Below are 51,158 nucleotides of genomic sequence, written 5' to 3'. Positions count from 1 at the left end.
AAAGATCCTCAAAGTTATGTTGACAGATACAATAATGAGGCAAGTTACAAAAAATGGTTTGATAAAACATATCCTGAAATGACGATTTATGAAGCGGTAGGATTAGAAGAGCCAGAAGTTATAGAACCAGAATTTGGAGAATGTGGAGAAGGGACAAAATTAATTGATGGAAAATGTACAGTTATTGCGTCAGAAAGTAAAGGTGGTGGTTGTTTAATTGCAACTGCAGCATATGGCTCTGAGATGGCTCCCCAAGTTCAATTACTCAGAGAGATTCGTGATAATCAATTGCTGAATACCAATTCAGGTACATCATTTATGATAGGATTTAATCAATTGTATTATTCATTTTCCCCACATATTGCCGATATGCAAAGAGAAAATCCAATGTTCAAAGAAGCAGTAAAGATTGGAATCACACCACTACTCTCATCATTATCAGTTATGGAGTATGCAGAATCAGAATCACAAGTTCTCGGATATGGAATTGGAGTGATAATGATGAACATTGGAATATATTTTGCAGCGCCAGCAATGTTGTTTTATGGAATAAAAAAAGTAAGACGAGTTAGGTTTTAATCATAATACTTTGTCTACCCATCATATGGGGAAACTAAGCAGAAATCTTCGAATTTGTGGAGATTGTGGAATAGCATACACATCAGTTAGTTTTACAAAATATATCGATCAATGTCCCATTTGTAAATCAAGAAGATTTGAAGCAATACCAGTAAAATCAGCTGATGAATAATTTTTCAATATAGATTTTTTAGTAGAATAGATTTTTGTATCATATTGTCTGAAGACCCAGAAATTGAAAAGATCAAACAAAGGAAATTAGAAGAGATGTTAAAACAACAAAATCAGCCTAAAATTGAGCCTGGGATTATTGATTTAGACGATTCTAATTTTGACCAAGTCATTTTAGCCGAAAATCCAACATTGGTTGATTTTTGGGCCGAATGGTGTGGACCATGCAAAATGATGCATCCAGTATTTGAGAGTTTATCAAAAAAATATCCTAAAGTGAAATTTGCAAGAGTAAATGTTGACAACAATCAAAATATTGCAATGAAATTTGCAGTTCAATCGATTCCTACATTTATTATGTTCAAATCAGGACAAATTGTGGACAAAATGATGGGGGCAGTTGGGGCTCCTGGAATCAATATGATTTGTCAAAAGCACTCAAAATAAAATCAGTAAGCATAAGCTGCTTCTTTCTTTCTTTGAATTTCTACGATTTCATTCAATACTTCTTGTTCTTCAGTACTTAGTTTATGCATGAATTTGTTTAGTAATTGTTTTGCTTCATGTGATGGCGGAAATGTGTAAAACACTTCTTCTTCAAAAATTTGTCTTCCAATAGTTACATCTTGCACCGAACATGCTACTTCATCACCGGCTTTTGCAGAACTAACAGTTTTTTTATCATGTTGTAATTGATGGATATTTCCAATTTTTCGTCCATCAGCATTCATAAATGGAATTTTATGCTTTAAAGTTCCAACATCTACTCTAATTCCAAAAACTGCAGGATTATTATTTCTAAAGACCATTCCTTTAAGAAAAATAAATTTTGAAACAGGTGTTAATTCAGAAAATATTGCATCTTCTTCATGTGCAGTGTCTTCTTCAACCCAAGCATTATAATTGTCAATTAAACTATAGATTACTTTGTCTTCAAAGACTTTGATATGACTAATTTCTGATTCTTCTTTTGCATCAGGAAGTACCTTGACATTAAATGCCAAAACAATTCCCAAATGTCTGTCTTTTTCTTTTATTGCCTTTGCTTCAATAACATCACGTCTGTTTACTGGGCCAATATCGGCTTTTGCCACAGGTACCTGAGAGCGCCTAAGCATTTCAACTATGGCTTCAAGAGAACCAATTGTATCACATTTTAGAATAATTCCATTGGTTTCAGTATCAACAAACATAGATTTCATTTCAGATTCAATGAGATTGGTGTATTTTGCAATCTCATCATCATTTGTTGCAACATATAGCGTACTACCGGGAAGAACACCTTCAAGTTCGGGGGATGCAATCTTTAGGCCAGCTGCAGCATCTACTTGTGGAGTTGGCTTGAATTTATCACGAGGATCACGCATCTCATCAAGTGCTTTTGGCAGCAACAGAGCTTTTGGTTTTGTAACAATTACACCATCACGTTTTGCAACAACTATACTGTCTTCTTTTTTGATTGATCCGTCAATTAGAATAATATTTGCAGTTTGACCTAATCCAACTTCATCTTTTACCTCTAAGACAATTCCACGTGGATCTTTTTCTTCTTGATTGAGTCTTTTTTGTAGATATTGTTGAGTCAGGCCTACCAACACACTAAGTAATTCAGGAATACCAACACCAGAACGAGCAGATATTGGAACAATCGCAATTTCAGATTTAAAGTCCTTAACACGATAAAATGCTTCAGACTGATATCCTAAGACAGAAAGGGTTCCTACAACATCATAGATTTTTTGATCAAGATCGGCCTGAATAGATGCGTCTTGTTCTTTAATTGCTTGTGAAATAAAAGTAGTATCAGATTTTCGCCATCCAGATATTTGATCACATTTGTTCAATGCTACAACAAAAGGAACTTTTCTACTCTGTAAAATTTTCAAACTTTCATTTGTTTGTGGCTGAAATCCACGATTAACATCAACCACTAAAATGGCAATATCTGCAGCAGAACCTCCACGAGAACGTAGATTTGTAAAAACTTCGTGTCCAGGAGTATCAATTACTAAAATTCCAGGAACTTTGTTTTCTGATTGTTCGAGTTTCTTGTATAATGGACCACAAGTTTCTTTGATTGTCTCAGTAGGAAGAAAACTTGCACCAATATGCTGTGTTATCCCACCAGCTTCTCTTCCCTGAACACCAGTTCCACGAATTCTATCTAATAGTGATGTTTTACCAGAGTCTACGTGACCAAGAACTGCCACTATGGGCTGACGAATTTGCAAATCAGATCACTCAAATGCTACCCTCGATTCGTGATCAAAACTTTCTTGTGAATCTGATGCATGAATAATATTTTCGCTAAACCCTAATCCAAAGTCACCTCTAATAGAACCAGGAGCTGCTTCAAAAGATTTTGTTGCCCCAATCATTATTCTAGTAGTTGCAATTGCATTGTTGCCTTCAATAATTGCTGCAACTACAGGTCCTGAGGTGATAAATGATGTTAATTCACCAAAGAATGGTTTGTCTTTATGAACACCATAGAAATTTTCTGCCTGCTCTTTAGTAAATGTAAACATCTTTAGTTTTAAAATTTTGAATCCTTTTCTTTCAAATCTAGAAATAACTTCACCAACTAGATTTCTAGCTACTGCGTCTGGCTTTACAATGAATAACGATTTTTCGGTCAATTTTACTTCTTTCTAATTCCGCCTTTAACGTACTTTTTTGTCCATTTGAATTTTCTTGGATCACGTTTAAGATCTAGTGCATTTTTTTTACATTTTGCAGAACAAAACCATAAGACAGTTCCATCATTTTTTGCAAGCATTGTACCAGATCCTTTTGCTACAGGTCTGTTACAGAAATTACATGGTTTAACTAAAAGACTCATTCAATACACCTACTTGATCTTCTTTGCTTCTCTCTCTGTTTCTCTTAGCATTAGAATTTCTCCCAACCTAACAGAACCTTTGACATTTCTGGTAAGAATTCTACCTTTATCTTTTCCAGTAAGAACTTTAACTCTAACTTGAATTACTTCACCAGCAATGCCTGTTCGTCCAACAATTTGAATAATTTCAGAGTGAACTACTTCATCAGTTGTAGCGCTCATTGATCAGTCTTTCCACCTTTAATTTTAGCAATTGATGAGACAACTTGGTCTACAATGTGTTGTGCGTCACCAGCATCCAAAATTGCTGCAGCGGCAGAAGTAATGTCAATACCTAATGATTTGCCTAATTCTTGTTTGCTTGGAACAAATGCAAATGCTGCTCCTTGTTCTTCACAAAGAATTGGAAGATGTGCAACTACCTCAGGAGGTTCTACATCTTCAGCAATGACAATTAATTTGCTAGTACCACGTTCGATTGCCTTGGTTGCTTCGTTAGTTCCTTTCTTAACTTTACCACTGGTAGATGCAACTCTAACTGCCTCTAAGATTGGATTTACGAGGTCCTCTGGCGTCTCAAATTTAACATAATATGCTTTTCCCATACTTCGTCACCCTTAGGGTTCATTCTCCATTCTCATCATCGTTACGTTTGGTTTTAAAAGTGTTATCTGGAAATGATTGTCTTAACTTTTTGGAGATATTCAGACATCAAATCGTCTAATTTTTCTTGACTTTGAGCTTCGGCATATACTCTTACAATTGGTTCTGTCCCACTAGGTCGTATCATAACCCAATTTTTTGAATCCATGTTGATTTTGATGCCATCAGTAGTATCAGAATTTGGAAATTCGTCTTTAAGGGAAGAAATCAATTTAGGAACGTTTTCAGGGGAACACGCAACTTTATCTTTTGTAGTAAAAGATGGGGGGAGATCAGAGATTTCATCATACAATGAATTAGAAGATGCAGCTAAAAGATCAAGCATTAACGCCAAAGTCATACAACCATCTCTAACTTGATTATGCTTTCCAAACATGAATCCACCGTTTTCTTCAAATCCTATCAATGCATCAGTTGGTATCATTTTTCTTGATACTTCAACACTTCCAACTTTTGTTCGGATAACTTTAGAATCAAATTGTTCTGCTAGAAGTTCGATATTAGAGCCAGAATTCAAACAAGTAACAACTAATGAATTTGGATTATTAGATAAGATATGTTTAGTTAACAAAAGTGCCGATTTGTCACCAGTCAAAATATTTCCTTTATTATCACAAAAAATACTTCGATCACCATCACCGTCAAATGCTATTCCCACATCAGCATTGTTTTCAACTACAGTCCTTGATAATTCTGAAAGATTCTGAGGGGTTGGTTCTGAGCCACGTCCTGGAAATGTACCATCAATATTTGCATTTACAAGAAAAGTTTCACAATTAATCATTTTACAAAAGTCTGGAGCAGATACTGCCTGTGCGCCATTTCCAAGATCTAAAACAACTTTGAAATGTTTTGATTCTATTAATTTAGAATTAACTTGGGAAATTATTCCATTTAGATAAGTGCTAATTGCACGTTCTTCATTTTTTGTTGCTCCCCAATTTTTAGAATTTTTAATCCAATTTTTTTGAAGATAAATATTTTCAATGATTAATTCATTTTCTCGGGAAATTTCTACCCCATCATATGCAGCAGGTTTAATTCCATTGTATTGAGGAGGATTATGAGATGCAGTAATCATTATACCACCTACATAACCTAATTTCTTTACTGCAAATTCAAGACAAGGTGTTGGAACAATTCCTGCAACACTACAATCAATTCCTATTGAATTAAGAGCAGAAGTTACAACTTTACAAATAATAGGACTGGAATCTCTTCCATCATATCCAACTAATATTGGTCCCTTTTCAAAAAAAGTTCCAATTGCCAGAGTCATATCATGAATAAATTCTAATGTAAAATCTTCATCAAAGATACCACGAATTCCATTTGTGCCAAAAAATTTTGCCATAATGTAGTTCAATAATAGATAAATTTGTGTTTAATGGCAAGTCCGTTGCGGGAGTCGCCCAGCCTGGTCAAAGGCGTAGGGCTTAGGACCCTATCTCTTAGGAGTTCGTGGGTTCAAATCCCACCTCCCGCACCATTTTGATTTCTGTGAATGATTAATAATAAGAAAATCTTCAACAAACAAAGTCATGAAAAAAACTGTGGTTGGTATAACAGTTGTTGGTAAAGACAGAGAAGGGATTGTAGCCTCATTCACAAATTTTGCATTCTCAAAAGGCGGTAACATAGAGAAAGTAAATCAAAATGTAATCAAAGGTCTTTTCGGAATGTATCTAGAAGTTTCTTTTTCAAAAGCAGTAGATGTAAAAAAATTTGATTCAGAAATTCAGACTTTGGCTAAAAAAGAAAAGATGGATGTTAGTACTCATCATGAAACAAATTCTCAAAAAAATATTGCAGTTTTTGTAACAAAAGAACCATTATGTCTACAAACAATTCTGGCTAAATCAAAATCACTCAAAGGGAAAATTTCAGTGATAATTGGTACTGAAAAAACACTTGAACCATTAGCAAAAAAAGCAAAGATTCCATTTGTTGTAGTTACAGAAAAAAATCAGCAAAAAGCTGAAGAAAAAATTATTCAGATTTGTAAAAAATACAATATCGATTTAATAGCACTTGCAAGATACATGAGAATTCTTAGCCCTAACTTTGTTTGGAGATATCCAAATAGAATTATTAACATACACCCATCATTGTTGCCTGCATTCCCAGGTGCACTAGCATATGCACAAGCATATGAAAGGGGAACAAAAATTGTAGGGGTAACATCTCATTACGTAACAGAAAACTTAGATCAAGGTCCGATTATTTTCCAAGATTCTTTCAAAGTGGATCCAAATGATACGCTAGAAAAAATTAAGACAAAGGGGCAAAAATTAGAGGCAGACACATTATTCAAAGCAATAAAAATGCATCTAGAAAATAAATTGGATGTACAGTGGAGAAAGGTTCACGTAAGATCAAAGTGAATCAAATGTCAGAAATAAAAACACAGTTTGATCCGTTTCTAAGAAAAGATATAAAAAGAAAAAAGCAAGTTGCAGTTATTCCAATAGGCTCAATTGAGCAACATGGTCCACACCTCCCCATTTCAACAGACACAGATATTGTAACAGAAGTAGCAAAAAGAATTTGTGAAAAAAATAAGTATCTATTGCTTCCAACTTTATCTTATGGAGTATCATTTGAGCATGCTCCATTTTTTAATTTGAGTATTAGAGAAGCTACGTTACGTAGTGTTTTAGTTGACATATGCTCATCACTTTTAGAAAACAACATCAAAACAATTTTCATAATAAATGGGCATCATGGAAATCAAAATTCAATTAAAGATATAGATAAAAAACTGAAAAAAATCTCAAAAAATAAGCTCAAAGTATTTCCATTTTCATATTGGCATTTTATGGATAAAGAATTTGATCATGCAGGATTTGTAGAGACATCATTGATGTTAGCAATTTCAAAAAATGTCAAAATGAAATTAGCTGAAAAAGGTCTCATTACAGATAAAATGACAAAACAAGAAATTAAAAAAATTGGAAAAATAGCAAACAAATCATTTCCAAAAGCCACAAAAAACGGAGTTTGGGGAGATCCTACAAATGCTTCAAAAAAAGAGGGACAGTTGATTTTAGCTGAAATTGTGAAAAATCTAGGAAAAAAGTGTCAAACTTGCCTTACTGGGCATAGCTCATAGTTTTACCAATGAAATTTTAATATAATCCCTCAATATCAAAGCCAATAAGTGAAATAGATGTCCGTTGATATGGCAGTAAAAGTATTGGATGAGAGTATCAATCAAGTTGTATTGATAAAGCTCAAAGGAAACAAAACCATTAGAGGTAATCTTCTTGGTTTTGACCAACACATGAATCTGCTACTCGACTCTTCAGAGGAGATTCCTGCTGAAGGCGATTCAAAAGGCCTTGGAACCATTGTAGTTAGAGGAGACAATGTAGTTATGATTTCTCCTCCACCAGCACAAAATTAGGTGATATGGAATGGTAAAAGGTACAACTTCTATGGGTGGTTTTACAAAGAAGAAAGTACACATAAGATGCAGAAGATGTGGAAAGAACTCACTTCACAAACGTCATCACCAATGTGCAAGTTGTGGATTCCCAGAGGCCAAGAGAAGAAAATATTCCTGGATTAAATGGTATACATAGATGCAAGAAATTGCCCTTATTCTTAGTTCATTAGCCGGTGTTGCTACAGCTGCTGCTGTACGGAAAATGCCAAGAGATAAAAATCAATTACTAAGTCTTGGCGCCAGTTCTCATATCAAAAGCCAAATCAATTCATTGAAAATTGAGAAAGACATTCTAACAAAAACAATTTCAAGACTATATCAAGCCGATTCTGAGTTCTCTAAAATTCAAAAAGACAAATTATTGTTAAAATATCAACATCAACTAGGTATTGTTTTAGCAAAATTAGAAAAACTTGAACAAGCCAGTAAACATCCAGACTTGGGTCCTGTGGGGGATGGTTTGATTACATTGATGGATCAAAAATTATCAAAACTAGATGATAGATTATATGAACTATCATCAAAAATTAGCAGTACAAAAGTTCAAACACCAAAAATAAAAGAACCAGAGAGTAAAAAGGAAATAAAACAAGAATCAAATTCATTTAAGAGCACATTTAATTTTGACAAACCAAAAGAAACTACCACAGAATCTATAACAATTCCTGCTACAAAATCACGACAGTCATTTGAACTAACTACTTTAACAAATATTTCAAGAAAAGAACCAAAATTCCCATTATTTGAAAAAGAAGAGAAACAAATTTCAAAACCAATGCCACAACCAAAAACAATTCAAACTGAATTAGTTAATCCAAAAGAAGAGATTGTAAAAGAAATCGTTCAACCAAAACCAAAGATTGAAGACAAAATCGAGATTATTCAGGAAGTTACATCAAATCCTGAGCCCAAATTAGAAACAAAACCGGATATCAATAAGGAAGTTGCCAAAATTTCAGAACATAAAGCACTTCCTGAGCCAGAAATACAAAAACCAGAATCAACATCATCAGATGAGGTTAATGATGATACAGATGATTTAGATAAAATCAAAGGCGACATAATGAAAGTTCTATCAAAGCTTGATCAAGCAGAGGTAGAGTGATTGTCTTACGATGATGCCATCATGGCATTATCAAATAATGCATTAAAATTTGTAAAAGATGATTATGTGGTTGGCTTAGGTAGCGGTAGAGCGGCTACTACACTTGTAAAATCACTTGGAAAATTAATCAAACTAAAAAATTACAACATTAAAGGGGTTCCAACATCATTACAAATCAAACTTACTGCAGAAAAAGTTGGAATTCCATTAGTAGAAGCTGATCAAGTAGAACATATTGATATTGTATTTGATGGTGCAGATCAAATTGATTCTCAAAAATTTGTAATCAAAGGCGGCGGAGGAGCTCTGCTTAGAGAGAATATTTTGTTTAGCATTGCAAAAAAGGTTGTAGTAATGGCAGACAAAACAAAATTTGTAAAAAACTTTACTAGAACTGTTCCAGTAGAGGTGCACCCACTTGCCAGAAACTCAGTATCAAATTCTATCAAAAAATTAGGTGGAAAAGTACAATTGCGTTCGCTAGATAGAGGCTATCCGGTTTTTACAGAGAATGGAAATATCATCTTAGATTGTGATTTTGGCACCATAAAAAATCCAAAATCATTAACACAAAAAATCAAAGCCACTGTAGGAGTTTTAGAATCAGGTATTTTCCTTAGAAAGCCAGACGTAATCTATAGAGCAAAAACTGGTGGAAAATTCGATATTTTATAGATGAAATTCTTAAATCTAAAAATCACGTATATTATGTGTGGCAACAAGTGAGGATCTCAGAAATGACATTCTAAAGGCTACAGAAGAGCAACAAAGGCTAATGGAGTTGAGAAAGCCGTTCTTAGGCTCAAAAAATAATGAGGACCAGATGAGTGCTTTTCGCATTACAACTCAGATTATGAAATATGAGGATTTTATCAGAGATACAGAGAGACAACTAAGAACCATGAAGTAATCTAAGAAACAAACTGGAAACGATCTTCTTTGTAGTCTTTTTGTAATTTTCCCTCTATAGGGATTTTATTTCCGCAGAAATTACAACAGTTATTTTTATCAAGATGCCATTCCCGTATACTGAAGCCATAACGATTCACTACTATTTTCTTACATTCAGAACAATAGGTATGCTCCCACTTGTGACCAGGGACATTTCCCAAGTAGACATACTGTAATCCTTGTTCTTTGGCAACATGATAGTGTTTTTCTAAAGTTTCAACAGGGGTGCTTGGATATTCCATCATTTTGTAATCAGGATGAAATCGTAGAAAGTGTATTGGCATTTCTGGACCAAATTCATCATAAATAAATTTAGATAGTTTTTTTGCATGCTCCAAATCATCTCCAACTTGAGGAACAATCAAATCAGTGATTTCTACATGAATTTTTGTTTTATCCCGAATTTCTAACAGAGTATCAAAAATTGGTTGAGTATCAGGAATTCCAATAAATTTTCGTGTAAATTCTTTTTCTGCATTGCCCTTAAAATCAACAGTAATTCCATCAAGGAATTGATTCATCATTGAAACTGATTCTGGAGTATCATATCCATTTGATACAAAGACATTAAACAATCCTTTTTTTCTTGCAGCAGTTCCACAGTCTTTGGCAAATTCTATAAAGATTGATGGTTCATTGTAGGTGTATGCAATTCCATGCGAACCATATTTGATTGCAGTATTAACAACTTCATCAGGAGTCATGTCGATTCCTTGAACTTCACGTCTTTGACTGATATCAGAATTTTGGCAGTATTTACAAAGCCAGTTACATCCAGTAGTTGCAATAGAATAGATCCTACTTCCAGGATAGTAATGGATCAAAGGCTTTTTCTCAATAGGATCAACATGCCCAGAAATGACTTTTCCATAGGCATAAAGTTGTAATTTTCCATTTTCATTTCCTCGGATCCCACATAGACCAATCTGATCTTTTCCAATCTGACAATAACGTGCACACGCAGTACACTTTACTTTATCATCAGGAAGTCGTTCATAAAGTTCAGCTTCTTTTCCGAGAATTGCAGTCACGCTTTTTATGGTAATTTTACGTATTTAACACGTATGACTAAATCTCAAATTTCAGATTCAGACGGAATACAACTAGTAAAGATGGCAAGAAATGCTGTTACGCAGTATATCAAAAATAATGAGAGAGTTTACGATTCAGAATTTAACTCAAAATTTAATTTTAGTTCTGGAATATTTGTAACATTAAACAAACAAGATGAACTTAGAGGGTGTATTGGTTATCCAATTCCTGTAAAAAAATTATGTGATGGGTTAGTAGATGCTGCAATTTCAGCTGCAACAAGAGATCCAAGATTCACAGCAGTAACAGCTGATGAATTAGAAAAAATAACATTTGAAGTAACCATCCTAACACCCCCTGAAGAAATCACAGTTGGAGAGTACTCTGAATATTTATCACAAATCAGAGTAGGTAGAGATGGATTAATTGTAGAAAATGAATTTACTTCAGGATTGTTGCTGCCTCAAGTTCCAATAGAATATGGATGGAGTGAAGAAGAATTCTTAGAATACACATGCCAAAAAGCAGGATTGGGCAAAGATGCATGGAAAGAAAAATCAACAAAAATTTCAAAATTTCAAGGAGTGATTTTCAAAGAAGAAAAACCCAATGGAAAAATTGTCAGAGAATCATCTGATGTTCTTTTATAAAATAATGTGTATGATTTGTTATGATTAGAAAACCAGTTGTTGCAGGTCAATTTTATCCTGGAACAAAAGATGAACTTGAAGAGATGATAGATTATTGTATACAACACAAGTATGGTCCAGGCATTCAAACACAAAAAGATGAGAAAGTTTTTGGAATAGTTTGTCCCCATGCAGGCTATGTTTACTCAGGTCCTACCGCATGCCATTCTTACAAGGCTATTTCATCTAAAAGTCCCGAACTAGTAATTATTCTTGGGCCTAATCATTTTGGAGTTGGAAGAGATGTCGCAACAATGATTGATGCCAAATGGGAAACCCCTCTTGGGTCAGTTGAGGTTGATTCAGAATCTGCAGAGGAAATAGCAAACATTTCAAAATACATTGAGATTGATGAGTTATCTCATTCTAGAGACCACAGTATAGAAGTTCAAATTCCAATGCTACAATCATTGCTTTCAAATAAATTCAAGATTCTTCCCATAATTTTACTAGATCAAAGCTTAGAAATAGCCAAAGATGTGGGTGATGCAATAGCACAAATTGCTAAATCAAGAAATGCAATGATTGTCGCATCTTCTGACTTTACACATTATGAGGAAAACTCTTTTGCACATTCTCAAGACAAAGCTTTGATAGAACCAATTCTAGAAATGGATGTTGAAAAATTTTACAGTGTTTTAATGGAGAAAAGAATCACTGCATGTGGATACGGTGCCATGGCATCAGTAATGATTGCATGTAAAAAGCTTGGAGCAAGAAAAGGAGAATTGTTAAGCTACTCAACAAGCGGAGATGTCATGGGAGATACATCATCAGTAGTAGGGTACGGTGCAATCAAGTTTGTCTAGTTAAAAAATTATTCAGAGTTGTTATGACGAATTGAATTCATAAAGTCTTGATTTTCTAGCATTAAATCTATCATTTGTTCTCGAAGTTCTGTATCATCCATCATAAATCCCAACATAGACCCCATAAGTTGATTTGACATTTGTGCCATATGTCTTGGATTTTGAAGCATGAATTCATGCATTTCTTGAGAAAGTTCATCGTCAATCCACATATGATGTATCATATCCATCATCCTATCAGAATTTGTGAAACCTCCATGGGTTTCAGATTGCATGTGTTGCTCATATTCAGGACACCATGGACACGTTTCAGCATGCATTCCTTGATTCATTCCAGAACCCATCATAGATTTATGGACTGATTCCATCCACCGTGTATGATCTTTTAGAGATTGCTCCATTACAGGATGTTCTTTCATATGCTCAATCATTTCTTGTCTCAATTTAGCATCAGAAGTCATGGGTCCCATCATGTTTTTCAAAAATTCAGGATTGACTTTCATTTTTGAAACCCAATCTTGCATAATATTTTTCATCAGGGTAGGATTGTCTTGCATCATTTTACTCCAGTGATTTAGTATTGAGGTGTTTGATGTCAAAGTTTCCATCAGATTATTCATCATCATGGGGCGATTTTTCATTATTTTAGAGTCAAACAAACCATATCCTCTATCTACTAATTTCAAATATGTTGTAGATGATACACATGCAGGTGCATCACTACTTTTTTGCAAAAGTACAAGACCTTCTTTACATGTAAGCTGATCAATATCATTGAATTGTTTCCACTGCTGTCGTGGAGGAATTACAGATTCTGCAAACGAATCATGCAAGGGAACAAACAAAATTCCAAGAATAGCTGAAAATATAAAAAATAATGATATGATTTGCACGAATTAAATTAAATTTTTTTAAATAAATAGCATTCTAAGAATTTTTACCAATATTTCTTTTTACAAGTTGCCCATGTCCAAGTTTTCCTATCACTTCAAAATCTTCAGCAATTAATTCTCCTCGTACAATTGTTTTAACAGGCCACCCCTTGAGAATTCGTCCTTCATAGACAATATAATCTGAAAAACCTCCAAACAATTCAGAAGAAACTTTTTTCTCTTTTTTCAAATCAATCATGGTCACATCAGCATCAGAATTTTTTTCTAGCGTTCCTTTTTGGGGAAACATTCCAAAGATTTTTGCTGCATTTTGACTTGTAAATCGAATAAATTGTTCTAAGGAAATTTTGTTTTTATTCACACCATCATTAAGCAATATGGGAAGGACAGTGCCAATTCCTGGAAAACCGGCTAATGCGGACCAGACATCATCTCCACCCAATTTGAGTTTAAGCTGGTTTGCAACATGGTCTGTTCCTATGGTGTCAATTTGGTTAGCAGAAAGTGCATTCCATATTGCCTTTCGATCATTTTCGGTTCTTATTGGAGGCATAACTTTAGCAAGATACCCATCTTGTTTTTCATAAGACAATGTCAAATAGTGAGGACAAGTTTCCACAAAAATTTTTGTCCCCAGTTTTCTTTCTTCTTGAATTTGTTTTAGAGCTTTTTCTGAACCAATATGAACAAAATAGATGACACAATCGTAGTCACGTCCAAATTTTGATACAGTCTTGATTGCTTTTGCTTCAAATTCAGGAGAACGACTTTCAGACCATGCAGATAATCCATCTTGTTTTTTCTCTCTAGCAGTTTTAATTCCACATCCACATGATTCATAGTCTTCTGCATGAACCAAAACTGGACAACCAAGAGAAGCCGCAGTTTTTACTGTCTGTTCAACAATTTCATTAGTTACATCCACATTAGCTGCAACAAGTTCAGAAGAATTAGGTGGCATATCCATGTAAACATGGCCAATTTCACCACCAAGATTCATGTAAATTTTGAACGAAGTGATTCCTTTGTTTACACAATAATCCATTTCATTGATTTGTTGAGAAGTAAAAATAGATGCGTGTATTGCATAATCAACGTAATGGTTTTGAGATGCAGCATCAAGCTGAGATTGTAATGAACTAGAAAAAGGATCTCCTAATCTGAGCATTCTCATCATAGTTGTAACCCCACCAATGGCAGCAGCATGTGATTCAGTCTTTGCAGCCTCGTTGATTGGAGAATACACACCATAATGTACATGAGTATCAATAGGACCAGGAACTGAAATCAGTCCATTCCCATTGATTTTATTATCACAAGATGGCAAATCATTAGTTAAGCCCACAATTTTTCCTTCATCAATTACGATGTTTTTATTCTCCATTCCTTGCGGAAACATGACATGGGAATCAACAATTACAGTATCATATGTCATCTGAAAATTTTATTGCCTGCAGTCTATTATGCGTTGAGTTAGTCAATCTTTTCAAATATATTGATTCAAAAACCAACCTACCACAATAATAGATATGACAGACGACGTATGTGACTTTTGCAAAGGGGCAGGTTCCAGTGGTTCGAATGTATGTGTATATTGTAATGGTACAGGAGAATGGAATCAAGCTGCACAAGCTTATGTGAAAAATCATATCTGTCAATGCATAGTAATGGATAGAAAATTTTGTCCTGTTTGCAACAAACCATGCCACCATGACACATCACTAAATCCAAAACAAAAAATTGATCCTGGGTATGGTGGAATGTCAGAACGTGAAGTCACAGTTATGACATAATTTTTCTAAGAATCCATTATTTTCAACAAAATGTGTTTTATCAGTAGTCCTACATTTTGTGCATGATATTCCGTTATCGAGTTTCCTGCTGCAACACATTCTTCAAGACTAGTGAGTAGAGAATTTATTTTGAAATAATTCAAAAAGTGTGTTCTTTGGCACCATATTGGAGATTGTAATGCAATTGAATATCTCAAATTCATTTATTATCAAAAGAGAGAATATGACTACAAAAGATAGGACTATAGAGATATTATGATTGCATCTATTTTTTTAGATTCAAGGGATCTAGTTTGACAAGTACAAGTGTTAGTTTTTCATAATAATTCTCAAAATATTGAATCTAGAATTAACAAAAAAATATTTAGTAAAAAGTAATTCTTTTTGACTCTGATTTTTTAACAAAGACGTGATTGTATGATATTCATTGAGTCAGAGACATCTCGCGGTGTTAGCTGGGGGCCTAAAAGCTCACATAAACTAGTTAATACATTACAGAGTCTCCACAGCAAAGGAGACTGCTTTTTTCTCTGGGAAAATCAGTATCGAGCCAAGTTTGGATCCTAAAGTAATTAATATTCCAAAATTAGATGCAAAATATGTCATTTGGTGAAGTTGATACACTAAACATGCTTTTTGACAAACTCCAAAGTTTGTTTGATGAATCCCAAGGATACTATGAATCCTTTCTAGATACCAATAACATGTACAAAAAAGGTCAAATTAGTGATAAAGAATTCTTCCAAAAATTAGGAGATTATACAGTAGCGTATTCTGCATTAGAGTTTTTAGCAATCAAAGTGATTTTTGAATTAAAAAAATCCATGGGTTCAGGTTCAGGAAATACACAATCACCTGGTTTGATGCCAGGAATGGGGCAACCAGGAATGATGGCAGGAAATATGCCACCAAGAGCTGGCACTGCAGAAAACCCAGTTGGTGGAGGTCCACCAGGAATTGTTTCAGCACAAAAAGCATTCAATGATGTTGGTACATTGCCATCACCAGATCCATCATTAATGCCAAGACAAGCTGCACCTCAAAATAATGGAAATGGGTGTTCTTCATGTGGTGCAGAACTAAGACCAAATGCGAAATTCTGCACAAAATGTGGAACTAAAGCATAGATTAGAAATTAAAATTTAGTTTATTCTTGTGTTGTTCCACATTCAGGACAAAACTTTGCTGTTGCTGAAAGGCTAGTACCACACTCTGAGCAAAATTTTCCATCAGTTTTTTGTTCAGTGTAAGCATTTCCCATTAATCCAGAACTTTTAACAGCTCCAGATGGTTCATATTTTTCATCATCAATCAAAACAGGTTCAAAATCTTGTTCTGTTAGAAAGGTCATCATTCTTGGGATACCTTTGCCTTCATTGTTAGGATCTGGAACAGAATCACCTAACCAAAATGCAAACCTCATTAGGGTTAATTCTGGAGTTGAAAATGCCAAAGTGTGTTTTGACATGTATTCTTGTGCTGCTTTTTTGCCATCAAATACTTGCATGAAGATAATATTCAGTGTTTATGTATATTAGTTTCTGGAAAGTGGACCGGGAGGGAATCGAACCCTCGACATCCTCGTTGCGAACGAGGCATTATACCCCTAAACCACCGGCCCCTAAACTACTCTCAGGGTTGTGTTTTTATTCATTTATCAAATTTCACTCAAATGAGAGAATTATAGAAATTGTGAATTTTTTAGAAAATTAGAGGATTTAGTATTAAAAAAATAATAAAAACGAGTTTTTGAGATTTATGCTAGTGCTCTATCAATCATATTTTTGTATGATTCTTTAGAAGCAGCGCCTACTTGCTGGCTAACTATCTCACCCTTGTTAAGGAGAATTAAGGTTGGAATACTAAAGACATTGTATTTTGATGCCAATTCATTAGCCTCATCAACATTAACCTTGACAAATTTTACTTTGCCATCATAGTCACTTGCTAGTTCTTCAACTACTGGACCTACCATTCTACATGGACCACACCATTCGGCCCAAAAGTCTACAAATACAGGGATGTCAGAGTTTATCACATCAACTTCCCAAGACTTTGCATCAGAAATTTGTGTTATTCCCATTATACTGTTGTTTTGTTTTTCGTACCTAAAAATGTTCACCAGAATCAGCACCATATTTTTTGGGTGGAAAATAAATTCTGATATATACTTAAATGACGTTTTGACAAAACTCAGATATGAGTTCAGAGCTTAGAATAAAAAAATTAAGAGGTTCTGGGGGCTATGTAATGGCTCGTGTCACAGATGAACAGCAGATGAAAGGAAATCTGGGAGGTCCAGATCTGTTCTTGGCACCAATTGGCAGATTAGATGCAGATAAAATTTCTAAACATTTTTGCAATACTTGTGAAAAAGAATTTGAAGGTTCACCAAAGATTGAATTTGAGAATCCAAATGAAGAGGTTGCAGAAAATTTAATTCTTGCAGAAAGAGGACAGTATATCTGCAATACATGTGGATCATCAATTGCAGAATATAGAGAATTTAAGAAACAAGATGAAACAGGAGACGTAGGTAATGCAAAACCATTAGAGCCACAAACCGAAGTTTCCACACAAGCTGAACCCCCACAACAAGTAACTGAAAACACTCCACAACAAATTGAACAACCTGAGCCACAACAACCACAAGAAGAAACTACTCATAGTCCAACTACATCAGTTAGTTCAATTGAGGGTAGAGTAGTATATGATGAAAATGCCAATAAAATTGGAATTGCAAAACAGGTAGGAATTGATTCAACACAGTCAATGGTTTTGGTAATTACTCAAAACGACGGAACTGAAGGCAGCATCCCATGGAAAAATATCAGAAAAGTAGGAGAAGTCATATTATTAGGTAATCCAGAAGAAAGCGTTACTCCTGGAAAATGTTCAAACTGTGGATTTTCAAATAAAGAAGGTTCAAAATTCTGTGAAGAGTGTGGGACGCCACTTCAATAGCTAGTAAATTTAATCAATGACACTATAGGCGATTATGTAATTGACAAAAAAGTCTATTTCAAAAGGAATCATCAAAGATATTGTTATCGTTGCAGTTGGAGTTTTGGTAATTTGGATTGGTCTGCAAATTGCATTTGGGACACAAAATCCATTTTATGTAGTTGCAAGTGGCAGCATGATACCTGTTTTAGAAGTGTATGATGTTTTGATTGTTCAAGGGCATGAACCGTTTGAAGAAATTGAAGTAGGAGATATTATTGTATTTAATCGACCTTCTGATCATAATAGAGTGATTGTACATAGAGTTGCATCTATCTTAGATGATGATCCCAGAACAATTAGGACAAAAGGAGATGCAAACCCAGCATCAATTCCAGGTACTGATTTTCCGATTACTGAAAAAGAGTACATTGGAAAAGTAGCATATACACTTCCACAAGTAGGATATATTACACAGTTACTAAAACCGCCAATTAATTATGTCATAATTGCAATTGTTATTGGAATTATGGTGGTTAAGCAGATGACAAAGAGGAAAAAGGAAAAGGAAACCACGTTTACAGACACAGCAAACACTGATGATTCCAATACCATAGAAGAATTATCAGATATTGATAAGATTGAAGAAGATTCTGAATATTCTGAGCCAGTAGAAAAATCAAAAGAGATTGAAGAAAAAGAGGAATCTACTGAAATTAAATCAGATACATCAAATGAATCTGAAGAAAAAAAAGACTAAATCACTAAATTTCAGGCAAACAGGTTCACATGATGCCAAAAAATGCATTAGATCGTCCTGTTTGCTTGGTGATATAACTATGTGAAAATTATTAAAAAAGGATCCTGATAAATCATAAGTTTGAATAAGAGTAGAATTGTTTAAGTATCTATTTTCAATTTTAAAAAAGAGTAGTTGTTTCTAGTAAGTCTCCGCATAATCTAGGGGTTGAGCCATCAGGATTACATCCAGGAGAGAATCCCTCTATTTCTATAACCTTTACATTACCATTGCTATCTCGTGTAAGTTCAAATTTCATCTATGATTGGTTATTTGTTACATCATCAATGAAGATACCAGTTGGATTCCATTCATTTGTTAGATAATATTCGCCTGGTGTAAGATTTGTGATAGGTACTTCATTTCCTTCAGTTGATTGATAGTTGATCCATCTAGATTGAATTCCTTGTTCAGTTACTTCACAATCCCAATAAACTCTTTGAGAAGTTGGAGAGTTATCACCGTTAATTTTGTATACATCAATTATACAAAATCCAACTTTGATTGATGATGCAGTAACTCCATCAGGTAAAGTGACTATATCTCCTGAAACATTTGGTGTTGATTCTCTAACTGCAAATTCACCTATATCGGCAATATACCAAGGGTTATGTGCTGCATGATATTCAAATTCGCTTACAACTTCTGCCCAAACAAGATTTTCATTTTCATCACATAGTCTTTGTAGAGAATCTTGTGTTTCAGTTTCTGGAACATCAACTCCAGGTATTATTGGAAAAAATTCCAAGTTTCCAACACCAATATTTCCCCAAGCATTAGTAAATCTCAAAGTCTCAGTTTGCTGAGTGTTTTGAACTTGAAGATGCTTTGGAATTGATGTGATTATATCGGGTAAGAGTCAACGTCAGGGACGCCAACATTCCATTTCCACTAGGAGCTGCTACATCCAAAAGCATTGGTGTGGTAAACATGAATCCTAGTGCTAATAGAACTGGAAAAATAGTTGTTTTACGAAAAATTTTCTATGTGTATGTCATTTTTTGTTGTAATAAATTAGTAATTAATATACTATGACAACTAAAAATTCAAAAATTAATTGTGTCATAACAAAAGTTAAAACAAAAAATCTTTTGTAGATACTAAAGTACAGAGTCTTTTGTTTTAAAGACTCGTTTGAAATATTCTGATGGCTCAGATGGTTCTACAATATCATTTTTAATTCCAGCTAAATTCTTTGCCAGATTCTTTTTGTATCCAATTTGCATTTGCCTTTGTATTTGAATTCTTTGAGCCTGTGGAGAACCTGCACCATGCATTGATTCTGTAAGATACCCAACTGCATTTCTACCTAAAGTCATGTTTTCAATTAATCTAAGAATTCTCATTCTATTTTCAACATCTGTACCTTTTCTTCCAGCGAGATATTTTTTTAGTAATGGGCCTGCTTCTGGATGTCTAAAGTCTTTTTCAGATGGAAGTGTAACTACCAATCCACCTGCAATGTCTTGTGCAAGTCTGCTAATTTCATAGGGGAATCTTGTGACATTGTGTTTACAAACTTGTGCAAGCATATCATCATTAAGATATACACCCGATTTCATCTTCTGACCTTGATGAGAAGATGCAATACCTGCTGCAAATATTGTTTCATTAAGATGAGTCATCTCAATAATCTTATCTTTAATGTGAGAAACTTTAGGAACGCCATTATAGTCTGCAATTGTTGCTGCAGCTCCGATTAGAACATCACCGAGTCCAGTTTTACAAACATAACTACGTCTATGATAGCATGTGAAACGTTCTATAAGCATTGATGCAAATTCATATTCACCATGCATGAAGACTTTGTCCCATGGAATAAACACTCTATCTAAGATGATTAGTGCTTCTTGTCCGCCGAATTTTGCATTACCATCATCAATATCACCTTCTTCCATACTTCGTGTATCACAAGATTGTCTACCGTAAATGTAAGTAACGCCTTTTGCATCTGCAGGAATTGCACCTACAATTGCCCAGTCTTTATCATCTTCTGTTAATCTAATAGTTGGCATTAAAATTATCCAGTGAGAGTTTATGCAACCAGTTTGATGTGCTTTAGCACCAGAAACATAAACTCCGTTTTCATCAGTATCAACAATTCTTGTAAATAAATCAGGGTCTTCTTGTTCAGAAGGTCCTTTACTTCTATCTCCTTTTGGATCAGTCATAGCACCACCAATTACAAGATTTTCTTTTTGAACCATCTTTACAAATTCTAAAAATCTTTTGTGGTAATCTGTACCATGTTTTTCATCGATTTCAAAAGTTGTTGAATGTAAAGAGTTCAGTGCATCCATTCCAACACATCTTTGGAAACATGTACCAGTGTTTTGACCTAGTTTACGTTGCATTTTATTTTGTAAAACTAAATCTTCAGCACTCTCTGCAATATGTAAAAATCGATTTACTTTTAGTCCTGTAATTGATGAATCAGCAGAAGCTAATGCTTCCTCACGTACTGCAAGATCATATGTTTCTGCAACAGCATTAATTGATGGTCTAATAATTGGATGATCTACAGGTTCTTTTACTAATTCTCCAAAAAGGTAAACCTTAAGATCTCTGCCCCTAAGGCTTTCAATATAATCTTCACCAGTTCTAATCGTCTTTAAGACATTAGCCATGTAACAATATCATTTTCATGTGGTATAAATATTCTAAATTAATTTAAGCGTAAATTTAGGAATAAATTGCGATCAGAGGCCTATTCGGACATCTAGAATTCTACATCCCTTTCCTTTTTCCATAACCAGAACAGGATTCATGTCTAATTCTTTAATCTCTTTAAAGTCAGAAACTAATTGTGATAATCTCTGAATGCATTCAGAAAGTTTTGTGATATCTGATGGTTTCTCGCCCCTAACACCTTGAAGGAGTTTTTGAGTTTTAATTGATGCAATCATATCATCTGCTTCTTTGTCAGTAACAGGAGCAAGTTTGAATGTAACATCTTTGAGAACTTCAACATAGATTCCACCCATTCCAAGCATAATGACCGGACCAAATCCAGGTTCCAGTTTAGAACCAATGATGAGTTCTTTACCACCTTTAACCATCTCAACAATCAAAACACCTTTGATCTCTGCTTTCTTGTTGTATCTTTTTGCATTCTTCACAATGGTTTTGAATGCATCTTTTACTTCAGTATCATTTGTGAGATTAACTTTAACACCACCTGCATCTGATTTGTGAATAATTTGTGGAGATGCAATCTTCATTACAATAGGATAACCAATCTTTTTTGCAATCTTTACTGCTTCAGTTTCATTTTTAGCAAGTGCACTTTTAGGAAGTGGTAAACCATACGCTTTGAGAACTTCTTGACCTTCTTCTTCTAGGAGATTTGGTCTTTTCTCTTTTTTGACTTTATCAAATATTTTTTTGGCTTTAGCCTTGTCAACTTTGAATTTTGTTATCTTACCAGGAGAAGATTTTACCCAGTTAGAGAATCTAATCATTGCAGCAAGCGTTCTGATTGCACCCTCTGCATATGTATAATATGGAACATTCCCATCAGCTAAAATTTCTCTATTTGTAATTCCTTCATCTAATCCCATCAAACTTGCCAGCATTGTCTTTTTGTATTTTTTTGACATATCAACAATAACTTCTGCAAGTTTATCATAGTCTAAGGTTCCAGAAGGAGTACACATAGAGATAACAGAACCTACTTTTGGATGTTTAAGAACACGATCTAGTACATTATGAAATCTATTAAAATCAGCATCGCCAACAATATCAACTGGATTTCTAGAACTTCCCCAAGGCGGAATTACCTCATCAATTTTTTTTCTAATACTGGTGATATCTGCCATCTTGATTTTAGCTTTTGAACAGGCATCTGTAGAGATAATTGCAGGGCCACCAGCGTTTGAAACAATAACTAGATCACCACTTGATGGCAATGGTTGTTTTGAGAAGGCTGTTGCATAATCAAACAACTCTTCCATTGTATCAACTCTAATGGCACCAGATTGTTTTAGAAGAGCATCATAAATTTCATCAGAGCCCATCAATGCCCCAGTATGAGACATTGCAGCTTTTGCACCTTCAGGACTACGTCCAGATTTGAGAACAAGTACTGGTTTTTTGAGTTTTTTAGTAATATTCTTACAAACTTTAAGGAATTCTTGTCCATTACCCATATCTTCAAGATACATTACAATGACCTTAGTTTGTTTATGATTTGCAAGAATTTTTAGAACATCAACTTCGCTCATTACAGCTTTGTTTCCAAGACTTACAACAGCAGAAAAACCAATTCCTTGTGCACTAGCATCTTCAACTAGTGCAGCACAAATTGCTCCACTTTGAGATACAAGTGCAATTTTTCCAGATTTTGGTGTAATCTTAAGAAAAGTTGAATTCATCATTGTTTTTGGATCAAGATTCATGACACCAAGACAATTAGGTCCAATTACTTGGATTTTGTATTTTTTAGCAATATCTTTTATTTCTTGTTCACGTTTTGCCCCTTCTTCATCAACTTCTTTGAAGCCAGCTGTGATGATAATTACTCCTTTGATTTTTTTCTTACCACATTCTTCTAGAACTGGTGCAACCAATGTATTTTTGATTACAATAACTGCTAGATCAATTGGTTTTGGAACATCTAAAACACTCTTGTATGCTTTTTTGTAAAATACCGTATCTCTTGAGGGGCTAATTGGATAAACTGTTCCTTTAAAACCATTCATAATGTTTGATGTGATAGTAGCTCCAACACTTCCTCTTTTGTCAGATGCACCAATTACTGCAATAGATTTTGGAGATAAAACGACAGATTCTGTCATGTAACGTTGATCAAAAGATTTTGTATAATAAAGTTATTCACAAGAATATACTATGTATAACTGATCGCTGGAATGAGAAAGTGGTTTCTATAGTGGTTTTTTACTACATAAACACAAAATTTAGGCTCAGTTTTCATTATTCATTTCAGGAATTTTCTTTTCAACAAATTGTAGAAAACTGCTAATTTGAGATTTAGTTAGTTCAAATTCATCATTTTCACTATCCATAAATAAAAAAATTGAAAAAAGGTTTTAACTGATTATTATTAAGATCACATAATGTTAACTGATGATCCCAATTATGATGAATTCAAAGAGTTTCTGTCTCGTCCCATGCAGTATGCATCTGGATTTCCAAAAAATACGCAGGGAACCATGCCTAAAGGATGGGTAAAAGAAGGTGAAGTCATAGAAGAAACTGAAAGACAGGAAGAGGAAAGAGAGAAAATTTCAGATCCAAATAAAGAAAAATTAGAAAAATACGTGCTAGGTCTGCTTGAAAAGACATCAACGGGGTTCTCAGTAGTCTTAGTCATGTACACAATTGCTTTTGCAGTTGGAGTAGGATTGATAATTGCTGCTCTGGTATTGGCAATACAGAATAATGATGCTGCCAATAATATTCTCTCAGTATTCTTTGGCACAGCAGGAACAATAGATATTGTGTTGCTGATGTACAGGCCTGCAAGGGAAATTCAGAGGAGCAGAGTCAATGCATCCAAACTTGCAGCATCAGTATCTGAATGGTTTTCAATATCAAGAGGATTGGATGTGGCTTACAAAAAATTACTTACAGAGGGAGACATCAAAACTAATTCTGAGGAAATAAAAAAGATTGTAGAACTAAGAAGAGACACCACCATAAAACTGATTGACATAATGGACAAGACTGCTTCAGAAAAATTAAGAGATGACGGACAAAACTAAGATGAGATCTGAAACACGTTTTCGTTGCATCGTTTAAGATGGCACTTGAATCTTGGGATCAATTAAGCATTATTGGAATCATCTTAGAAATTATAGGGTTTTTGTTTCTATTACGAAAATTCTCTACAAATTTTATGGAAACAGCTAATAACATCCAAAAAGAAAAAGGGAGACAGTTGAATATTTTTGAGGTAATCGGCATAGCAATACTTACAAAAGTAGAACGAGCAATATGGGTCGTTATTGTAGGGATGGTTGTTTTGGGCCTTGTATTACAACTCATAGGAATAGTTTGGGAAAATATGTGAGTAGTAAAACTAAGACATATCAGTGCTCTTTTTCAGAAACACTTTGCCGTCTTCTTCTACAAACATTATGGTGTAATTGTTTTTGGAACAATTATCTTAATCTCAGTAATTAGCTACCCAGCATCTTTCCTGCCAAATTCTCTTTTCTAGGAACCCAAACAATTGATAAATTTGAAATTTTACCAATTATGCTCCAAGCTTCTCTTGCCAAATCACGTAGTTGTTCATTGTTTATTGCAAATTCATGATTTAACTGATTAACAGTATTTTTAGAATCACTAAAAATTGTGATTTCTTCTTCAGAATCAACAAACTTGTTTAATGCAGAAATTATTGCTAAATATTCAGCCTGATTGTTAGTAATTTCAGGTTTTTTTTCATAAAATGATTCTCCAGTTTCTTTTACAAAGAAACCATATCCACCATTAGGGCCTCCTGAACCATCAACATAAACACTAATTCCCATCTTTATACAACCTCGTTATCTTTACACTTAGATTAACTACTATCATGTAAATGATTGTAGATATTCCTTGCGATGCAATTGATGCTAAATATGGATCATAATTTATTACTAGAAAATAATACTGTAGGATCCATCTAACTATAGTATAAACAATTTCTGCAATTCCAAGAGAGGTAACTAATTTTTTAAGATCATGTTTTAGTTTTACTGTATCAGTCTTACCTGATTTTAGACGATATTTCTTACGATTGTCAAGATAAAACAACCCACTAAATACAGAAAAGTAAATGGCATAATCAGCAATTGTAGTAAATGTTGTGTTTAGATAATCAGCTTGATCAGATAAAATTTGAGCAATGATTGCAGAAATTATAATTGATGCTGCAAATGCAATTAGAATATTTTTATTTAGTTTTAGATATTCTTGCAACATATATTTTGACTGGCCTTGTTACAATTAAACTAAGATTAGTCCAAAGTAATTTTTAAGAATATTATTAATCCTACAAGCTCTGCAACACCAACTCCCAACATATATGGGAATATATCGTGTGAGAAAATTTGTTCCATAGAAAAATAAGCCATAGCTCCAATTACATTATGTAAGAATAGCATAGCTGCAACAACAATCATTCCAAGTGGAAGTTGTGCTCTTGTTTTTCCATACATTTTTCCAAATATGACAATCAAAATTCCCAAGATTCCCATATTGATAATTGAAACAATTGACAAAATCAGAGATGTAGGCTCCATTTAGAGAGAGACACCTCTTGAGCTTTTATTTACTTTTATCCAATTTTCCTTCAATTTCTTCAAATGTCTCCATATTTACTTCTAGAAAAGTTGAGATGAAAAACATAACACCGTATTTTTCGCCTGCCTTTGTTATCAAATTATTTTTTTCAAGTACCTTAATGTGATGTTGAATTGCCTTATAATCAAGACCTAACTCATTTGCTAATTGGTTAGTGTTTAATGGATTTTCTTTTAATTTTGAAATAATTTTTAATCTGTTTAACCCACCTCGTGAGCCAGCAAAAATGAACCAGAGTAGTCTTTTTGCATCAGGATCATTTACCATTATTAATGCAAAATCTTCTTGCCTACCACTAAAAGGTATTTTGTGCATAAATAATGAAAGTATAAAAAACATATCAGCCAAAAAATACTGAAATAAAAAATGATGTTAAATTACGATGCACCTCTGTATAGACCACCTTCTGAAGCAAGATCATTAATTTTTCAAGTAACATTGGGTTGCTCATTTAACGAATGTTCTTTTTGTGATATGTACAGATCAAAAGAATATTCAGAAAGACCATGGGAAGAAGTAAAATCAGAAATTGACATGATGGCAAAATATTTACCAGAAACTAGAAGAGTTTTTCTAGCAGATGGAGATGCATTAAATCTTGATTCAGAATATATGATAAAGATTGTAAAGTACATTAGAGAAAAATTTTCAAACATTGAACGAATTTCTTGCTATGCAATGCCCATGAACATTCTAAAGAAAACATCAGAGGAGCTAAAGAAAATGAATGAGGCGGGTCTTGACATGTTTTATTTAGGAATCGAGAGTGGTTCAGATATTGTCCTAAAAAAAGTAACAAAGGGCGCAATTGCAAAAACTATCATAAAGTCAGTCAACAAGGCAAAAGAAGCTGGATACGTAATGTCATGTATGGTGATTTTGGGATTGGGTGGTAGAAAATATTCAAAAGAGCACATCAAAGGAACTGCAGAAGTGATTAGTGCTTGCTCTCCACATTACGTAGGAGCATTAACTCTTTATTTAGAAAATGGAATTAAACAAGAATTTCTTGACAAGTTTGGAGGGGAGTTTGTTAGAATTGATGATGATGAATCATTAGAAGAATTACATGATTTAATCAACCAAATTAATACTAAAGATGAGATTGTGTTTAGAGCGAACCATGGCTCAAATGCATATACTATCAAGGGGACTTTCCCTCAAGACAAGCAATCAATGCTAGATAAGATAGAGTGGATGAAGCAACATCCAGAAATTATGCGTCCTCAAGGACTAAGAGGATTCTAAATAAAATTTTCTTGATTTAGATATACTACTTTGAATATATTTACTGAATAGTCTCCATCAAAAATCTTCTTTATTTCTCCATTTTCAGAATGCAACACTCTGAATTTGTATTCATATTGTCCATTTTCTGTCACATCAGTCTGAGCAAAATGTACTGCATCATTATTTTGAAAAATCTGAATTATGACAGGATAGCCTTCAACATGATTTGCAATTTTTCCTTCTACAAATGCCCATGGCAAAACATTATCTTCAGATGCATGAAAAAGAATTGTTGACTTTTCAAGTCCCAGAGTTCCACTTAATGGAATAATTTCTGTTTGAGGTTCATGTGTATGACCATTAATCATTATTTGACCATAATGTGGATGTGCAAAAATAGAATCTACAGATAGGGATATGAGGACAACTGCAAAAATACCTGAGAATAAAAGAGTGTAATTCATATGAAAATCTCATCAGAGCTTAATTTAAGATTTTTACTTTACAAATTATCAATTATAGGTTTAAGATTATCTGGCAATTCTGGTAATTCAGTGTGGCTCTCATTATTTTGAAGAATTTCAGGGCCTATACGTCGAACTTTTTGAGTTCCAATCAAAGTATCAATATTTCGTTGAATATCTTTTTCTGAAAGTATGGTTTTCAATTTTTCAAGCACAGTTGCTTCATCTTCATATTTTTTAATCCCATATTGAACCAAGATTGTTTTTTCTTCAGATGAAAATTCAGTCATAATTGTTCTAGATTGTTTTAGGCTAAAAATCTTTGATTATTAAAATACAGTTAAAATATGATGAGTTGTAAATCATCATGTTTGGTAAGTAAATTACAACTAATACAAAATGTTCTAGGTATGAAAAGATATGCTACAATTGCAATAGTTAGCGGTGTAGGGTTAGGAATAATCTATTATTTTTTAACAATGTCATTGCTACCTACTCATTTTGATATAGCAATAGAATTAGCTCCATCATATATTGTAACATCAATAGGATTAACAATTACAATATCAGCATTAGCTGGAATCAATTTTGCAATGATGGCCTTTAAAATGAAAAGAATGAAAATGATGAATTCGGTTAAATCAAATTCATCAGCAGTTTTAGGAGGAGCATTTGCTGCATTTACTCCAGGATGCCCTGCATGCACTGCTCCACTTGCAGTAATTTTAGGCGCAATTGGAGGATTATCATTATTTCCAATGCAAGGATTAGAATTGAAATTTGTTTCAGTAGGAGTATTAATTTTCTCTATTTATTGGATATCTAGAGGCCTACAAAGTAAAAGTTGTTGTAAAATAGGATGAATCAATTTTTGTTTTGATTTTCATAGTAAAGTCGTATAACCTCATCAACTATAGTATTGGTATCACCATCTTTTTCAGAACTTACAAGAAGTAAGTGATCGTCACCAAGATAAAATGAGAATCGTTTAATTTTGTCATATTCACCAAGGGTGTAGATAGTTTTTCCTAGCCATTTTGACATGTCTTTACGTGTTTTCCAGTCCAATATTGAAAGATTTACTAGTTCTTTTTCTGCATGATCTGAAAGCAAGTTTTCTACTCCTTCCCTCATACCACCACCAATCCGAACTGCCCATTCATCATATACTGTTGCAAATCTAATTTTGGGATCAGTATCTAAAATTTGCGAACAAAATTTTTCATAATCCAATACTATTCGATGAATTATGAATTATTAAAGTAAAAAAATCAATTCAGGCGTTATTTACTAAAAATATGACTAAAAATAATATTTAAAATGGTTTTAGAAAATCTTATCATCTAGAAAGATTTCTTAGAATTATGGAAATTCAGGATGCTGTTGAAAAAATTTTGAAAATCAGTCCTTCTGTAAGAGTAGTAAGTGTCTGTGATCTCAAAGGCAATTTGTTGTTCTCAGCACGTTCTAAGAAGGTAAATCTTTTGGTGTCAAAGAAACAAAGCATGGCATCATTAAAGGCTGCAGCAAAAGATTGGAAACAACGCAAAAAACTGATGAGAAGTCTAGGAGCATGCAAATATGTGGTTGCAGAATATGACAAAGTCAAGAGATTAGTAATTCCTGCAGGAAAAAACCATATTCTGTATATTACCACAACTGCTTCTCTAGATCATAACAAAGTTGTTAGAAAAGTTCGTTCTTTCAAGTAACTAACAACTAAAATTTTTTTAAATAATTTTTTATTTTAAAATAATAGATAAAACCATCTAGGGAATATACATACATTAATTGTTTTAATCGACTATCAGAGTTTTCGTTTTCCAGTGCCTCGTCCTGAACTGACCCACATTCCTTTAGTGGATTTTACTGGTGTGCTTTCTATATCACCAAACTTAATCTTGCCAGTTCCACGACCTACTGTGATGTACTTGTTTGAAGATGCCTTTTTTCTTTCTTCTTGGAGTTTTTTGAAATCATTTCCAGCCCAAGCTGAGTCTTTGTCATCGACTTCAATTATTCTTGTACCTCTACCAGTTCGAATTTTTCTTTTTACCAAAATGAACCACATATAGATACTAATTATCATTAATAAGATTTTGAAATGTATGCCTCCATTGGAATTCAGTCAAAATTTCAATGCAAAAATGACTCATACAGATTTAGCCATATTTTTGGGTCAAAATGGCGCAGATAGGCACAATAATCAGATTTTCATTTAAAATAAAATTAGATTTATCAACACTTACACATATTTAGAATAATGCAAAAATTCATGATCTTCTCTGTTCTAATATTTTTTTCAATATTTTCAACAAATCTAGCTTATGCACAGGAATTGCCAGAGTGGTTTTCTCAAATAGAAGAATGGGCAAACCAAGATATAATTTCTCAACAAGAATTTAATCATGCGTTAGAATATCTTATCGAACAAGGAATATTACAATATAAACAAAAAGAAGTTTTAAAGGAAGAAAAAATATTCAGGATTGAAATTCCAACAGAAGAAGAAAGATTAGAGTTACCTGAATGCGATGGTAAATTCTTTACAACATATCCTGTAGATATGAATGAGGTAAAATCAATAACACCATTAGGAAATCTAGGACCACCAGGCCATACTTTTCCGACTCAGCATCCACACATACATTTGGGAGAATATGATACAAGTTATTCCTATCCATTATACACACCAGCTGATGTTTTCATAACCAGTGTATCGTGGCAAGAAAACATTACACAGGATCCAATTGATTATGTAATTTATTTCGCATTATGCAAAGATATCATAGGATATTATAATCATGTAAAAGCTTTATCTGATGAAGTTAAGCATATAATAGAAAAAGTAGAATGTGAATCTTTTTCAATAAAATCAGAAGGTTCATGTACAAAAGTACTCTTAGATAAAATAGAAGAAGGATCTGTATTAGGGCAAGTAGGATTAGAACAAGGCAATTTTGATTTTGGGTTGATTGATATAAGTAAAAAATTAGATTTTATTAAACAGGAAAGATATCCTATTAGAGATCGATACGTAAATTGTGTGTTTGATTACTATGAAGATCCTATGAAACAACAGTTTTACGATTTAATTAACAGAATAGATGGCACTTGTGGTCATGTAATGCAAGATGTTCCAAATACATTGAAGGGTAACTGGTTTCATGAATCTGCACAAAAAGAGTATGTAGTTGATTGGAACGTATATCTTGCTTTTGTTGATCATTATGAAGATCCTAGTATACAGGTCGTGTCAATTGCAGGAATAATTACTGAGCCATCCTTATTCAAATTTATTCCCAAAACAAATGGAGAAATCAACAGGGAATTTTCTCAAGTCACTTCAGATGGAAATATTTATTGTTACGAAGGTGCCAACATCATAAGATATTTTGAAAAGGTACCTTTAGGAAAAATACTTGTTCAGATGATTGGTAATGAAACCTTACAAATTGAGCATCAAACAGGAAATTGTACTCGAAACGAGAATTTTACAAATCCTACATTTTACAATAGATGAAACATACAAACAATACGAAATCATATATCAATATCCTTTTTTTAGTAAGTTCAATTCCCTAGAGGCTTGAACCAGTATTGTACAAAAGAAAATAAAAAAAGGATTTGAACCAATGAAGGTTCAAGTCCAAATGGGCCCACGTGGAATCTGCCACCATTTCAGGGTTAAAAATGGACGCTTTACACATAACATAGGTTAGTCAAAATAAAAAAGAAAAGCTCCTCTAACCACTGGTTACAGGAAATATGTGAACATGCATGCTTCCATGATTATAGATATGACCCATGCCATTCAAAGGAACATCTACAACAGTAGAACCAGACCAACCGCCATTAATAACAGCAGTTCCTACCAAATCACCTGCACCTGCAGAAAGTAAAATCTTTTGGTTTACTCCAGGTTTTGTAACACTAATTTCTTTGAGTGTAACTCTTATGGTTTTTTCATTTACAGGATCCACATTAGTGACTTTTACTCCAACTACAGAAGACATTGCTTTGTAGTATGGTTCACAGTAATGTGGTGGCATATCTCCACTCATGTGACATTGTTGATGTACAGTTCCAGGCCCATAGAAAACACCATGTCTGCTAGGACCACCACCCATCATGTCTCCAGAACTATCACCACCATGACTCATTCCACCATCAGAGCTACCCATGCCACCCATTGCATCAGCTTGTGAAAAGTCATAGGATAGTGCAAATGCTCCAGATGTAAGCACTCCTGTTAGGATTCCAATCAAGAGTCCTTTACTAATATTCATTGAAAAAATAATGCGTGTTTTGGATATAACTAGAATACACAATTGTTAGTGTTGATTTTCACTTTTGAAAATCGTTTTAGGAAATTATCTATTTTTGTAATATAGTTTTGTGATGTAATAGTATCATGAAACTACGATTAAAGAATACAAATTTTTCAGAGAATATTGGATTCTATGCCAAGATTACAAGAAAATGTCTTGTTTGTGATAGTGCAAAGATTTTTTCAAATGAATTGGGAATATCATGTGACAATTGTGGTTCCTCACTAGATTTTGAATAAAACAGTTGTATGAGAATTTAAAAAATAAAAAAAGTGATGTTAGTAATCTAACACTACATCAACTTCGGATAGTATTTTTTGAATTTTAGGCATGTATGGATGAGGATCAACTTCTACACCACGTAGAAGATTATCTACATCAAAGCTTCCTATGCAATGTTCACATGCAATAACCCTACCACCATTGTTCAAAAATTCCTTTAGGGCTTCATGCTGAACTGTAAGGGCTGTAGGTCTGTCTTCATCTGCAATGCGAACGCCATCAACATCCAAGAAAACTATTACATCTTTTCCAGCACTTTGAAATGCCTTGGCATGTTGAATGCCCATCATAGATGAATGTACTTGGTGTTGACTGTTAGGATCTCCACTAGTGATATGAACAACATAGAGTCTATCATCATATCCAGTGCCTAATCCCATTCGTGTCCGTTCACCTTCTAGTCCTAATTCAGAAGAACTTTGAGCACCAATTAGGGCGTCTGCCTCATAATTTCCACCCTGGAATGATATTGCTGCAACAACCAAAAGAGTAGCCAATGCAGTTCCAGAAATGGAATATTTCAGAATTGATTTCATTGCAAACTAATAATAAAAAATTAATTAAAAATCAAACATACATTTTCCATTGATGGCTTTCAGATGTGGAAATCTAGATTGAAAATTATCTATTTTTGTAATATAGAATGTTACCGTAATTACATTATGAAAAGCCAACTAGCAAATCTAAATTTCTCAAATCAACGTAAAGTTCACCAAAGAAAAATAAGAATTTGTCTTCAATGCGGTAGCGGAAATACATGTGTAAATCAATATGGAATATTCTGTAAGAGTTGTGGATTTTTGTGGGAACTAAAATAAAATGACAGCAGTATGTAAAGGGATTTGTGACACACTGAAAAGTACTGGAATTGCAATGAAATTGAAATATCAAGAAGGGCAGAAACGATGTACTCTTTGTGAGGTGTTTATAGATTGTAAAGGAAATAGGTGCCCTTGTTGTCGCATCAGATTACGAACAAAATCAAGAAGCAGTCGCTCAAAACTCAAAAGAACAAACAGAAATTACCAATAAGCACTAGTTCCCATACCATCATTGTCTACGATTTGTACATCTAATGATTCTAAACCAAATATAACATAGATTGCCTTTAGTCTATTTTGATAAAGAAAGTATTTCTTTCCATCATCAGTAACAATAGAACCTGTAACTTTGAGAATTTTGCTTTCCTCAAGTTCTTTTACACGTCTGTATGCAGTAGTCATTGGAATATCACATTCCTTGACAATCTCTACAACAGATTTTGGTTTTTCTATGGTATAGTTCATGATTGTTCTAGAATAATCATCAGATAATGCTTTTAGAATTGCTTTTCTAAGATTAGAGTCCCTTGCTAGAATTTTAAAATCTGCCAATTACAGAAATTCAATTTGTCATAGCATATAATCTTGATTTAATAAAAAGAAAGAATTGAGGAATTTACATTCCTGATTGTGCTTGAATCATTGGATTCCATGCCTTCATTCCACCTTCCAATACCTGAAAGTCAACACCTTCTTGTGCAAGGGCATAGGTAGCAATTGTTGCTCTGTTTCCAGAACCACAGATGATTACCACTGGTTTATCAGTAGGAATTTCATCCATTCCACCTGGTTGAAATATTTGGGCAAGTGGGATATTTACTGCACCATCAATTTTTGATTCTAATAACTCATTAGGCTCTCTTACATCAAGTAAGAATATGTCCTCATTTGCATCAAGTTTTTGCATCAATTCTTTTGAATCAATCACTGTTTGAGAACGAGTCATAAGATCCCCATCCAAACTAATACCTCCATCAAGATAGAACGTCTGAATTCCCATCTCAGTCATGGCTTGAGCTGCTTGTTTTGCTTGAGTTCCATCATCATCAACTAAAACAAAATTGTATGTTGATGCAACTTCAGGCAATCTATTTTGGATTGTTTTTACTCTTTTTTCTAGAGTTGTAGAATCTAAAACATCATGAGATGCGCCATCAATATGACCTGACTGATACTGTTCTGCAGTTCTAATATCTATAACAAAAACACGTTCGCTGTTTTGCAGTAACACATCAACTGTATCTGCATTTACTGCAAATTTATCAACAGTGTCCTCTACAGTATTTGTCCCCAAAACTATTGCACCAGTTATTGCAATTCCAACAATTACAGATGCAATAATTCCAATATTTTTTGTTTGCATAAACAGAGAAAAACATGAATCATTATTATATTAAAACACATTTTTCATCAATAGTTTTCAAGTGTGGAAATCGTATTTTTGCAATATATGATTAAAATGAAAACTATATCCAATGAGTTTTACACATACGGTAAAAACACAAAAGAGCATTGATGAGGTAATAACTACTCTGACAGAAGATCTAAAAGAAATAGGATTTGGAGTGCTTGAGACTCTAGATTTTAAAAAGATTTTAGCAGATAAAGGACTGAAATTTGCAGATAATTACAGACTCATGGAGGTATGTAATCCCAACTTGGCAAAACAAGTTCTAGAGGCAAACCCAGACTTGGGATTATTATTGCCATGTACAATTGCAGTATATCAAAAAGATAATGAAAATTACATCAGTTTGGCAAGACCTACATCTTTACTTTCTATGGTATCAGAAAATAATCTCAAATTTTCAGGTGAAGAAATAGAAGACAACCTCATAAAAGTAATTGAAAAAGCAAAATAATTTTTAAAAAAAATAGAGTTATGGAATTACCACATCAACTCTATCTTGTAGTCTGTCATAGTATCCATTTAATTCCATTGCAGGAACATAAAATGTAGCAGATACTATATCGCCAACTTGTGCACTGCATTGAGGCACAACAACACTTACACCATACTGAGATTCTCCAACACAACCATGCTCAATAATTGCAAGCACAGTTACATCTTCAGTGACCTGTGTTGGAATAAAGTTCCATGGAGTGAGTGTGAAAACAAGAACTACTGCTAGTCCTGCTGCCATCAATGCAATAATTGCAAGTCGTGGCGGTTTCTTTTGTTTTTGTTCTAACATTTTCCTCATACTAATTAGGAAAAAATTAGTTATAATATCAAGAAACAATTTCCGTATGTGACAACCACATATGGAAATGGCCTTGGTTGTTAAATCAGCTAATGCCGTATATTACATGTGTGTTGATGTGCAGGTTCAAAAATCCTACCCCGATAAGTGTTCCAAGAAACTAAGTGGTTTTAGTATTACCACAACTGTATTGTTCGTCCTACTTTTCAGTATTGGAACGATACCTGCATCAGCACATACTTCTGTTGATATAGATAATATGCAAATTGATGTAGGGTGGAGTATAGAACCTCCTGTTGTAGGAATCAGAAATGATTTTGTCTTTAAAATTATTGAACATGGTGAAAAAGAAAACACCTACACAGGAATTACTAGTGCATTCAAAAATTTAGAAGCAACTGCAATGTATGGTGGAGCTATTAAAAAAATTAACATTAATTCTGACCCAAGACCAGGATACTATTTTTCACCTGTAATCCCAACTAAAACAGGGTCTATTGTAATTGATCTTAAAGGAAATATCAATGGAATTAATGTAGATGTTCAAATTCCAATTGAGGATGTAGAATCAACTGCAATTCTAGACTTTCCACAAAGAAACTCCCAGACATCAGATTCTGAAGTATCTGCCCTAAAAAATGCAATTTCGTCCTTACAAAGAGAAGTATCTTCTATCAAAGTGAATTCAGATGAAGGTTCCAGCATTGATGGAAATTATGATTTGGTGATTTTTAGCTTATCTATGGCTGTAGCAGGAGTGGTTTTGGCAATTGTTGCTATGACTAGAAGATACAATCATGTTGCTTTGGTTAATTGAGGCTAGAGTTGTCTAGTATTTTGGTATGATTTCCATACTTGAAATCCACTACTGAAAAATGTATTCTTGATTTTTAATCAAATTTGCACTAGTATATTCATGTCTGCAATAAAGAGACAACCAAATCAAGTAAAAAGTTCATCAGATAAGAAATCACTACTAGTTATTGGAGGAGTCATTGCAATAGCTTCAGTGGTTTTGTTTGCATATCTAATGTGGTATGTAGCACCAGAGGAGAATTTGGAAAGTGTCAAAATAGTAGCAGTTACAGAATCAGGATGTATTGGAGAGACCTATGATGGCTATGCAGTCAACATAGGAGCATGTGATGCATCTCCAGGAGAATGGGTTACTGCAGCAGTTGACCAAAAAGCCAAAGAAAGAGCAGCATTGATGAACCCAACAAGTTAATTTTTTCTTCTTTTTCTTATTTTTAGATTGAATCCACGTGGATTCATCCATATACCATTTTGGGGTTAAAAATGGACGCAGATAGGCAAAGATCAATCAAAAATTAATTCGCAACATCAAAATGAATTATTTCTGTAAACTGGTAAGATTTTTGATTATTTGCTTTATCTACAAGATTCATTTGAGTTAACCCCCATTTTCCTGGAGGAGAACCTTCTGGCAAGATCAAATCAATTTCATATTTTTTTAGATTATTAGGAATTCCATCAAAAAATAAGGTATAGAAATTTTCATGATAATGATAATTAAAATGATCAATACCTTGCGGATCACGTAAAGTGTAGCTTACCAACCCCAATCCAGATTTATCATCACTTGCAAAATACACAATATTGACATGAGTCTCACCATTTGGTGTCTGAGGATTTGTTGGAATTGCAGTTATGGTAATATCATTTACATCAAGATATGGGACAATGACATCAGGATTGTCAGTAGTTATCATAATAGAGTGATTTTCTTCAGAGAATTCTGTAAAATCTACACTTTGTTGATTTCCAGCCATGTCTTCCATTAGAAAATACATTACACTATACAGACCTGATTGGTTATATTCTGTTAATTCAAACTCTACATTACAAGTTTGTTTTAGATTATCAAATGTCCCCCATGAATCCATACTGTAACTCTCAAGGTCTTCATGTGCAATACGAACAAAACAATTTTTCATTTGACGGTTTTCATCTACTTGCCAAGAAACACTTAGAATTTCAATGGGCTTAGAATATTTAGAATTGTCTTTTGTTTTATCTAATTTCAAAGTGCTAAATACATAATTTGGAGGAATTACATCCTCATCGGAATTATTTACAAACAACTTCCAACCAAAATCATTTTGTCCTTCAAATCTTTGATTGCCATTTTGATCAGTAAGGACTATCTGATCAGTATACCAGAATCCATTTTTTGCATTCACATCAATTACTAACTGTCCACTTAGAACAGAACCCAGAGTTCCATCAACAGGATACAGATAAACATCCTCAAATGTACCAATCTCACTGAACAAACGAAGATATGCATGTTTTGCACCTTCAAATGAATTAGTTGCTTTAAGACCAATAGTAATTGTTACATTTTTGTTTTCATTTTCTTTACCATCCACTTGAATATCCACATTAGTTATCTTCCCAGGATAGATGTAATCAGGTGATAAATTATACACATCAAATGTTAGATCTTCACGAATTTGTGATATGTAGATACTTCCTTGCATAATTTTATCTCGAATAAATTCATATTTTTCCAATGAACTAGACTTTAGTTTATCAGGATTTGTAACAAAATATGCAATGCTTTCGGCCATATCCTCATCAGGATTTATTGCATGTGCGTATGAGCTTACAAATTCAGTTGTTTTACTAGTAGACCACCCTGAATCACTATTGTCTTCATACCAATTTCCAAGTAATATCCAATTATTTTTTAGTTGATCAGAAAATAGATGTTCCCACATAAAATGGGATTTTTCATGAATAATTAATCGATGTAGATAAGAATCATCTACACGAAATGCAGATTCCATAAATTCAATATAACCTGGATTTAAAAATGACCACGCTACAGCTGGTGCTTCAGGATATAATGGATGAGGTACGCCATCTGCTCGCCTGACTAAATATTGTAATTCATCTATTGAATGAAAGCCATCAGGCATCTCTTCAAACATGTTGATTATTTCTATTATTTCCCATGAATGAAATTGTTGAAAGCTGTTTTCAGATTCAACAGTTGTGTTTTGAGTTAATTTCTCATAATCAGGAATTACTGTAGAAACACCATATCTTTCATTGAGGATTTTCTCTATTGCATCTTTGTTGTTTCCACCTTCAGTTACAAAATTAACAAGAGCATGATGAAGTCTTTGGGAAAAATATTTTCCACGTTTATCTTCTATTTGAACAATTTTTGGGTTTGCATTTTCAAATGCATCCAAAGATATTGTTATAATTTGAACAGAATCATTATTTGTAATTCTAATATCATCATCAATATGTTGATCAGTTAAAATCCATTTGGAGAGATTCAAGTTTTGATTTTGATAATAATTTCTGCTTTCTTGAGGTATTTTCTTCATGGTCTCAAGTATTGCATAAGAGTGATCATCTTTCCATTTTAGATTTTCATCACTGAGTAAAACTCCATAATCATGTTGTAATTTTTGTGCAGTGGAAATATCAGGAATGATAACAACATCATCTAAAAATTTAATTCTCAATGGTTTGTTGATATGAGAACTATACTCATAGCCTGAAATTGTATCATCTTGTATCCAATGAAAAGCATAATCACTATCAAAATCATTGATTATGTTTTGATTAGAATCATCAATTACACTAATTGATGATAAATCGTGTATTGATTCACATTGCATTTGACACTCAGATAACAAATTAAATGGAACTGTTCCCCCACATCCACCCCAAATGAAATTATCACATGATAAAGTTTCAGAATTAAAATAATATTTTTCAAATGCAGCTTTACACAATCCAGGATCAGGTTCTACATTACAAGAATCTGTGTGATTAGTAAAAGGTTCAATCGGCATCATGCCCCATCCTCTCTCTACTAATTTTTCTGAAGTTGTGGGACTCACACAATTAGGCTTGTTATTTGATAATTTGAGAATTACAATATTCCCCATACTACATTCTTGTGAAAATGATTCTTGTATTCCAAAAAGTCCAAACAATAGCAATGGAATCACTACCCAAACCAGCCTCATAATCAAACGTTTTTGTGAGGAGATTCATAAATTGTTCTATGCCATTTTTAATCGACCTAACAAATGTTAGCACAATATTACTTTAAATGCAAAACAAGTCCCAATATTTTTGAAATGATTTTGTTAAATGAGAAAGATCAAAATGAATGATGACTGTAAAAATTGTCCACACTCAAAAGAGGATCATAAGCTGGCATTAGGTCGCATTGGTACAGGGGATTTTTTACCAGGTACATCAATGCCAAGTGGAAAATTGCAATCAAAAATATTGTGTACTAAATGTTCATGTAAAAACTACGTTCCAAAAGAAGTTTGAATACTAGTTAAACTGCTTATTGTTAAATGAAAATTTATGTTTGAAAATCATTTTTGAAAGTACTGACTCCGTAGAGGCCCATCTATTTGTTCATAGATAAAAAAGATTCAATTTAGTATCCACGGGGATTCACCTACTGTTTTGGGGACAAAATAAGACGCAATTAGGCTTAACATGTTATGCAGTTTACCAAATACTAATCATTTCCATATATCTAAAATTATGATACAAGATTGAACTTGAGGTTAGATTAAATACAAATTTTGCAAACAGAATTATGAAAAATATTATTGAAACAATTGTTGACTTTTTTACTTCACTACTCGGGTAAAGGAGTTATCATGACTAGTCCTGAATTATCAGGAACAAATCTTATCATGGAAATGTCTTCTCCCAAAACATTTCCTTTTGCATCTAATTCATCAGGAATCTGACCATCAACTGTCACTACCATTTTTGAAGTGACAAATTCATTTGGAACATACATTACAACATATTGCGGTCTGTCAATTTCAAATGAAATCAATCCTATCTCAGGGACAAATTGAAAATTCGATATTATTGCAGGACTTTGTATATCAATTACTTTAGATGTTCCTTTGACAAATTGGGGTTGGAATTTTTCTCTTTTATCTAATGTCAAAGAGTCTGTTTCATATTTTTCTGAATCTTGAATTTCTCCTTTTAACCCATCAATACAGTAATTTTGATCTTGTTTATTCTCAATTAATTCACATAACTTTGTGCCTTGTTTAAAATCATGATTAGTGAAAAATGCCAGAGTTCCTCCAATAGACATACTACATTCAGCATAATCAATAGTATTCAATTTGGATTTACTACAGAGATTGTTGATTACATCGGAAGTAATTCCTTGTCTTGTTAGAACATTATCCGTATATTGCATCATTACTCCTCTCACACACAATCTATTTTGATAAAATGACATATCATGACACAATTTCAAAGAAGAATCCAGGTCATCATCAAAATAATGTACCATGCCATGTCCTAATCCATGTACACAATCTTGATAGTTTGAAGAACCTATCAAATCATTGCACATAGAATCATAATCAGAAGGAAATTGTGCTCCATCTTCTTGAACATCATGAAAATATGCCGCTATTACCCCATGAAAATATCCTCCCCTACACATTGTTCCATCCATTCCAATTAGATTTTCAATAACATCTGGATTTTCATTAAAAGCTACGTGTCCTACTTCATGAGAAACAAAATGACAATCATCAATTAATCCAATTTTAGATAATGCTATTGACAATTCCAATGCATCAGAATTGTTTTCTTGATTCTCTGCAATCTTGCCAAAAAATTCAGAGTAACATACAAGACGCAATGTTCCATCATCCATATCTGCACATACACGTAGGTCTTGGAGATATTTTGTTGCCAGTTTTTCTGAAATAGGTAGAGGATCAGAGTCATCTACATCTAAAATTCCGTCATTATCATCGTCTGTGTCTTTGAATGAACCTATTCCATCAAAATCAAAGTCTGCCCAGTCTGTAGGATCAGTGTCAAACTGGTCAAGAGAATCAAAAATTCCGTCATTATCATCATCAATATCACATTCATCTCCTAGTTTGTCTGAATCAAAATCTGTCTGATCAGAATTAGTATTTCTTGGACAGTTATCAAGAGAATCAACTACTCCATCTCTGTCTCCATCAAATCCAGCTGGTTTTGCATTAGACACATCATCAAAATTTAGCAAGAGGAATGTAACTGACAAGCCAATTGCTATGACAATAGGAGTGATGAAGAATTTACTAATAATCAATTATTTTTTTTTTGAGATTTGAATATACTTGGTTTATGATACAAGATTGAACTTGAAAAAAATTAGGGTAGTTTTTCATAACAATCTAAAAAATAGGCAGGAATTAGATGAACCTAGCAGCCGAACAGTAAAGAAAAAATCACCTGCCAATTATGTTTCTAGTTACTGCCTAAAACATTCTATGATACAAGTCTAGATCTGAGAAAACAAAATTTATTAAAAAACTGTAATTATTTGTAGAATAGGTTAAATTCTTGATTTAGCAAGTGACAACATGCCAGAAATGCTAGAATCACCACAAGAAAAAATCTTAGAGTTTATAATTAACAATCCTAGTTCCCACCTAAGAAAGATTAAGAATAATTTGGGATTCTCAATGGGTACAATTCAATACCATCTCAACATTCTTGAGAAAGAAGGAAAAATAAAATCAGTCAAAACAAAGTTTTACAAAAATTATTACCACATTAGTGAATCTGATGATAAAGTGCTTTCTGTGTTTAATTTAGAATCTCCACGAAGTATTATCTTGTATTTGCTCCAACATGAACCATCCACACATCAAGATATAGCAAAAAGAATCGAATTATCATCTTCAACTGTTAGTTGGCACATGAAAAGATTATTGGAATTAAATATTGTAGAGTCAGAATATTCTGGCAAATACACGTTATACCGTCTTGTCAACAGAGAAAATGTATTAGAGAATCTTAGAAAATGCAAATCAACTACATGGAACTCTATAATTAACAACATGGTAGATGTCTTTTCAGCATTTGAACAGAAATAACATAGATCTGGAATGTTAGAATCATATCTACTAGTAATATCAGATATTTTTCTACAGCTTGACTACCTTAATCCATTTGATGATCCAGAAGATATTGTTACACAAGATGACATCATTGCAGGTTCTGTGACTATAGCTATTGCAGGATTATCCATATTTCTAACAATCATGGCAGTTTCGGCATATAGGAAAACAGGAGTTTCTCAATTAAAGTATATTGCACTAGCTTTTTCATTATTTACAATTTATTTGGGAACAGAAGCGTTACAAGAATTATTCACATTTGATGATGACTCTTTTGACTTGTTTTTGTCAATCATCATGATGTTTATTCTGATTAGTTTCTTTTTTGGAATTATGAGAAAAAAGAAAAACCAAGCTTAGAAACCATGTTGCTTTGTCTTAATTTTTGGACTCAGTCTAAGTGCAATATTGCAACAAGGGCATCGAAATCCTTTGACTCTTAAAAAAATACAGCAACAAGAACACCATTTGAAGCCATTTTCATAGCTTAGTTTGTTTGAATCCCCATCGAGTTTAAAATTCCCACATTTGTTATTACACATAAAAGCCATTTTTCTCAAACAAAATTCAGGTTATGAATTAATTATGAAAATTAATTCAAAAGTATCAGTTTTGATTCTCAATAATGTATCAACAAAAATATGTATTTAGAATTTTATGATACAAGATTGAACTTAATTATGCCTAATTGATTTTATTTCAAATTAACTTTACAAAAAAATTACCTATTTTTTATTTTTTAGTACAACCTTCGATCCGACTCTAGAAATTTCAAATCAAACGATCATTTTTTTGAATAATGTGAATTAACTTTATTTTTCTTAAATCAATTTCATGTACAAAATAACTTCGATAGTAATATTATCATGTATGATGGGATTTTTTCTGGTAAATCCAGCATGGGCAGTAGAAGATTACATGCTTACTGTCAGTAGTTCATCAGAGTATGAAGAAGGAGAATATTCAGTAATTGAAGGAGAAACAATAACACTGTATGAAAAACCTGTTTCTGAGGTTGTAATTCATGTGTACTTTCCCTCAGGGATTGTAAAAACTTTAACCAATTCCACAGGACAGTTTTCAGCAACATCTCCTGCACCTCTGGAGATTGGGGAACACGACATAACAGTTTATGCAAAAAAAGACAATAAATTCACAAACGCAGAAATGACATACCAAGTAATAGAAAGCAAAGCAAAGAAAATTCAGGAACCAGTGATAAAAACTCCAAAAACAACTGATAAAAAAATAGAGTTGGATCCGTTTTCAAAAATGATACAAGAGCTTGAAAAACAAAAGAATGACGAAGTAAAGAGAGAAACAATCATCAAAGATAATCACAAAATTGATGAGAAAAGAAGACTTGCTCAAGAAAATCTGCAAAATGACTTGAAAGAAGATGAAAAGCGAAATGAAGTCAATAGCCCTAGAAATGTTTTCTACAGATTCATACAGGAAGTAGACAGTTCATTTAGAGGAATATTCTGGCAACAATTCTTGTTTACAGAAAAGATTTCTCAGCAGGCACATGAGGCCAAAGAAGAGGCACTTAGAGACGGAAAATCCTCATTTGAGGCCATGAAAATCTTTCAGCAGGAAGCTGCTGTAACACAGAAAGAGGTCATGGACGTAAACAAGAATCTAAGTGTAAAATACGGTAACTCTACATCAGATGTCCAAAATCTGTTTGATGAGAATGGAAAACTTCCTAGAGAGGATTAACCTCACTATTTTTTAATTAATTATAGTGTAAAGTCTATTTCATTTTGAATATTTTCAAGTATTATCTGAATTCAAATTTTATGATTCAGTTTTGTATATGACTTGAAATGTGGTTGTGACATCATCTATACCATCATTAACTAATACAGTATAGATTCCAGGTGCCAAGTTTTCTGGAATCTGCCATACTTCAGAAAAAGCACCATCCTTTGTTACCTCAGGAAATAATTCAAAGGATTTCTCAGCAGACATTATCTGAATTATAGCTTGAGATTCTAAATCTATACCTGTTCCTGAAATGGTTACAAACTCTCCTTGCAGATATGGCTCTTCTTTATCTAGTTGTACTGTTAGGATTTTTTCTTCTCCTTTTACCTCAAAGGTTATTTCAGAAATTCTTTCACCATTGCTAACCTTAACTGTCCAGAATCCACTCTGTTTTCCAAGAGAAAGCTCTAATGGATATATGAATTTCCCATCATTATCAGTATAATATTCAATTTTATCAATGACTTCTCCAGTAGGATCAACCAATTCTATTAAAATCTGGGTATTATCTGAAGACTCTCCAATAAGAATAACTGTCTCTCCAATTTTGTAATAATTGTCATCCACTTGAATTTCAATAGGAGCAGTTCCTATACTCAATCCTACGGTAAATTCCTCAATTGTTTCTTCAGAAGCATGATTCAGTACCAAATAGTAATTTCCTTTTTTGTAACCTGAAAGATCTAGTAAATATTCAGCATGTCCTGTTTTGTCGAGCAGTACGGTATCCTCAGAACGTACATCATCACGTGAGTCAAAAACTGTCAATGAGATATTTTCGGAAATGGGTCCAAAAATTTCAATTGAGGCTTTAGAGTCATAATCAAAGTGGAATTTTTCAATAACAGCTGCAATTTCTCCTGTTGATTCTCCAATTTGCACAGGTACTATTTCAGAGTCATTTCCTTGTTTTAAAATCAAAAAGTATGTTCCTTGAGTAAAAGAATTATCGGTTTTTATTTCAAAATGTACTAGACCAGAATCATCAATCTCTAAAATGTCTGTGTAAACTTTATTCCCATCAGAATCTTCTAGTTCTACTTCAAGACTTGTGTTTGGCTTAGATTCACCTGTAAAAGCCATTGTAGCACCTAAAACATATGTATCACGTGCAGATTGCACTAAGATTTTTTCAGGAGAAATGTCTGTGCCTATTTGGATTTCATCTAATGAATCACCAGTGTCATTTTCTGAATCTCTAAGAATAGAATCTACAATTTCTGCCCTTTGTGAGTTAATCCATTTTTCTACAGAGGATAATTTTGCACATATTGCATCTCCATTGCTTCTGATCATTAACTGTAGTTCATTTTTACATTTTACATCTTCTGCAGACACTCCATTTGCCATTTGTTTTCTTGGAGAGTCTATGTCTCCTAGTGCCGTAGAAGAGATTAAATCAGTACACAATACTAAAAAAAGAAAAAGAAAAATCCGATTCATATGTTCTGACAAACTTTTCATAATTAAAACCCTTTTTACACAAAGATACTTTCCATTTGGGTATCAATGAATGAACAACCAAAGAATTTTTTCACTTCAGTTATGTTATTCTTTCTAGCTGGACTTTGTGAGATTGGTGGAGGATATCTAGTATGGCTTTGGTTACGTGAAGACTTTGGTTTTGTATTAGGTGCAGTTGGAGGGTTTGTGTTATTTTTGTATGGAATAGTTCCAACATTTCAGAAAACCCATTTTCATAGAGTCTACGCAGCTTATGGAGGTATCTTTATTGTAATGTCAATATTTTGGGGATGGTTAATTGATGGAGTAACCCCTGATAACTATGACATTATTGGAACAGTAATTGCAGTAATTGGAGTACTGATAATTTTCTATTATCCAAGAAAAGGAGAAAAAATTTGGTCGAAGTAGTATCAACTGTTGGCATATTCTTTTTTGCCGCACTACTAGAGATTGGCGGAGGATATCTAGTATGGAAATGGCTTCGTGATCATAAAGGAAAAGTTTTGGGTTTGATTGGAGGATTGGTTTTGTTTTCTTATGGAATTGTAATGACTCTACAGCCTGCAGATTTTGGTAAAGTCTATGCAACGTATGGGGGAATTTTTGTGGTGTCTTCAATAATTTGGGGGTATTGGGCAGATAAGAAAAAGCCAGATAGGTTTGAGATCATAGGTTCCATAATTGTTTTGATTGGAGTTGCAATCATGTTCTATTGGCCACGTTAGTTGAATGTAGAATCTATAGAGACTTAAACTAAAAATAATAACATAAGGAATTTACATGGGCCCACGGGGACTCAGCTACTGTTTTGGGGTCAAAAATGGACGCAGACAGCTTATGCCAAATACTGTTTACCGAGTATTATCCTGAATTAGAATAAAGAAAAAAGAAAGGAGGTTATTCTCCACAGGTACAATTTGGTCCACACATACATGGTCCGGCTTCACCAGAACAGATACATGCTCCACCTTGATCACATGAACATCCTTCTGCACATTGGCAGGGTTCATCTGTACTACATGTACAATCTGGTCCACACATACATGGTCCTTCTTCACCAGAACATGTGCATGTACCATCTACACCACAATTACAATCGCCAGCACAATCACATGTTGTGCCATGAGATCTCTTCTCATGTACTGTTGTATCACTGCCTTCCATTGTTACGATAGAGAAGGTGATACTAAATGGTTCAGTGCTGAATGTGTGAGCTGCCAATGCATTGCCTGTAAACATCCACGTTCCCATCTTGTTTTGTTGGTCAACAAGTGTTAGTGCAAACTTTGTCTTTCCATCTGGAGTCCAGATAGTCTGTCCCATTACTTCATCATCAGTTAATGGTCCATGAAGTGCAACAAGTTGAACGTTTTCAGATGCAGAGTAGGTCAGCAATCCAGCATATGTGTTTGAATTTGGGGGCAATAGCACTGCAAGCTGATGTTGTTCATGACCGAGTCCTGGATCAGTTTCTGATTGCATTGTTCCTGAATATGCTGTCATCATATGACCTTCCATTCCAGAATGATCACCAGTCATACCACAATGTTCACATGTTCCATCAGAACCATGTCCTGAACAATTACAACCAACACCACATGTGCATGCACCTGTTTCACCGCATGAGCAGTCTTCCATAGTGCATGTACAACCTGTGCCACAAGTGCATGTTCCATCTTCACTGCAATTGCATTGTTCACCATGGGAACCATGTTTCATGGAATCAGATTCTTGATATTGGAACTTGGCAAGATCTTGTTTTTCAAGATTTTTGTTTTCTAATCCATAATCAGGAATCACCGGGTGAACAATGCCTTGTTCTTCTTCCCAAGCTGCTCGGCCACCAGGAATTTCTGAACACAATCGATCACCGCAGATCATTCCTTTGGTCTTTATACCATAAGATGAAGTTGATACACCTTGTCCTTTCATTGCATCGGCATATTGTACTGAAACTGATGCTGAGATTACACCAGTCATTAAAATTGTTGTAGCAAATAGTACCGCTAGGGCTGTTAATTTCATTAAAAATAAAAATACTTTTTCATATAAAAGGGAATAATATCATTTTCATAATTGATTTAATGGTACAACTATGAAATAATTTTCAATTATGAAAAGTATGGTTTTATTTTTTAACACTAAGATGCATAAACCAATTATGAAATATTTTACAATTATTATTGGCTTAATGATAATTTTCTCAGTTCAAGGTGCATTTGCACAAGAAATTCCATTATGGGTTAAGAATTCTGCTCAATGGTGGGCCGAAGATTCTATCACAGACACAGATTTTGTAAAAGGGATTGAGTTTTTGGTAAATGAAAAAATTATCAAAGTCAAAACAGACTCTTCAGAAAACAAAAAATCAGATAAAATTCCCACATGGGTTAAAAATAATGCAGGATGGTGGGCAGATGGAACCATCGAAGATGCAGATTTTCTTAATGGAATTCAATATCTAGTTTCAAATGGAATTATCTCAGTAAACCAGAAAACAGCAAATGAAAAACTAGTCATTGGAGGATTTGATTTGAGCAATGCAGGCCCATTTGAAGGAAAAGCAGATGCATTATTTACAATCATAATGTTCAGTGACCATCAGTGTGAGAGATGTGTGAATTGGTTGTCTCATGAAAAAGAAATAATCAATAAAAAACTAATTGATTCAGGAGTTGCAAAATTCTTTGTACTTGATTATCCTATGTTAGGAGAAGATTCAGTTTCTGCTGCTGAAGCAAGTTATTGTGCTTTAGAACAAGGGAATTATTTTGAATATATTGACATTCTTCACAAAAGATATGCAGGAGTCCAGAATGGATGGGCAAGCATAGATGCACTTACAGGATATGCTAAAGGATTAGATTTGAATTTTGATGAGTTCGATAACTGTCTTTTCTGGGATCAACAAGCATTAAGAGTTGATTATAATAAAAAAGTTGCATTGTCCCACGGAGTTGTTGGAACACCAACATTTTTTGTTGTGGGACCAGATGGTCAAACTGAAAAAATTATTGGTGCCCAACCATCAATGATTTTTGATGCAGTGGTAAAGGAGATGAGTTGAGTTTTCTTTTTTAGAAAAACATGAATTAGCTATAAAGGTAGTATTTTCAAATTTCAGATATCTTGCGTTGTTTGCAATATTTTTTGTAGGTTTGTTTTTACCGCTGATTTATGTGACTGAATATTTATTCTTTGAACCATATCTTTTGTTTTATGTTGCAGAATATGAGATTCTCAATTTCTTGTCAATTGTTGTAATTTGTATTTTAACAGGAATCGTTCTCAGCATGTCAATTTTTAGGATTAGATTTTTGCAAGCTAGTACAAAAAAATTGCGTTCAGGACTTCTAGGTTCTATTATTGGCGCTGGCGCTGGTGCTTGTTGTGGAGGAATTGGAGTTGCTTTAATCTCGATTTTTGGTGCAGTTGGAGGAGTAGCAACATCAGTTCTTACAAATTTTGAGGTTCCTCTCAGAATAGTTTCAATTGCAATACTTGTCTTTACTTATTTTATGATAGTAAAGGATCTGAACAAAGAATGCAAAGTAAAATTTGATAAATTTAGAGATTAGAGGATTTAAGAAATAGCACAAGCTCAATTCCTAGAGATTGACTGTTAATAGTAACAATCAAGGACTCAAAAGGGACTTAGAGTCTTGAACCTTTCTTAGGAATAGAAAAGATGCAAAACTGAATCCAAATGGAACAATATTAATACAAAAAATTTCAATTTTCATTAATTGCTATCAAATGTAAAATATTCCATATCGCAGAAGATTGTAATCGTATTTGTATCTGCTCTTGCATTACAGACATTTCACATGCTTGAACACCTAGTTCAGCTTCATCAACATGCGATTTTGGGATGGAGCATCAAAGATTCCTCAGGAATTGTTGGAGCGCTAAACCTGGAAGAGATTCATTGGGTGTATAATTTGGCATATTTTGTCCTTTTGGGAATCGTCTTCAAAGATTGTTCTTTTTTCAGATTGCAAGATAGAATGGATGGACAAAAGGTTGCAGTACTGTTATTTGGTATTGCTTTTTTCCTTCAAGGATATCATCTTGTTGAACATACTGTAAGAATGATTCAACATTTTATTACTGGATGTTCCCCATGTGTAGGAGTTTTAGGAGTTTATGTTGATGGAGTTTATCTTCATTTTATCTTAAACTTTCTAGTCTTTACTTATCCCTTTGGAGCATTTTTTGTATTTGGTTTTCATAAAAAAATTGTAAGACTATGCACAAAAATTAGCAGTTAATTCATAATCCTATACAAGATTACGAACTTGGAACTATATTTTTTCAAAAACATTCTGTCTTTACAAACTCGAACCCAAATGATTCCACACCTAGAAAATTTTTGTATTAGTTTAATGTAAGAATTTTGGAACTAGAAAAAGAACCACCACAGTGCCACTACCCATCCGGTCCACCTACCGTAATAATGACTTTGAGAAAAGTGATAGATTCAGTGTTTATGTGTAATATCGAATGTCTTCTTCTCTAGGGAAGGCATTATGCTGCAGCTGTCCTTTTTGTTAATGCTTTTTCTGGCTCCACATGTAGTTCTTGACCATTTTCACCAGATCTTATCGAAATCCTTGCTCCCTTTTCAAAATAATATGTTTCAATATGCTGATGACATCCAAACACAAACACTTGAGCTTGTGGTTTGATTGCAAGCCATGTCAGATGATTATTGATGACTCCGATGATTTTCCAGTCACCAGGTTTTGGAATGTGTGTGGTCAAGAGCACTCTAATGCGATTTTGAGATTATTCACGTTTGATCTCATTTTATCAAAGTATGTGTCATCAGGACTGTCTTGCTCTGAGAGTGATTCCAGTGGACTGAACAACAAAAGGTCTCCTCCTAACTCTGATGCTAGTCTTTCAGCCAGTTTTGGATTTCTATTTTCCTCTGTAAAGAAGTACCTTATGTCATTGTCTTCTGCAAAATGAATCAGTTCTTCAATGTCCTTTGCAGTTACAGGAGATTCAGGGCTTATCTCCTGTATTACTGAAAGGGTATGAAGGTTGTATCTCTCTGCAAAATAGGAAAACGCATTGTGGAATGGTACAAATGTATCTTTTTTGCAGACAGACAATTGTGTTCTAATCTCTTGATCCAGTGCGTCTAGTTGGTCAGAATAGGACTTTGCATTGTCAAGATACACTTCTGAATTATCAGGATCAGATTCAGCCATGTGGATAGCGATGTTCATTACCTGTTTTTTTGCCAATAATGGATCAAGCCAAATGTGTGGATCATATACGTGATCAAGTTCTGATTCTCCGTGTTCTTCTCCATGCTCTTCATGGACATCTTCCCCAGATACCAAATGATGGATTTCCTCTATTCCTTCTGGATCTTCCAAATATCCTTCTTCAATTTCATGTAATAATTTTTCAATTTCTTCAATCATACCTTCACTAGGACCATGACCGTCTCCCTCATGTTCATGAAGAATTTGTTCTATAGATTCGATTGTCTGTGATTCAGTAATGTGACCATGTTCAAACTCTTCTATAGTATTTGCAATTTCATCTAAAAATTCTTCAGCATGTTCATCGTGTTCTTCATGAGCACCATGATCAT

Annotated in this window: 68 protein-coding genes and 2 tRNA genes (1 of these 70 running past the window's edge); 36 read left to right on the top strand and 34 right to left on the bottom strand. The window is 33.7% G+C overall.

Annotated elements, in window-relative coordinates; translation table 11 throughout:
• The 3 genes from C6989_RS10190 to trxA (C6989_RS03730) all read left to right on the top strand — a co-directional run.
• The coding region (locus C6989_RS10190) for a CFI-box-CTERM domain-containing protein (protein ID WP_342751985.1) at positions 1–579 on the top strand (579 nt) is incomplete at its 5' end.
• A 25-nt stretch (positions 580–604) separates the two neighbouring features.
• On the top strand, positions 605–751 hold the full coding sequence (locus C6989_RS03735) for a hypothetical protein (protein ID WP_182126384.1): 147 nt from the start codon (positions 605–607) through the stop codon (positions 749–751).
• A 44-nt stretch (positions 752–795) separates the two neighbouring features.
• Positions 796–1,197, top strand: coding sequence for a thioredoxin (gene trxA, locus C6989_RS03730; protein ID WP_182126383.1), 402 nt, complete (start codon positions 796–798; stop codon positions 1,195–1,197).
• Positions 1,198–1,199: 2 nt separating this feature from the next.
• Here the strand turns inward: trxA (C6989_RS03730) and infB are convergent, their stop codons facing one another.
• The 6 genes from infB to glmM form a co-directional block, all read right to left on the bottom strand.
• On the bottom strand, positions 1,200–2,981 hold the full coding sequence (infB, locus tag C6989_RS03725; protein WP_148702782.1) for a translation initiation factor IF-2: 1,782 nt from the start codon (positions 2,979–2,981) through the stop codon (positions 1,200–1,202).
• Positions 2,982–2,987: 6 nt separating this feature from the next.
• Positions 2,988–3,389: a nucleoside-diphosphate kinase gene (ndk, locus tag C6989_RS03720; protein ID WP_148702781.1), complete on the bottom strand. Its 402-nt coding sequence runs from the start codon at positions 3,387–3,389 to the stop codon at positions 2,988–2,990.
• Positions 3,390–3,391: 2 nt separating this feature from the next.
• A complete protein-coding gene (locus C6989_RS03715) occupies positions 3,392–3,592 on the bottom strand; it encodes a 50S ribosomal protein L24e (RefSeq protein WP_141976663.1) in 201 nt (66 codons plus the stop codon).
• 9 nt (positions 3,593–3,601) lie between these two features.
• Positions 3,602–3,814, bottom strand: a complete 213-nt coding sequence (locus C6989_RS03710) for a 30S ribosomal protein S28e (RefSeq protein WP_012214609.1) — start codon at positions 3,812–3,814, stop codon at positions 3,602–3,604.
• Positions 3,811–4,197, bottom strand: coding sequence for a 50S ribosomal protein L7Ae (gene rpl7ae / locus C6989_RS03705; RefSeq protein ID WP_012214608.1), 387 nt, complete (start codon positions 4,195–4,197; stop codon positions 3,811–3,813). The genes C6989_RS03710 and rpl7ae overlap by 4 nt, the downstream gene beginning before the upstream one ends.
• A 62-nt stretch (positions 4,198–4,259) precedes the next feature.
• Positions 4,260–5,609: a phosphoglucosamine mutase gene (gene glmM, locus C6989_RS03700; RefSeq protein WP_182126382.1), complete on the bottom strand. Its 1,350-nt coding sequence runs from the start codon at positions 5,607–5,609 to the stop codon at positions 4,260–4,262.
• A gap of 47 nt (positions 5,610–5,656) precedes the next feature.
• Here glmM and C6989_RS03695 point away from each other — a divergent pair.
• The 8 genes from C6989_RS03695 to C6989_RS03660 all read left to right on the top strand — a co-directional run bounded on the left by C6989_RS03695 (position 5,657) and on the right by C6989_RS03660 (position 9,718).
• Positions 5,657–5,744 (top strand) — tRNA-Leu (locus C6989_RS03695).
• Positions 5,745–5,796: 52 nt separating this feature from the next.
• Positions 5,797–6,639 (top strand): formyltetrahydrofolate deformylase, encoded by an 843-nt coding sequence (locus C6989_RS03690; protein WP_148702779.1) that lies wholly within the window; start codon positions 5,797–5,799, stop codon positions 6,637–6,639.
• A gap of 5 nt (positions 6,640–6,644) precedes the next feature.
• Positions 6,645–7,367: a creatininase family protein gene (locus tag C6989_RS03685; protein WP_182126381.1), complete on the top strand. Its 723-nt coding sequence runs from the start codon at positions 6,645–6,647 to the stop codon at positions 7,365–7,367.
• Between the two features lie 57 nt (positions 7,368–7,424).
• Positions 7,425–7,661 (top strand): LSm family protein, encoded by a 237-nt coding sequence (locus tag C6989_RS03680; RefSeq protein ID WP_014962496.1) that lies wholly within the window; start codon positions 7,425–7,427, stop codon positions 7,659–7,661.
• A 10-nt stretch (positions 7,662–7,671) separates the two neighbouring features.
• A complete protein-coding gene (locus C6989_RS03675) occupies positions 7,672–7,839 on the top strand; it encodes a 50S ribosomal protein L37e (RefSeq protein WP_012214603.1) in 168 nt (55 codons plus the stop codon).
• The gene (locus C6989_RS03670; RefSeq protein ID WP_182126380.1) at positions 7,840–8,808 is read left to right on the top strand and encodes a hypothetical protein; all 969 of its coding nucleotides are present in this window, start codon (positions 7,840–7,842) and stop codon (positions 8,806–8,808) included.
• Entirely contained in the window at positions 8,809–9,483 is a 675-nt protein-coding gene (rpiA, locus tag C6989_RS03665) for a ribose-5-phosphate isomerase RpiA (RefSeq protein ID WP_182126379.1), read from the top strand.
• 37 nt (positions 9,484–9,520) lie between these two features.
• Complete coding sequence (locus C6989_RS03660) at positions 9,521–9,718, top strand: hypothetical protein (protein ID WP_148702775.1); 198 nt, start codon at positions 9,521–9,523, stop codon at positions 9,716–9,718.
• A gap of 1 nt (position 9,719) precedes the next feature.
• Here C6989_RS03660 and amrS read toward each other — a convergent pair whose 3' ends face one another.
• Complete coding sequence (gene amrS / locus C6989_RS03655; protein ID WP_148702774.1) at positions 9,720–10,790, bottom strand: AmmeMemoRadiSam system radical SAM enzyme; 1,071 nt, start codon at positions 10,788–10,790, stop codon at positions 9,720–9,722.
• Between the two features lie 33 nt (positions 10,791–10,823).
• Here amrS and C6989_RS03650 point away from each other — a divergent pair, with 33 nt between their 5' ends.
• Complete coding sequence (locus C6989_RS03650) at positions 10,824–11,441, top strand: TIGR00296 family protein (RefSeq protein ID WP_182126378.1); 618 nt, start codon at positions 10,824–10,826, stop codon at positions 11,439–11,441.
• Positions 11,442–11,461: 20 nt separating this feature from the next.
• The gene (gene amrB, locus C6989_RS03645; protein WP_182126377.1) at positions 11,462–12,289 is read left to right on the top strand and encodes an AmmeMemoRadiSam system protein B; all 828 of its coding nucleotides are present in this window, start codon (positions 11,462–11,464) and stop codon (positions 12,287–12,289) included.
• Positions 12,290–12,297: 8 nt separating this feature from the next.
• Here amrB and C6989_RS03640 read toward each other — a convergent pair whose 3' ends face one another.
• Entirely contained in the window at positions 12,298–13,182 is an 885-nt protein-coding gene (locus C6989_RS03640; protein ID WP_182126376.1) for a hypothetical protein, read from the bottom strand.
• Between the two features lie 34 nt (positions 13,183–13,216).
• Positions 13,217–14,617 (bottom strand): dihydroorotase, encoded by a 1,401-nt coding sequence (locus C6989_RS03635; protein WP_148702770.1) that lies wholly within the window; start codon positions 14,615–14,617, stop codon positions 13,217–13,219.
• 94 nt (positions 14,618–14,711) lie between these two features.
• On the opposite strand from C6989_RS03635, the gene C6989_RS03630 reads away from it, so the two are divergent.
• Together C6989_RS03630 and C6989_RS03625 are read left to right on the top strand one after the other, a co-directional pair.
• On the top strand, positions 14,712–14,975 hold the full coding sequence (locus tag C6989_RS03630) for a hypothetical protein (protein ID WP_148702769.1): 264 nt from the start codon (positions 14,712–14,714) through the stop codon (positions 14,973–14,975).
• Between the two features lie 599 nt (positions 14,976–15,574).
• On the top strand, positions 15,575–16,102 hold the full coding sequence (locus tag C6989_RS03625; RefSeq protein ID WP_148702768.1) for a zinc ribbon domain-containing protein: 528 nt from the start codon (positions 15,575–15,577) through the stop codon (positions 16,100–16,102).
• Between the two features lie 20 nt (positions 16,103–16,122).
• Here C6989_RS03625 and C6989_RS03620 read toward each other — a convergent pair whose 3' ends face one another.
• From C6989_RS03620 to trxA (C6989_RS03610), 3 genes are all read right to left on the bottom strand, one after another.
• A complete protein-coding gene (locus tag C6989_RS03620; protein WP_148702767.1) occupies positions 16,123–16,482 on the bottom strand; it encodes a zinc ribbon domain-containing protein in 360 nt (119 codons plus the stop codon).
• Positions 16,483–16,524: 42 nt separating this feature from the next.
• Positions 16,525–16,596: transfer RNA gene (locus C6989_RS03615), tRNA-Ala, on the bottom strand.
• 135 nt (positions 16,597–16,731) lie between these two features.
• On the bottom strand, positions 16,732–17,112 hold the full coding sequence (trxA, locus tag C6989_RS03610) for a thioredoxin (RefSeq protein ID WP_255464627.1): 381 nt from the start codon (positions 17,110–17,112) through the stop codon (positions 16,732–16,734).
• 62 nt (positions 17,113–17,174) lie between these two features.
• Between trxA (C6989_RS03610) and C6989_RS03605 the strand changes: the two genes are divergently transcribed.
• Together C6989_RS03605 and C6989_RS03600 are read left to right on the top strand one after the other, a co-directional pair.
• A complete protein-coding gene (locus C6989_RS03605; RefSeq protein ID WP_182126375.1) occupies positions 17,175–17,939 on the top strand; it encodes a zinc-ribbon domain-containing protein in 765 nt (254 codons plus the stop codon).
• A gap of 40 nt (positions 17,940–17,979) precedes the next feature.
• Positions 17,980–18,678 (top strand): signal peptidase I, encoded by a 699-nt coding sequence (locus C6989_RS03600; RefSeq protein ID WP_182126374.1) that lies wholly within the window; start codon positions 17,980–17,982, stop codon positions 18,676–18,678.
• Positions 18,679–18,976: 298 nt separating this feature from the next.
• Here C6989_RS03600 and C6989_RS10185 read toward each other — a convergent pair whose 3' ends face one another.
• From C6989_RS10185 to C6989_RS03585, 3 genes are all read right to left on the bottom strand, one after another.
• Positions 18,977–19,507: a hypothetical protein gene (locus tag C6989_RS10185; RefSeq protein ID WP_255464626.1), complete on the bottom strand. Its 531-nt coding sequence runs from the start codon at positions 19,505–19,507 to the stop codon at positions 18,977–18,979.
• Between the two features lie 310 nt (positions 19,508–19,817).
• Positions 19,818–21,344, bottom strand: a complete 1,527-nt coding sequence (locus C6989_RS03590) for a 4-hydroxyphenylacetate 3-hydroxylase family protein (protein ID WP_148702764.1) — start codon at positions 21,342–21,344, stop codon at positions 19,818–19,820.
• Positions 21,345–21,416: 72 nt separating this feature from the next.
• Positions 21,417–23,513, bottom strand: coding sequence for a 4-hydroxybutyrate--CoA ligase (locus tag C6989_RS03585; protein ID WP_182126373.1), 2,097 nt, complete (start codon positions 23,511–23,513; stop codon positions 21,417–21,419).
• A 279-nt stretch (positions 23,514–23,792) separates the two neighbouring features.
• Here C6989_RS03585 and C6989_RS03580 point away from each other — a divergent pair, with 279 nt between their 5' ends.
• On the top strand, positions 23,793–24,440 hold the full coding sequence (locus C6989_RS03580) for a hypothetical protein (RefSeq protein ID WP_182126372.1): 648 nt from the start codon (positions 23,793–23,795) through the stop codon (positions 24,438–24,440).
• Between the two features lie 38 nt (positions 24,441–24,478).
• Positions 24,479–24,748: a hypothetical protein gene (locus C6989_RS03575; protein ID WP_182126371.1), complete on the top strand. Its 270-nt coding sequence runs from the start codon at positions 24,479–24,481 to the stop codon at positions 24,746–24,748.
• A 109-nt stretch (positions 24,749–24,857) separates the two neighbouring features.
• Here the strand turns inward: C6989_RS03575 and C6989_RS03570 are convergent, their stop codons facing one another.
• Genes C6989_RS03570 through C6989_RS03555 form a run of 4 tightly spaced genes read right to left on the bottom strand, consistent with a single transcriptional unit; the run spans position 24,858 to position 26,295 of the window.
• Positions 24,858–25,214 carry a reverse transcriptase-like protein gene (locus C6989_RS03570; RefSeq protein ID WP_182126370.1) on the bottom strand — a complete coding sequence of 119 codons (357 nt, stop codon included), beginning with the start codon at positions 25,212–25,214 and terminating at the stop codon, positions 24,858–24,860.
• Positions 25,204–25,647, bottom strand: a complete 444-nt coding sequence (locus C6989_RS03565) for a hypothetical protein (protein ID WP_182126369.1) — start codon at positions 25,645–25,647, stop codon at positions 25,204–25,206. The genes C6989_RS03570 and C6989_RS03565 overlap by 11 nt, the downstream gene beginning before the upstream one ends.
• Before the next feature lie 35 nt (positions 25,648–25,682).
• The gene (locus C6989_RS03560; RefSeq protein ID WP_148702758.1) at positions 25,683–25,967 is read right to left on the bottom strand and encodes a DUF8036 family membrane protein; all 285 of its coding nucleotides are present in this window, start codon (positions 25,965–25,967) and stop codon (positions 25,683–25,685) included.
• 25 nt (positions 25,968–25,992) lie between these two features.
• The gene (locus C6989_RS03555; RefSeq protein ID WP_148704102.1) at positions 25,993–26,295 is read right to left on the bottom strand and encodes an ArsR/SmtB family transcription factor; all 303 of its coding nucleotides are present in this window, start codon (positions 26,293–26,295) and stop codon (positions 25,993–25,995) included.
• Positions 26,296–26,394: 99 nt separating this feature from the next.
• Between C6989_RS03555 and C6989_RS03550 the strand changes: the two genes are divergently transcribed.
• Entirely contained in the window at positions 26,395–27,276 is an 882-nt protein-coding gene (locus C6989_RS03550) for a radical SAM protein (RefSeq protein WP_148702757.1), read from the top strand.
• Here C6989_RS03550 and C6989_RS03545 read toward each other — a convergent pair.
• Both C6989_RS03545 and C6989_RS03540 read right to left on the bottom strand, forming a co-directional pair.
• Entirely contained in the window at positions 27,273–27,722 is a 450-nt protein-coding gene (locus C6989_RS03545) for a hypothetical protein (protein WP_148702756.1), read from the bottom strand. The genes C6989_RS03550 and C6989_RS03545 overlap by 4 nt on opposite strands.
• 38 nt (positions 27,723–27,760) lie before the next feature.
• Positions 27,761–28,012, bottom strand: a complete 252-nt coding sequence (locus tag C6989_RS03540) for a hypothetical protein (protein ID WP_148702755.1) — start codon at positions 28,010–28,012, stop codon at positions 27,761–27,763.
• A gap of 60 nt (positions 28,013–28,072) precedes the next feature.
• Between C6989_RS03540 and C6989_RS03535 the strand changes: the two genes are divergently transcribed.
• Positions 28,073–28,585, top strand: a complete 513-nt coding sequence (locus tag C6989_RS03535) for a hypothetical protein (protein ID WP_148704101.1) — start codon at positions 28,073–28,075, stop codon at positions 28,583–28,585.
• A 1-nt stretch (position 28,586) separates the two neighbouring features.
• Here the strand turns inward: C6989_RS03535 and C6989_RS03530 are convergent, their stop codons facing one another.
• On the bottom strand, positions 28,587–28,955 hold the full coding sequence (locus C6989_RS03530) for a hypothetical protein (RefSeq protein ID WP_182126368.1): 369 nt from the start codon (positions 28,953–28,955) through the stop codon (positions 28,587–28,589).
• Positions 28,956–29,086: 131 nt separating this feature from the next.
• On the opposite strand from C6989_RS03530, the gene C6989_RS03525 reads away from it, so the two are divergent.
• Positions 29,087–29,434 (top strand): hypothetical protein, encoded by a 348-nt coding sequence (locus C6989_RS03525; protein WP_148702754.1) that lies wholly within the window; start codon positions 29,087–29,089, stop codon positions 29,432–29,434.
• 95 nt (positions 29,435–29,529) lie between these two features.
• Here the strand turns inward: C6989_RS03525 and C6989_RS03520 are convergent, their stop codons facing one another.
• The gene (locus tag C6989_RS03520) at positions 29,530–29,793 is read right to left on the bottom strand and encodes a hypothetical protein (protein ID WP_148704099.1); all 264 of its coding nucleotides are present in this window, start codon (positions 29,791–29,793) and stop codon (positions 29,530–29,532) included.
• A gap of 192 nt (positions 29,794–29,985) precedes the next feature.
• Here C6989_RS03520 and C6989_RS03515 point away from each other — a divergent pair, with 192 nt between their 5' ends.
• Positions 29,986–31,245 carry a hypothetical protein gene (locus C6989_RS03515; protein WP_182126367.1) on the top strand — a complete coding sequence of 420 codons (1,260 nt, stop codon included), beginning with the start codon at positions 29,986–29,988 and terminating at the stop codon, positions 31,243–31,245.
• Positions 31,246–31,468: 223 nt separating this feature from the next.
• Here C6989_RS03515 and C6989_RS03510 read toward each other — a convergent pair whose 3' ends face one another.
• A complete protein-coding gene (locus C6989_RS03510; protein WP_182126366.1) occupies positions 31,469–32,011 on the bottom strand; it encodes a hypothetical protein in 543 nt (180 codons plus the stop codon).
• A gap of 125 nt (positions 32,012–32,136) precedes the next feature.
• Here C6989_RS03510 and C6989_RS03505 point away from each other — a divergent pair, with 125 nt between their 5' ends.
• Positions 32,137–32,292 (top strand): hypothetical protein, encoded by a 156-nt coding sequence (locus C6989_RS03505; protein WP_182126365.1) that lies wholly within the window; start codon positions 32,137–32,139, stop codon positions 32,290–32,292.
• Between the two features lie 39 nt (positions 32,293–32,331).
• Here C6989_RS03505 and C6989_RS03500 read toward each other — a convergent pair whose 3' ends face one another.
• The 3 genes from C6989_RS03500 to C6989_RS03490 all read right to left on the bottom strand — a co-directional run bounded on the left by C6989_RS03500 (position 32,332) and on the right by C6989_RS03490 (position 34,519).
• Entirely contained in the window at positions 32,332–32,871 is a 540-nt protein-coding gene (locus C6989_RS03500; RefSeq protein WP_182126364.1) for a DsrE family protein, read from the bottom strand.
• A gap of 486 nt (positions 32,872–33,357) precedes the next feature.
• Entirely contained in the window at positions 33,358–33,708 is a 351-nt protein-coding gene (locus C6989_RS03495) for a winged helix-turn-helix domain-containing protein (protein WP_148702749.1), read from the bottom strand.
• Positions 33,709–33,772: 64 nt separating this feature from the next.
• Positions 33,773–34,519: a rhodanese-like domain-containing protein gene (locus C6989_RS03490; RefSeq protein WP_148702748.1), complete on the bottom strand. Its 747-nt coding sequence runs from the start codon at positions 34,517–34,519 to the stop codon at positions 33,773–33,775.
• A gap of 112 nt (positions 34,520–34,631) precedes the next feature.
• On the opposite strand from C6989_RS03490, the gene C6989_RS03485 reads away from it, so the two are divergent.
• Positions 34,632–35,018: a DUF302 domain-containing protein gene (locus tag C6989_RS03485; protein ID WP_148702747.1), complete on the top strand. Its 387-nt coding sequence runs from the start codon at positions 34,632–34,634 to the stop codon at positions 35,016–35,018.
• Between the two features lie 18 nt (positions 35,019–35,036).
• Here C6989_RS03485 and C6989_RS03480 read toward each other — a convergent pair whose 3' ends face one another.
• Positions 35,037–35,351: a hypothetical protein gene (locus C6989_RS03480; protein ID WP_148702746.1), complete on the bottom strand. Its 315-nt coding sequence runs from the start codon at positions 35,349–35,351 to the stop codon at positions 35,037–35,039.
• Positions 35,352–35,427: 76 nt separating this feature from the next.
• Between C6989_RS03480 and C6989_RS03475 the strand changes: the two genes are divergently transcribed.
• Entirely contained in the window at positions 35,428–36,177 is a 750-nt protein-coding gene (locus tag C6989_RS03475) for a hypothetical protein (RefSeq protein ID WP_342751984.1), read from the top strand.
• 99 nt (positions 36,178–36,276) lie between these two features.
• The gene (locus C6989_RS10180; protein ID WP_237087706.1) at positions 36,277–36,588 is read left to right on the top strand and encodes a hypothetical protein; all 312 of its coding nucleotides are present in this window, start codon (positions 36,277–36,279) and stop codon (positions 36,586–36,588) included.
• Between the two features lie 103 nt (positions 36,589–36,691).
• Here C6989_RS10180 and C6989_RS03465 read toward each other — a convergent pair whose 3' ends face one another.
• A complete protein-coding gene (locus C6989_RS03465; RefSeq protein ID WP_182126363.1) occupies positions 36,692–39,358 on the bottom strand; it encodes a BPTI/Kunitz domain-containing protein in 2,667 nt (888 codons plus the stop codon).
• A 160-nt stretch (positions 39,359–39,518) separates the two neighbouring features.
• Between C6989_RS03465 and C6989_RS03460 the strand changes: the two genes are divergently transcribed.
• Positions 39,519–39,692: a hypothetical protein gene (locus C6989_RS03460; RefSeq protein WP_160272840.1), complete on the top strand. Its 174-nt coding sequence runs from the start codon at positions 39,519–39,521 to the stop codon at positions 39,690–39,692.
• A 319-nt stretch (positions 39,693–40,011) separates the two neighbouring features.
• Here the strand turns inward: C6989_RS03460 and C6989_RS03455 are convergent, their stop codons facing one another.
• The gene (locus C6989_RS03455) at positions 40,012–41,496 is read right to left on the bottom strand and encodes a thrombospondin type 3 repeat-containing protein (protein ID WP_255464625.1); all 1,485 of its coding nucleotides are present in this window, start codon (positions 41,494–41,496) and stop codon (positions 40,012–40,014) included.
• A gap of 274 nt (positions 41,497–41,770) precedes the next feature.
• Between C6989_RS03455 and C6989_RS03450 the strand changes: the two genes are divergently transcribed.
• The 3 genes from C6989_RS03450 (at position 41,771) to C6989_RS03440 (ending at position 44,032) form a co-directional block, all read left to right on the top strand.
• The gene (locus C6989_RS03450; protein WP_148702744.1) at positions 41,771–42,286 is read left to right on the top strand and encodes a winged helix-turn-helix transcriptional regulator; all 516 of its coding nucleotides are present in this window, start codon (positions 41,771–41,773) and stop codon (positions 42,284–42,286) included.
• A gap of 12 nt (positions 42,287–42,298) precedes the next feature.
• On the top strand, positions 42,299–42,670 hold the full coding sequence (locus C6989_RS03445) for a hypothetical protein (protein ID WP_148702743.1): 372 nt from the start codon (positions 42,299–42,301) through the stop codon (positions 42,668–42,670).
• Positions 42,671–43,180: 510 nt separating this feature from the next.
• Positions 43,181–44,032 carry a hypothetical protein gene (locus tag C6989_RS03440; RefSeq protein ID WP_182126362.1) on the top strand — a complete coding sequence of 284 codons (852 nt, stop codon included), beginning with the start codon at positions 43,181–43,183 and terminating at the stop codon, positions 44,030–44,032.
• A 78-nt stretch (positions 44,033–44,110) separates the two neighbouring features.
• On the opposite strand, the gene C6989_RS03435 is transcribed toward C6989_RS03440, so the two are convergent.
• Positions 44,111–45,523: a hypothetical protein gene (locus C6989_RS03435; RefSeq protein WP_182126361.1), complete on the bottom strand. Its 1,413-nt coding sequence runs from the start codon at positions 45,521–45,523 to the stop codon at positions 44,111–44,113.
• A 66-nt stretch (positions 45,524–45,589) separates the two neighbouring features.
• On the opposite strand from C6989_RS03435, the gene C6989_RS03430 reads away from it, so the two are divergent.
• Together C6989_RS03430 and C6989_RS03425 are read left to right on the top strand one after the other, a co-directional pair.
• Positions 45,590–45,955, top strand: a complete 366-nt coding sequence (locus C6989_RS03430; RefSeq protein WP_182126360.1) for a YnfA family protein — start codon at positions 45,590–45,592, stop codon at positions 45,953–45,955.
• Positions 45,943–46,272, top strand: coding sequence for a YnfA family protein (locus C6989_RS03425; RefSeq protein ID WP_182126359.1), 330 nt, complete (start codon positions 45,943–45,945; stop codon positions 46,270–46,272). Before C6989_RS03430 ends, C6989_RS03425 begins: the two co-directional genes overlap by 13 nt.
• A 172-nt stretch (positions 46,273–46,444) precedes the next feature.
• Here the strand turns inward: C6989_RS03425 and C6989_RS03420 are convergent, their stop codons facing one another.
• Positions 46,445–47,572, bottom strand: a complete 1,128-nt coding sequence (locus tag C6989_RS03420; RefSeq protein ID WP_182126358.1) for a hypothetical protein — start codon at positions 47,570–47,572, stop codon at positions 46,445–46,447.
• Positions 47,573–47,708: 136 nt separating this feature from the next.
• Here C6989_RS03420 and C6989_RS03415 point away from each other — a divergent pair, with 136 nt between their 5' ends.
• From C6989_RS03415 to C6989_RS03405, 3 genes are all read left to right on the top strand, one after another.
• Positions 47,709–48,614, top strand: a complete 906-nt coding sequence (locus C6989_RS03415; protein ID WP_220462857.1) for a DsbA family protein — start codon at positions 47,709–47,711, stop codon at positions 48,612–48,614.
• A gap of 112 nt (positions 48,615–48,726) precedes the next feature.
• On the top strand, positions 48,727–49,125 hold the full coding sequence (locus C6989_RS03410) for a hypothetical protein (protein ID WP_182126356.1): 399 nt from the start codon (positions 48,727–48,729) through the stop codon (positions 49,123–49,125).
• Positions 49,126–49,293: 168 nt separating this feature from the next.
• Complete coding sequence (locus C6989_RS03405) at positions 49,294–49,818, top strand: hypothetical protein (RefSeq protein ID WP_182126355.1); 525 nt, start codon at positions 49,294–49,296, stop codon at positions 49,816–49,818.
• A 256-nt stretch (positions 49,819–50,074) separates the two neighbouring features.
• Here the strand turns inward: C6989_RS03405 and C6989_RS03400 are convergent, their stop codons facing one another.
• Together C6989_RS03400 and C6989_RS03395 are read right to left on the bottom strand one after the other, a co-directional pair.
• Positions 50,075–50,311 (bottom strand): hypothetical protein, encoded by a 237-nt coding sequence (locus tag C6989_RS03400; protein ID WP_182126354.1) that lies wholly within the window; start codon positions 50,309–50,311, stop codon positions 50,075–50,077.
• Positions 50,308–51,158, bottom strand: partial view of a metal ABC transporter solute-binding protein, Zn/Mn family gene (locus tag C6989_RS03395; RefSeq protein ID WP_182126353.1) — the 3' portion only. 391 nt of this gene lie beyond the right edge of the window; the window shows 851 of its 1,242 coding nt (coding positions 392–1,242); the start codon falls outside the window, past its right edge — the gene reads right to left on this strand; the stop codon is at positions 50,308–50,310. Before C6989_RS03395 ends, C6989_RS03400 begins: the two co-directional genes overlap by 4 nt.

The sequence above is a fragment of the Nitrosopumilus sp. b2 genome (assembly GCF_014078535.1).
In the GTDB taxonomy this organism is placed as follows: domain Archaea; phylum Thermoproteota; class Nitrososphaeria; order Nitrososphaerales; family Nitrosopumilaceae; genus Nitrosopumilus; species Nitrosopumilus piranensis.
Note: the sequence above shows the minus strand (reverse complement) of the source record. Positions and strands in the feature narration are given on the sequence as shown.

Bases quoted from the DNA above. Each gene is read 5' to 3' on its own strand.
- C6989_RS03480 (WP_148702746.1), bottom strand. From the start codon at position 35,351: ATGTTAGAACAAAAACAAAAGAAACCGCCACGACTTGCAATTATTGCA.
- C6989_RS03505 (WP_182126365.1), top strand. From the start codon at position 32,137: ATGAAACTACGATTAAAGAATACAAATTTTTCAGAGAATATTGGATTC.
- C6989_RS03565 (WP_182126369.1), bottom strand. From the start codon at position 25,647: ATGTTGCAAGAATATCTAAAACTAAATAAAAATATTCTAATTGCATTT.
- C6989_RS03515 (WP_182126367.1), top strand. From the start codon at position 29,986: ATGCAAAAATTCATGATCTTCTCTGTTCTAATATTTTTTTCAATATTT.
- C6989_RS03685 (WP_182126381.1), top strand. From the start codon at position 6,645: ATGTCAGAAATAAAAACACAGTTTGATCCGTTTCTAAGAAAAGATATA.
- C6989_RS03450 (WP_148702744.1), top strand. From the start codon at position 41,771: ATGCCAGAAATGCTAGAATCACCACAAGAAAAAATCTTAGAGTTTATA.
- C6989_RS03590 (WP_148702764.1), bottom strand. From the start codon at position 21,344: ATGGCTAATGTCTTAAAGACGATTAGAACTGGTGAAGATTATATTGAA.
- glmM (WP_182126382.1), bottom strand. From the start codon at position 5,609: ATGGCAAAATTTTTTGGCACAAATGGAATTCGTGGTATCTTTGATGAA.
- C6989_RS03430 (WP_182126360.1), top strand. From the start codon at position 45,590: ATGAATGAACAACCAAAGAATTTTTTCACTTCAGTTATGTTATTCTTT.
- C6989_RS03715 (WP_141976663.1), bottom strand. From the start codon at position 3,592: ATGAGTCTTTTAGTTAAACCATGTAATTTCTGTAACAGACCTGTAGCA.
- C6989_RS03580 (WP_182126372.1), top strand. From the start codon at position 23,793: ATGTTAACTGATGATCCCAATTATGATGAATTCAAAGAGTTTCTGTCT.
- C6989_RS03690 (WP_148702779.1), top strand. From the start codon at position 5,797: ATGAAAAAAACTGTGGTTGGTATAACAGTTGTTGGTAAAGACAGAGAA.
- C6989_RS03675 (WP_012214603.1), top strand. From the start codon at position 7,672: ATGGTAAAAGGTACAACTTCTATGGGTGGTTTTACAAAGAAGAAAGTA.
- C6989_RS03650 (WP_182126378.1), top strand. From the start codon at position 10,824: ATGACTAAATCTCAAATTTCAGATTCAGACGGAATACAACTAGTAAAG.
- C6989_RS03485 (WP_148702747.1), top strand. From the start codon at position 34,632: ATGAGTTTTACACATACGGTAAAAACACAAAAGAGCATTGATGAGGTA.
- C6989_RS10180 (WP_237087706.1), top strand. From the start codon at position 36,277: ATGTCTGCAATAAAGAGACAACCAAATCAAGTAAAAAGTTCATCAGAT.
- amrB (WP_182126377.1), top strand. From the start codon at position 11,462: ATGATTAGAAAACCAGTTGTTGCAGGTCAATTTTATCCTGGAACAAAA.
- C6989_RS03560 (WP_148702758.1), bottom strand. From the start codon at position 25,967: ATGGAGCCTACATCTCTGATTTTGTCAATTGTTTCAATTATCAATATG.
- C6989_RS03550 (WP_148702757.1), top strand. From the start codon at position 26,395: ATGATGTTAAATTACGATGCACCTCTGTATAGACCACCTTCTGAAGCA.
- C6989_RS03490 (WP_148702748.1), bottom strand. From the start codon at position 34,519: ATGCAAACAAAAAATATTGGAATTATTGCATCTGTAATTGTTGGAATT.
- rpl7ae (WP_012214608.1), bottom strand. From the start codon at position 4,197: ATGGGAAAAGCATATTATGTTAAATTTGAGACGCCAGAGGACCTCGTA.
- C6989_RS03625 (WP_148702768.1), top strand. From the start codon at position 15,575: ATGTCATTTGGTGAAGTTGATACACTAAACATGCTTTTTGACAAACTC.
- C6989_RS03540 (WP_148702755.1), bottom strand. From the start codon at position 28,012: ATGACTGAATTTTCATCTGAAGAAAAAACAATCTTGGTTCAATATGGG.
- C6989_RS03630 (WP_148702769.1), top strand. From the start codon at position 14,712: ATGACAGACGACGTATGTGACTTTTGCAAAGGGGCAGGTTCCAGTGGT.
- C6989_RS03460 (WP_160272840.1), top strand. From the start codon at position 39,519: ATGAATGATGACTGTAAAAATTGTCCACACTCAAAAGAGGATCATAAG.
- C6989_RS03605 (WP_182126375.1), top strand. From the start codon at position 17,175: ATGAGTTCAGAGCTTAGAATAAAAAAATTAAGAGGTTCTGGGGGCTAT.
- C6989_RS03435 (WP_182126361.1), bottom strand. From the start codon at position 45,523: ATGAATCGGATTTTTCTTTTTCTTTTTTTAGTATTGTGTACTGATTTA.
- C6989_RS03710 (WP_012214609.1), bottom strand. From the start codon at position 3,814: ATGAGCGCTACAACTGATGAAGTAGTTCACTCTGAAATTATTCAAATT.
- C6989_RS03535 (WP_148704101.1), top strand. From the start codon at position 28,073: ATGAGTTGTAAATCATCATGTTTGGTAAGTAAATTACAACTAATACAA.
- C6989_RS03670 (WP_182126380.1), top strand. From the start codon at position 7,840: ATGCAAGAAATTGCCCTTATTCTTAGTTCATTAGCCGGTGTTGCTACA.
- C6989_RS03420 (WP_182126358.1), bottom strand. From the start codon at position 47,572: ATGAAATTAACAGCCCTAGCGGTACTATTTGCTACAACAATTTTAATG.
- C6989_RS03585 (WP_182126373.1), bottom strand. From the start codon at position 23,513: ATGACAGAATCTGTCGTTTTATCTCCAAAATCTATTGCAGTAATTGGT.
- C6989_RS03520 (WP_148704099.1), bottom strand. From the start codon at position 29,793: ATGTGGTTCATTTTGGTAAAAAGAAAAATTCGAACTGGTAGAGGTACA.
- C6989_RS03555 (WP_148704102.1), bottom strand. From the start codon at position 26,295: ATGGTAAATGATCCTGATGCAAAAAGACTACTCTGGTTCATTTTTGCT.
- C6989_RS03570 (WP_182126370.1), bottom strand. From the start codon at position 25,214: ATGGGAATTAGTGTTTATGTTGATGGTTCAGGAGGCCCTAATGGTGGA.
- C6989_RS03445 (WP_148702743.1), top strand. From the start codon at position 42,299: ATGTTAGAATCATATCTACTAGTAATATCAGATATTTTTCTACAGCTT.
- trxA (WP_255464627.1), bottom strand. From the start codon at position 17,112: ATGGTGCTGATTCTGGTGAACATTTTTAGGTACGAAAAACAAAACAAC.
- C6989_RS03510 (WP_182126366.1), bottom strand. From the start codon at position 32,011: ATGAATATTAGTAAAGGACTCTTGATTGGAATCCTAACAGGAGTGCTT.
- C6989_RS03545 (WP_148702756.1), bottom strand. From the start codon at position 27,722: ATGAATTACACTCTTTTATTCTCAGGTATTTTTGCAGTTGTCCTCATA.
- C6989_RS03500 (WP_182126364.1), bottom strand. From the start codon at position 32,871: ATGAAATCAATTCTGAAATATTCCATTTCTGGAACTGCATTGGCTACT.
- C6989_RS03620 (WP_148702767.1), bottom strand. From the start codon at position 16,482: ATGCAAGTATTTGATGGCAAAAAAGCAGCACAAGAATACATGTCAAAA.
- C6989_RS03475 (WP_342751984.1), top strand. From the start codon at position 35,428: ATGGCCTTGGTTGTTAAATCAGCTAATGCCGTATATTACATGTGTGTT.
- C6989_RS03735 (WP_182126384.1), top strand. From the start codon at position 605: ATGGGGAAACTAAGCAGAAATCTTCGAATTTGTGGAGATTGTGGAATA.
- C6989_RS03635 (WP_148702770.1), bottom strand. From the start codon at position 14,617: ATGACATATGATACTGTAATTGTTGATTCCCATGTCATGTTTCCGCAA.
- C6989_RS03525 (WP_148702754.1), top strand. From the start codon at position 29,087: ATGGAAATTCAGGATGCTGTTGAAAAAATTTTGAAAATCAGTCCTTCT.
- C6989_RS03415 (WP_220462857.1), top strand. From the start codon at position 47,709: ATGAAATATTTTACAATTATTATTGGCTTAATGATAATTTTCTCAGTT.
- C6989_RS03575 (WP_182126371.1), top strand. From the start codon at position 24,479: ATGGCACTTGAATCTTGGGATCAATTAAGCATTATTGGAATCATCTTA.
- C6989_RS03680 (WP_014962496.1), top strand. From the start codon at position 7,425: ATGTCCGTTGATATGGCAGTAAAAGTATTGGATGAGAGTATCAATCAA.
- C6989_RS03440 (WP_182126362.1), top strand. From the start codon at position 43,181: ATGATGGGATTTTTTCTGGTAAATCCAGCATGGGCAGTAGAAGATTAC.